Source organism: Halorubrum tebenquichense DSM 14210, assembly GCF_000337415.1.
Classification (GTDB): domain Archaea; phylum Halobacteriota; class Halobacteria; order Halobacteriales; family Haloferacaceae; genus Halorubrum; species Halorubrum tebenquichense.
Genome location: NZ_AOJD01000060.1, coordinates 1 through 57,671, shown reverse-complemented (window position 1 = coordinate 57,671; position 57,671 = coordinate 1). Strand labels below are relative to the sequence as shown.

49 protein-coding genes, 1 tRNA gene and 1 pseudogene (1 of these 51 running past the window's edge) are annotated in these 57,671 nt (G+C 69.4%); 31 read left to right on the top strand and 20 right to left on the bottom strand.

The genetic code is table 11. The annotated features are described in order from the left end of the window. The 6 genes from C472_RS11320 to C472_RS11295 all read left to right on the top strand — a co-directional run. A protein-coding gene (locus C472_RS11320; protein ID WP_006629975.1) for a class II fumarate hydratase crosses the window boundary here: on the top strand, positions 1 to 1,069 show its 3' portion. The gene continues 341 nt to the left of window position 1, outside the view; the window shows 1,069 of its 1,410 coding nt (coding positions 342-1,410); its start codon lies off the left edge, out of view; the stop codon is at positions 1,067 to 1,069. Between the two features lie 129 nt (positions 1,070 to 1,198). Next, positions 1,199 to 2,344 carry an ADP-forming succinate--CoA ligase subunit beta gene (sucC, locus tag C472_RS11315; protein WP_006629974.1) on the top strand — a complete coding sequence of 382 codons (1,146 nt, stop codon included), beginning with the start codon at positions 1,199 to 1,201 and terminating at the stop codon, positions 2,342 to 2,344. Continuing rightward, entirely contained in the window at positions 2,341 to 3,210 is an 870-nt protein-coding gene (gene sucD, locus C472_RS11310) for a succinate--CoA ligase subunit alpha (RefSeq protein ID WP_006629973.1), read from the top strand. The genes sucC and sucD overlap by 4 nt, the downstream gene beginning before the upstream one ends. Positions 3,211 to 3,311: 101 nt before the next feature. Further along, entirely contained in the window at positions 3,312 to 5,873 is a 2,562-nt protein-coding gene (locus C472_RS11305) for a GAF domain-containing protein (RefSeq protein ID WP_006629972.1), read from the top strand. An 80-nt stretch (positions 5,874 to 5,953) separates the two neighbouring features. Next, positions 5,954 to 6,262, top strand: coding sequence for a hypothetical protein (locus C472_RS11300; RefSeq protein ID WP_006629971.1), 309 nt, complete (start codon positions 5,954 to 5,956; stop codon positions 6,260 to 6,262). 92 nt (positions 6,263 to 6,354) lie between these two features. After that, on the top strand, positions 6,355 to 7,707 hold the full coding sequence (locus tag C472_RS11295) for a tRNA (N(6)-L-threonylcarbamoyladenosine(37)-C(2))-methylthiotransferase (RefSeq protein WP_006629970.1): 1,353 nt from the start codon (positions 6,355 to 6,357) through the stop codon (positions 7,705 to 7,707). A gap of 49 nt (positions 7,708 to 7,756) precedes the next feature. Here the strand turns inward: C472_RS11295 and C472_RS11290 are convergent, their stop codons facing one another. The 4 genes from C472_RS11290 to C472_RS11275 all read right to left on the bottom strand — a co-directional run bounded on the left by C472_RS11290 (position 7,757) and on the right by C472_RS11275 (position 13,239). Next, complete coding sequence (locus tag C472_RS11290) at positions 7,757 to 8,920, bottom strand: sensor histidine kinase (protein ID WP_049906552.1); 1,164 nt, start codon at positions 8,918 to 8,920, stop codon at positions 7,757 to 7,759. Between the two features lie 60 nt (positions 8,921 to 8,980). Then, entirely contained in the window at positions 8,981 to 11,062 is a 2,082-nt protein-coding gene (locus C472_RS11285; protein WP_006629968.1) for an AMP-dependent synthetase/ligase, read from the bottom strand. A 183-nt stretch (positions 11,063 to 11,245) separates the two neighbouring features. Continuing rightward, the gene (locus C472_RS11280) at positions 11,246 to 12,226 is read right to left on the bottom strand and encodes a DUF7260 family protein (RefSeq protein ID WP_006629967.1); all 981 of its coding nucleotides are present in this window, start codon (positions 12,224 to 12,226) and stop codon (positions 11,246 to 11,248) included. Positions 12,227 to 12,396: 170 nt separating this feature from the next. Continuing rightward, the gene (locus tag C472_RS11275; protein ID WP_006629966.1) at positions 12,397 to 13,239 is read right to left on the bottom strand and encodes a translation initiation factor eIF-2B; all 843 of its coding nucleotides are present in this window, start codon (positions 13,237 to 13,239) and stop codon (positions 12,397 to 12,399) included. A 252-nt stretch (positions 13,240 to 13,491) separates the two neighbouring features. Between C472_RS11275 and C472_RS11270 the strand changes: the two genes are divergently transcribed. Further along, positions 13,492 to 14,778 (top strand): RNA-guided endonuclease InsQ/TnpB family protein, encoded by a 1,287-nt coding sequence (locus C472_RS11270; RefSeq protein ID WP_006629965.1) that lies wholly within the window; start codon positions 13,492 to 13,494, stop codon positions 14,776 to 14,778. A gap of 11 nt (positions 14,779 to 14,789) precedes the next feature. Here C472_RS11270 and C472_RS11265 read toward each other — a convergent pair whose 3' ends face one another. Then, the gene (locus C472_RS11265) at positions 14,790 to 15,587 is read right to left on the bottom strand and encodes a DUF726 domain-containing protein (protein WP_006629964.1); all 798 of its coding nucleotides are present in this window, start codon (positions 15,585 to 15,587) and stop codon (positions 14,790 to 14,792) included. A 210-nt stretch (positions 15,588 to 15,797) separates the two neighbouring features. Here C472_RS11265 and C472_RS11260 point away from each other — a divergent pair, with 210 nt between their 5' ends. The 5 genes from C472_RS11260 to C472_RS11240 all read left to right on the top strand — a co-directional run bounded on the left by C472_RS11260 (position 15,798) and on the right by C472_RS11240 (position 19,952). After that, positions 15,798 to 16,298 (top strand): hypothetical protein, encoded by a 501-nt coding sequence (locus C472_RS11260; protein ID WP_006629963.1) that lies wholly within the window; start codon positions 15,798 to 15,800, stop codon positions 16,296 to 16,298. A gap of 466 nt (positions 16,299 to 16,764) precedes the next feature. Beyond that, positions 16,765 to 17,703 carry a methenyltetrahydromethanopterin cyclohydrolase gene (gene mch / locus C472_RS11255; RefSeq protein WP_006629962.1) on the top strand — a complete coding sequence of 313 codons (939 nt, stop codon included), beginning with the start codon at positions 16,765 to 16,767 and terminating at the stop codon, positions 17,701 to 17,703. A 48-nt stretch (positions 17,704 to 17,751) separates the two neighbouring features. Then, the gene (locus tag C472_RS11250) at positions 17,752 to 18,267 is read left to right on the top strand and encodes a hypothetical protein (RefSeq protein ID WP_006629961.1); all 516 of its coding nucleotides are present in this window, start codon (positions 17,752 to 17,754) and stop codon (positions 18,265 to 18,267) included. 79 nt (positions 18,268 to 18,346) lie between these two features. Next, on the top strand, positions 18,347 to 19,540 hold the full coding sequence (locus C472_RS11245) for a potassium channel family protein (RefSeq protein WP_006629960.1): 1,194 nt from the start codon (positions 18,347 to 18,349) through the stop codon (positions 19,538 to 19,540). Beyond that, positions 19,524 to 19,952, top strand: coding sequence for a nuclear transport factor 2 family protein (locus C472_RS11240; RefSeq protein WP_006629959.1), 429 nt, complete (start codon positions 19,524 to 19,526; stop codon positions 19,950 to 19,952). The genes C472_RS11245 and C472_RS11240 overlap by 17 nt, the downstream gene beginning before the upstream one ends. Positions 19,953 to 19,979: 27 nt before the next feature. Here C472_RS11240 and C472_RS11235 read toward each other — a convergent pair whose 3' ends face one another. Then, positions 19,980 to 21,191 carry an iron-containing alcohol dehydrogenase family protein gene (locus tag C472_RS11235; RefSeq protein ID WP_006629958.1) on the bottom strand — a complete coding sequence of 404 codons (1,212 nt, stop codon included), beginning with the start codon at positions 21,189 to 21,191 and terminating at the stop codon, positions 19,980 to 19,982. A gap of 181 nt (positions 21,192 to 21,372) precedes the next feature. On the opposite strand from C472_RS11235, the gene gyrB reads away from it, so the two are divergent. The 3 genes from gyrB (at position 21,373) to C472_RS11220 (ending at position 27,990) form a co-directional block, all read left to right on the top strand. Beyond that, positions 21,373 to 23,289, top strand: coding sequence for a DNA topoisomerase (ATP-hydrolyzing) subunit B (gene gyrB / locus C472_RS11230; RefSeq protein ID WP_006629957.1), 1,917 nt, complete (start codon positions 21,373 to 21,375; stop codon positions 23,287 to 23,289). After that, complete coding sequence (gyrA, locus tag C472_RS11225; RefSeq protein ID WP_006629956.1) at positions 23,286 to 25,805, top strand: DNA gyrase subunit A; 2,520 nt, start codon at positions 23,286 to 23,288, stop codon at positions 25,803 to 25,805. The genes gyrB and gyrA overlap by 4 nt, the downstream gene beginning before the upstream one ends. A 136-nt stretch (positions 25,806 to 25,941) precedes the next feature. Then, complete coding sequence (locus C472_RS11220) at positions 25,942 to 27,990, top strand: AMP-binding protein (protein WP_006629955.1); 2,049 nt, start codon at positions 25,942 to 25,944, stop codon at positions 27,988 to 27,990. 266 nt (positions 27,991 to 28,256) lie between these two features. Here the strand turns inward: C472_RS11220 and C472_RS16385 are convergent, their stop codons facing one another. Further along, positions 28,257 to 29,198, bottom strand: a complete 942-nt coding sequence (locus tag C472_RS16385) for a hypothetical protein (protein WP_082238254.1) — start codon at positions 29,196 to 29,198, stop codon at positions 28,257 to 28,259. A 794-nt stretch (positions 29,199 to 29,992) separates the two neighbouring features. Continuing rightward, positions 29,993 to 30,460, bottom strand: coding sequence for a redoxin domain-containing protein (locus C472_RS11210; RefSeq protein WP_006629953.1), 468 nt, complete (start codon positions 30,458 to 30,460; stop codon positions 29,993 to 29,995). Positions 30,461 to 30,650: 190 nt separating this feature from the next. Here C472_RS11210 and C472_RS11205 point away from each other — a divergent pair, with 190 nt between their 5' ends. From C472_RS11205 to C472_RS11195, 3 genes are all read left to right on the top strand, one after another. After that, positions 30,651 to 31,532 (top strand): hypothetical protein, encoded by an 882-nt coding sequence (locus tag C472_RS11205; RefSeq protein ID WP_006629952.1) that lies wholly within the window; start codon positions 30,651 to 30,653, stop codon positions 31,530 to 31,532. A gap of 103 nt (positions 31,533 to 31,635) precedes the next feature. After that, positions 31,636 to 31,908, top strand: a complete 273-nt coding sequence (locus C472_RS11200) for a Sec-independent protein translocase subunit TatA/TatB (protein ID WP_049906548.1) — start codon at positions 31,636 to 31,638, stop codon at positions 31,906 to 31,908. A gap of 53 nt (positions 31,909 to 31,961) precedes the next feature. Continuing rightward, positions 31,962 to 32,034 (top strand) — tRNA-Arg (locus C472_RS11195). 144 nt (positions 32,035 to 32,178) lie between these two features. Here the strand turns inward: C472_RS11195 and C472_RS11190 are convergent. Further along, the gene (locus tag C472_RS11190) at positions 32,179 to 32,814 is read right to left on the bottom strand and encodes a DUF1405 domain-containing protein (RefSeq protein ID WP_006629950.1); all 636 of its coding nucleotides are present in this window, start codon (positions 32,812 to 32,814) and stop codon (positions 32,179 to 32,181) included. A gap of 179 nt (positions 32,815 to 32,993) precedes the next feature. Here C472_RS11190 and C472_RS11185 point away from each other — a divergent pair, with 179 nt between their 5' ends. From C472_RS11185 to C472_RS11155, 7 genes are read left to right on the top strand one after another with little or no spacing between them, the layout of a single operon-like run. After that, positions 32,994 to 36,650, top strand: coding sequence for an ATPase, T2SS/T4P/T4SS family (locus C472_RS11185; RefSeq protein WP_006629949.1), 3,657 nt, complete (start codon positions 32,994 to 32,996; stop codon positions 36,648 to 36,650). Positions 36,651 to 36,680: 30 nt separating this feature from the next. After that, positions 36,681 to 38,720 (top strand): type II secretion system F family protein, encoded by a 2,040-nt coding sequence (locus C472_RS11180; RefSeq protein ID WP_006629948.1) that lies wholly within the window; start codon positions 36,681 to 36,683, stop codon positions 38,718 to 38,720. Further along, complete coding sequence (locus tag C472_RS11175) at positions 38,710 to 39,228, top strand: DUF7287 family protein (RefSeq protein ID WP_006629947.1); 519 nt, start codon at positions 38,710 to 38,712, stop codon at positions 39,226 to 39,228. The genes C472_RS11180 and C472_RS11175 overlap by 11 nt, the downstream gene beginning before the upstream one ends. A gap of 1 nt (position 39,229) precedes the next feature. Continuing rightward, a complete protein-coding gene (locus C472_RS11170) occupies positions 39,230 to 39,865 on the top strand; it encodes a DUF7288 family protein (protein WP_006629946.1) in 636 nt (211 codons plus the stop codon). Next, positions 39,853 to 40,857 (top strand): DUF7261 family protein, encoded by a 1,005-nt coding sequence (locus C472_RS11165; protein ID WP_193788348.1) that lies wholly within the window; start codon positions 39,853 to 39,855, stop codon positions 40,855 to 40,857. The genes C472_RS11170 and C472_RS11165 overlap by 13 nt, the downstream gene beginning before the upstream one ends. Continuing rightward, positions 40,850 to 41,338, top strand: coding sequence for a DUF7266 family protein (locus C472_RS11160; protein ID WP_049906546.1), 489 nt, complete (start codon positions 40,850 to 40,852; stop codon positions 41,336 to 41,338). The genes C472_RS11165 and C472_RS11160 overlap by 8 nt, the downstream gene beginning before the upstream one ends. Beyond that, entirely contained in the window at positions 41,335 to 42,129 is a 795-nt protein-coding gene (locus tag C472_RS11155; RefSeq protein WP_006629943.1) for a DUF7289 family protein, read from the top strand. Before C472_RS11160 ends, C472_RS11155 begins: the two co-directional genes overlap by 4 nt. A 27-nt stretch (positions 42,130 to 42,156) precedes the next feature. On the opposite strand, the gene C472_RS11150 is transcribed toward C472_RS11155, so the two are convergent. Beyond that, complete coding sequence (locus C472_RS11150; RefSeq protein ID WP_006629942.1) at positions 42,157 to 44,082, bottom strand: DUF7289 family protein; 1,926 nt, start codon at positions 44,080 to 44,082, stop codon at positions 42,157 to 42,159. Positions 44,083 to 44,272: 190 nt separating this feature from the next. Here C472_RS11150 and C472_RS11145 point away from each other — a divergent pair, with 190 nt between their 5' ends. The 3 genes from C472_RS11145 to C472_RS11135 all read left to right on the top strand — a co-directional run bounded on the left by C472_RS11145 (position 44,273) and on the right by C472_RS11135 (position 46,045). Further along, positions 44,273 to 45,064: an alanyl-tRNA editing protein gene (locus C472_RS11145; RefSeq protein ID WP_049906565.1), complete on the top strand. Its 792-nt coding sequence runs from the start codon at positions 44,273 to 44,275 to the stop codon at positions 45,062 to 45,064. A 73-nt stretch (positions 45,065 to 45,137) separates the two neighbouring features. After that, positions 45,138 to 45,458, top strand: a complete 321-nt coding sequence (locus C472_RS11140; RefSeq protein ID WP_006629940.1) for a transcription factor S — start codon at positions 45,138 to 45,140, stop codon at positions 45,456 to 45,458. Between the two features lie 41 nt (positions 45,459 to 45,499). After that, on the top strand, positions 45,500 to 46,045 hold the full coding sequence (locus tag C472_RS11135; RefSeq protein WP_006629939.1) for a DUF6517 family protein: 546 nt from the start codon (positions 45,500 to 45,502) through the stop codon (positions 46,043 to 46,045). Position 46,046: 1 nt separating this feature from the next. On the opposite strand, the gene C472_RS11130 is transcribed toward C472_RS11135, so the two are convergent. From C472_RS11130 to C472_RS16380, 4 genes and pseudogenes are all read right to left on the bottom strand, one after another. Then, complete coding sequence (locus tag C472_RS11130; protein ID WP_006629938.1) at positions 46,047 to 46,583, bottom strand: DUF7332 family protein; 537 nt, start codon at positions 46,581 to 46,583, stop codon at positions 46,047 to 46,049. 47 nt (positions 46,584 to 46,630) lie between these two features. After that, positions 46,631 to 47,011, bottom strand: coding sequence for a methylglyoxal synthase (locus tag C472_RS11125; protein WP_006629937.1), 381 nt, complete (start codon positions 47,009 to 47,011; stop codon positions 46,631 to 46,633). Positions 47,012 to 47,035: 24 nt separating this feature from the next. Further along, positions 47,036 to 47,266, bottom strand: coding sequence for a hypothetical protein (locus C472_RS11120; RefSeq protein WP_006629936.1), 231 nt, complete (start codon positions 47,264 to 47,266; stop codon positions 47,036 to 47,038). A 31-nt stretch (positions 47,267 to 47,297) separates the two neighbouring features. Next, positions 47,298 to 47,579, bottom strand: a pseudogene (locus tag C472_RS16380) (hypothetical protein); the annotation flags it as partial. 177 nt (positions 47,580 to 47,756) lie between these two features. On the opposite strand from C472_RS16380, the gene C472_RS11110 reads away from it, so the two are divergent. Continuing rightward, positions 47,757 to 49,775, top strand: coding sequence for a hydantoinase/oxoprolinase family protein (locus C472_RS11110; RefSeq protein WP_006629933.1), 2,019 nt, complete (start codon positions 47,757 to 47,759; stop codon positions 49,773 to 49,775). Continuing rightward, positions 49,772 to 51,370, top strand: a complete 1,599-nt coding sequence (locus tag C472_RS11105) for a hydantoinase B/oxoprolinase family protein (protein WP_006629932.1) — start codon at positions 49,772 to 49,774, stop codon at positions 51,368 to 51,370. Before C472_RS11110 ends, C472_RS11105 begins: the two co-directional genes overlap by 4 nt. A gap of 81 nt (positions 51,371 to 51,451) precedes the next feature. On the opposite strand, the gene C472_RS11100 is transcribed toward C472_RS11105, so the two are convergent. After that, complete coding sequence (locus C472_RS11100) at positions 51,452 to 53,377, bottom strand: beta-CASP ribonuclease aCPSF1 (protein WP_006629931.1); 1,926 nt, start codon at positions 53,375 to 53,377, stop codon at positions 51,452 to 51,454. Positions 53,378 to 53,602: 225 nt separating this feature from the next. Here C472_RS11100 and C472_RS11095 point away from each other — a divergent pair, with 225 nt between their 5' ends. Then, on the top strand, positions 53,603 to 54,127 hold the full coding sequence (locus C472_RS11095; protein WP_006629930.1) for a hypothetical protein: 525 nt from the start codon (positions 53,603 to 53,605) through the stop codon (positions 54,125 to 54,127). A 21-nt stretch (positions 54,128 to 54,148) separates the two neighbouring features. Here C472_RS11095 and C472_RS11090 read toward each other — a convergent pair whose 3' ends face one another. The 5 genes from C472_RS11090 to C472_RS11070 form a co-directional block, all read right to left on the bottom strand. Next, positions 54,149 to 55,015, bottom strand: coding sequence for an SDR family oxidoreductase (locus tag C472_RS11090; RefSeq protein WP_006629929.1), 867 nt, complete (start codon positions 55,013 to 55,015; stop codon positions 54,149 to 54,151). A 92-nt stretch (positions 55,016 to 55,107) separates the two neighbouring features. After that, a complete protein-coding gene (psmA, locus tag C472_RS11085; RefSeq protein ID WP_006629928.1) occupies positions 55,108 to 55,881 on the bottom strand; it encodes an archaeal proteasome endopeptidase complex subunit alpha in 774 nt (257 codons plus the stop codon). 4 nt (positions 55,882 to 55,885) lie between these two features. Then, positions 55,886 to 56,365: an Rpp14/Pop5 family protein gene (locus C472_RS11080; RefSeq protein WP_006629927.1), complete on the bottom strand. Its 480-nt coding sequence runs from the start codon at positions 56,363 to 56,365 to the stop codon at positions 55,886 to 55,888. 7 nt (positions 56,366 to 56,372) lie between these two features. Next, positions 56,373 to 56,996: a class I SAM-dependent methyltransferase gene (locus C472_RS11075; protein ID WP_006629926.1), complete on the bottom strand. Its 624-nt coding sequence runs from the start codon at positions 56,994 to 56,996 to the stop codon at positions 56,373 to 56,375. Then, the coding region (locus tag C472_RS11070) for an RNase P subunit p30 family protein (protein WP_006629925.1) at positions 56,980 to 57,671 on the bottom strand (692 nt) is incomplete at its 5' end. The genes C472_RS11070 and C472_RS11075, both read right to left, overlap by 17 nt.

Genomic DNA, 57,671 nt, shown 5'->3' with positions numbered 1-57,671 from the left:
CGCCGCCGAGATCGCGGGCGCGGAGATCGGCGACCGCGTCGTCCATCCCAACGACCACGTCAACTACGGCCAGTCGTCGAACGACGTGATCCCCACCGCGATGCACGTCGCCGCGCTCGAAGCCGTCGAGAAGGACCTCGTCCCCGCGCTGGAGACGCTCCACGCCGAGCTGGAGGCCAAGGAGACCGAGTTCGACGGCGTCGTCAAGACCGGACGCACGCACCTTCAGGACGCGACGCCCGTCCGGCTCGGGCAGGAGTTCGGCGGCTACCGCACGCAGGTCGCGAAGGGCATCGAGCGCGCCGAGAACGCCCAGTCGAACCTGCGCGAACTCGCCCTCGGCGGCACCGCGGTCGGGACGGGGCTCAACACGCACCCCGAGTTCCCGGAGCTGGCCGCGGAGTACATCTCCGACGAGACCGGGACGGAGTTCCGCGAGGCCGAGAACCACTTCGAGGCGCAGGCCGCCCACGACGCGATGGCTGAGGGGCACGGCGCGCTCCGCACCATCGCGGGGAGCCTCAACAAGATGGCCAACGACCTGCGGTTGCTCGCCTCCGGTCCCCGGAACGGGCTCGGCGAGGTCGAACAGCCGGAGAATCAGCCCGGCTCCTCGATCATGCCCGGCAAGATCAACCCGGTCGTCGCCGAGTCGGTCAATCAGGTCCACAAGCAGGTCGTCGGCAACGACGCCGCGGTCTCGGCGGGCGCGGCGCGCGGCGAGATCGACCTGAACCTCTACAAGCCCGTCATCGCGCACAACTTCCTCGAATCGGCGAAGCTGCTCTCGAACGTCGCCGAGACGTTCGGCGAGCGCTTCGTCGCGAAGCTCGAAGCGAACGAGGAGTACTGCGAGACCCGCGTCGAGCAGTCGATGGCGCTCGCGACCGCGCTGAACCCCGCGATCGGCTACGACAAGGCGAGCAAGGTCGCCAAGAAGGCGCTCGCGGAGGACAAGTCCGTCAAGGAGGTCGCCGTGGGCGAGGGGTACCTCACCGAGGAGGAGGCCGACGACGTGCTCGATCCCGAGGCGATGACCCACCGCGTCATCCTCGGCGACGAGGACTGAGCGGCGGCCCACCTCTCCGAGGCGCTTCGGCGTCGTCTCGGGGTTGCCGGTAGCGGTTGCTGGTTTCTGCGGCGCGATTCGCGCCGGATCGGCACCATTTAAGCCGCAGTCCGTACCGATCAAACACGGATGAAACTTCACGAATATCAAGCGAAGTCTATCTTCGCGGACGCCGGGATCCCGGTACCGGACTCCCGGCTCGCGACGAGCGTCGACGAGGCGCTCGACGCCGTCGACGAGATCGGCTACCCGGCCGCGATCAAGGCGCAGGTCCACGTGGGCGGCCGCGGCAAGGCCGGCGGGATCAAGATCGCGACCGACCGCGAGGAGGCCGAGGAGTACGCCGAGGAGATCCTCGGGATGGACCTGAAGGGTTACACCGTCGACTCGGTCCTCGTCGAGGCGGGCGTCGACTTCGTCGACGAGCTGTACGTCGGCGTCACGATGGACCGCGGCGAGGGGAAGCCCGTCCTGATGGTGTCGACCGAGGGCGGCGTGAACATCGAGGAGGTCGCCGAGGAGAACCCCGACGCGATCGCGCGCGAGCACGTCGACCCCGCGTTCGGGCTCCACCCCTATCAGGCCCGGAAGGTCGTCTACGAGGCGGGCGTCGACGCCGACGTGGCGCTCGACGTGGCGTCGATCCTCTCGACGCTGTACGACCTCTACGAGGAGAACGACGCCTCCGAGATCGAGGTCAACCCGGTGATGATCACGGGGGACCGCGACGTGGTCGCCGCGGACGCCGTGATGAACATCGACGAGGACGCGCTGTTCCGCCAGCCCGAACTGGCCGAGATGGCCGAGGCGTCCTACGAGGACGACCTCGAACGCAAGGCCGGCGAGTACGGCTTCGACTACGTCCGCCTGTCGGGCAACGTCGGCATCATCGGCAACGGTGCCGGCCTCGTCATGACGACGCTGGACCTGGTCGACTACTACGGCGGGTCGCCCGCGAACTTCCTCGACATCGGCGGCGGCGCGAAGGCGGAGCGCGTCACGCAGGCGCTCGACATGGTGTTCTCCGACGACAACGTCGACGCGGTCGTGTTCAACATCTTCGGCGGGATCACCCGCGGCGACGAGGTCGCCAAGGGGATCAACGAGGCCTTAGAGCAGTTCGACGAGATCCCGAAGAAGGTGGTCGTCCGGCTCGCCGGCACGAACGCCGAGGAGGGGATGGAGATCCTGAACACGGACCTCGTGGAGGTCGAGAAGACGCTGGAGGACGCGGTCCAGCGCGCGGTGCAGAACGCCGAGGAGGTGACCCAATGAGCATTTTCGTCGACGACGACACGCGCGTCGTGGTACAGGGAATCACCGGCGGGGAGGGGAAGTTCCACGCCGGCCAGATGATCGAGTACGGCACGAACGTGGTCGCCGGCGCGGTGCCCGGCAAGGGCGGTCAGGAGGTCGACGGCGTCCCGGTGTACGACACCGTCGACGAGGCCGTCGAGGCGGAGGACGCGGACGCCTCCGTGATCTTCGTGCCGCCGGCGTTCGCCGCCGACGCGATCTTCGAGTCGCTCGACACCGACCTCGATCTCGCGGTCGCGATCACCGAGGGGATCCCGACGCAGGACATGGCGAAGGTGAACAAGCGCCTGAGCGAGACCGACACGCGCCTCCTCGGCCCGAACTGTCCGGGCATCATCACGCCCGGCGAGGCGAAACTCGGAATCCTCCCCGGTAACATCTTCTCCGAGGGGAACGTCGGGCTCGTCTCCCGCTCCGGGACGCTCACCTACCAGGTCGTCGACAATCTCACCGAGCGCGGACTCGGCCAGTCGACCGCCATCGGCATCGGCGGGGACCCGATCATCGGGACCTCCTTCATCGACGCCCTAGAGGCGTTCGAGGCCGACACCGATACCGACGCGGTCGTGATGTGCGGCGAGATCGGCGGCGAGGACGAGGAGCAGGCCGCCCGCTTCATCGGCGAGCACATGGACACGCCGGTCGCCGGCTTCATCGCCGGTCGCACGGCACCGCCGGGCAAGCGGATGGGCCACGCGGGTGCCATCGTCTCCGGCTCCGGCACCGGGACGGCGCAGTCGAAGATCGACGCCCTCAACGACGCGGGCGTCCCCGTCGGCGACACTCCGGAAGAGGTCGCCGACCACGTCGAGGACTTCCTGTAGACGGTCCCGGACCGCCGCTCCGACCGCGCGGCTCCCGGTCCGTTTTTCAGTTCCGGGACTCGGAGCGAAAGCTAAACCTACCGGTAGGGCAATACACGGACATGAACGCCCGCCCCGACGACTCGTCTGAAGGGACTGACTCGGTCGCGTCCGACGCGTCGGGAGCGAGCGACGACGGGCCTCGGCGCGTCCTCTTCGTCGACGACGAACCGGGTGCCGCCGACCTCGCCGCGACGCACGTCGAACGGCTCGTCGACGACATCGAGACCGTCACCCGGCTGTCGCCGGACGAGGCGCTCTCCGTGGTCCGGGGGCAGGACGTCGACTGCGTCGTCAGCGACTTCGACATGCCGGGGTCTAACGGGCTCGAATTCCTCGAAGCGGTTCGCTCGATCGACCCCGGACTCCCCTTCGTGCTGTTCACCGGGAAGGGGAGCGAGGAGATAGCGAGCGAGGCCATCTCCGCGGGCGTCACCGACTACCTCCAGAAGGGGGCCGGCCGGGACCGCTACGAGATGCTCGCGAACAGCGTCGCGAACGCCCTCGGACGCCGGAAGGCGGAGCGCGACCTCCGCGAGGTGAACGCGAAGGTCACCGCCATCCACGAGTTCGCGACGGGGCTGGCGTCGGTCACGGACGTGGCGACGGTGTTCGACCGCACCGTCGACGCGGCCGAGGACATCCTCGAGTTCGACCGCTGCGTCGCCGCCCGCCGCCGCGGCGACCGGGTCGTTCCGACGGCGCTCTCCGAGAGTGTCACCGAAGACGAGATCCGGACCTTCGACGTCGGGGAGGGGGTCGTCGGAACCACCGTCGCCGAGGAGGAGACCATGGTGGTCGACAACCTCAGCGTCGACCCCGCGGACCCGGACGAGCTGGAGGACCCGGCGTCTCCCGGCCGCGATCCGCCGGAAGCCGACCGGCGGAAGGGGGCGGAGGTGGCGGACCCGGTCGCGGACGACATCCGGTCGGCCATCAGCGTCCCGATCGGCTCACACGGCGTGTTACAGGCCGTCTCGGACGGGTACGCCGCGTTCGACGCGCGCGACGTCGAGTTCGCGGAGCTGCTGGTGACCCACGCGGCCGACCGGATCGAGCAGATCGAGACGGAGGGCGCGCTCAGGCGCGAGCGGGACCGCCTCGCCGCGCTCTTCGACGACCTCCCGCTCCCGGCGGTGCGCACCGTCGCGCTCGGCGATGGGGAGCGTCGCCTCGACGCCGCGAACGAGGCGTTCGAGGAGACGTTCGGCTACTCGGCGGAACACGGGTACGAGGAGACGCGAGACGCCCTCATCCCGGGCGGTGCCGACCGGCCCGACCCCGAGGCGGCCCTCGACCGCGACGGACCGTCGCGGCTCGAAGTGCGCCGTCGGACGCCTGACGGCCTTCGGGACTTCATCCTCCACGTCATCCCGGTCGAACAGACGCACGAAAACGTCATATACTGCGTGTACGCCGACATCGGCGAACAGAAGCGGGTCGAGCGCACCCTCAGGAAGCTCCACGCGACGACCCGCGAGATGTTCGGCGGTGAGAGCCGCGAGGAGATCGCCGAACTGGCCACCCGCGCGGCGATCGACATCCTCGAGTTCCCGAACAGCGGCGTCCGGCTGTACGACTCCGAGGCGGACGTCCTCCGGCCGACGGCGATAAGCGACGAGGCGACCGCGGCCTTCGGCGACCGACCCCCGTTCGGCCCCGGAGACGGCCGCGTCTGGGAGGCGTTCGAGACCGGCCAGCCGGTCGTCGTCGACGACATCAACGCGGTCGACACCGCGGTCGGGTACGGCGACATCCGGAGCCTCCTCGTCGTTCCGCTCGGCGATCACGGCGTGATGCCGCTCGGCTCGCGCGAGCCGGACGCCTTCGACGAGACCGACCTCCAGTTGGCTCGCGTCCTCGCGGCGAACGTCACGGTCGCGCTCGACCACGCCGAGCGGACCGAGCAGCTCCGCGACCGCGACGCCGCGCTCCAGCGGGAGATCGACCGGTTGGAGAAGTTCGCCGGGCTGGTCTCGCACGACCTGCGGAGTCCGCTCAACGTCGCCAGCGGTCGGGCGGACATGGCGCGGTCGCTGACCGACGACGAAGCCGTCCTCGCCGAGCTCGACCGGCTCGAGGACGCTCACGACCGGATGTCACAGCTGATCTCCGACCTCCTCGCGCTGGCCCGACAGGGCCGGACGGTCGATCAGATCGAGCCCGTCCCCCTCGCCGAGACGGCCGAGCGCGCGTGGAGCACCGTTGACACCGCGAACGCGACCCTCGACGTCGCCGACGCGTCGGCCGCGGTCGACGCGGACCCGGAACGGCTCCGGACGCTCCTGGAGAACCTGTTCGCGAATAGCGTGGAGCATGGCTCCACTGACAGCCGGCCGGAGGCCGGCGATAGCGTCGAGCACGGCTCCGCTGACGGCCGGTCGGAGACCGACGACGACCTCACCGTCTCCGTCGGACCGCTCTCGGACGGGTTCTACGTCGCGGACGACGGCTCCGGCTTCGACATCGACCCGGACGAGGCGACGGACTACGGGCGGTCGAGCACGGCGGCCGGAACGGGCTTCGGTCTCGCGATCGTCCGCGAGATCGCGGCCGCGCACGGCTGGGAGCTGTCGATCGAGGACGACGACGGCGCTCGCTTCGAGTTCCGGACCGATCGGTGATACATAAAAACGGGGGTTGCGTGCGCGGCCGGCGCACAGACGGGCCACGGTTATGCGCGATTCGCCCGTTTACGTGATGTATGGACGAAGGAACCCGCGAGCTGCTCGAACCGCTCCCGCCGAGCGCCAAGCTGGTCTACTACGTGCTCGACGCCGAGGGCCGGTTCGACCAGACCGGCCTCGCCGAGGAGACCCGTCTCTCGACGCGAACCGTCCGGTTCGCGGTCGAGAAGCTCACCGAGGTCGGGCTCGTCGAGGAGGGGCTGTGCCCCCGAGACGCCCGCCGCTCCGTCTATCAGGCGGTCCCGCCCGCGGAGCGCGACCCCGTCGACGAGCCGGAGGCGGCCGCCGAGGCCGACGCGCCGACCGCCGCGGTCGCCGAGGACTGAGTCGGACCGGGCTCGAACCGCTCCGACCCCGACCGTCCGACGCCCCGATCCGTCGCGCTTTTGCCCACGGGACCGATACCCTACACACTCAGATGGCGACGTACCACATCGAGACGTACGGCTGTAGCTCCAACCGGGGAGAGAGCCGGGAGATCGAGCGCGCCCTCCGCGACGGGGGGCACCGCCCGGCCGACGGCCCCGAAGACGCGGACGTCGCCATCCTCAACACCTGTACTGTCGTCGAAAAGACCGAGCGCAACATGCTCCGCCGCGCCGAGGAGCTGTCGGACATCACCGCAGAGCTCGTCGTCACCGGCTGTATGGCGCTCGCGCAGGGCGAGCAGTTCGCGGAGGCGGACGTCGACGCCGAGATCCTCCACTGGGACGAGGTCCCCTCGTACGTGCTCAACGGCGAGTGCCCGACGGTCACGCCCGACGCCGAGCCGGTCTTGGACGGCGTCGTCGGCATCCTCCCCATCGCGCGCGGCTGTATGAGCAACTGCTCGTACTGTATCACCAAGTTTGCCACCGGCCGCGTCGACTCCCCGTCGATCGAGGAGAACGTCGAGAAGGCCCGCGCGTTGGTCCACGCCGGCGCGAAGGAGCTCCGCGTCACGGGACAGGACACCGGCGTCTACGGCTGGGACAACGGGGATCGGAAGCTCCCCGAACTGCTCGACCGGATCTGCGACATCGACGGCGACTTCCGCGTCCGGCTCGGGATGGCGAACCCCGGCGGCATCCACGGGATCCACGACGAACTGGCCGACGTGTTCGCGGACAACGAGGAGCTGTACGACTTCATCCACGCGCCGGTCCAGTCCGGCTCCGACGACGTGCTCGAAGATATGCGTCGCCAGCACCGCGTCGAGAAGTTCCGCGAGGTCGTCGAGACGTTCGACGACCGGCTCGACCACTGGACGCTCTCGACCGACTTCATCGTCGGCTTCCCGACCGAGGACGACGAGGACCACGAGCTGTCGATGGACCTGCTCGCCGAGGTCCGGCCGGAGAAGATCAACGTCACGCGCTTCTCGAAGCGCCCCGGCACCGACGCCGCCGAGATGAAGGGGCTCGGCGGGACCGTGAAGAAGGAGCGCTCGAAGGCGATGTCCGAACTGAAGATGGAGGTCGTCGGCGAGGCGTACGAGTCGATGGTCGGCGAGACGTTCGAGGTGCTCGTCGTCGAGGAGGGGACCGGCGACTCCGTGAAGTGCCGCGACTCCGCTTACCGGCAGATCATCGTCCAGAACGCGACCGACCGCGGCGTCGAGGTCGGGGACTTCCTCACCGTCGAGGTCACCGGCCACAACACCGTGTACGCGTTCGGCGATCCGGTCGCGACGGACGAGGCGGCCGACCTCGACGCGGCGGAACGCGACGCGCTCGACGGCGACTCGGTCGACCGCGACGACGGCCCGGAGTCGACCGCTTCCTCGGCGTAGCGGCTCGCCGACGACCGGCCGACCGCCTCTCTCGCCGGGCCGGCCGGACTCACTTCGGGTCCGTCGCGTTCGACCCGCTCGACTTCGAGTCTCTCGACCCCGGCCGCGTCGACCGCCATCCACCCGACCCGGAACGTCCCGAGCTCTCCCCGACCGACCGGGTCGCTTCCGGGTCGTCGGGGAGCCGGATCCGGACGACGGTGCCCCGCGGGTCGTTCTCGGCGAACTCCACCGTTCCCCCCGCCCGGGCCACGGTCCAGTATATCAGCCACAGCCCGAGCCCCTCGGTGTGTTCGAGCGGGGTCTCCTCGGCGTTGCGGAGCGTCTGTCGCTCGATCCGCGGGATGCCTCGGCCCGTGTCCTCGATGACGAGGTCCGTCGCGTCCCCGTCCCGCCGCACCCGCACCGTGATCGCCACGTCGTCGTCGTTGTGTTCGATCGCGTTCCGGAGCGCCTCCTCGACCGCGAGCGGGAGCGACGGATGGGTTCGGACGACACAGCTGTCAGGGAGCTCCGTGTGAATCGCGACTCCGGGCGACTCCGCGGTCACCCGGGCGATCCGCGCCTCGACGACGGCGACGAGGTCGATCGACTGGAGGGTTTCCGTCCGCCAGATCGCGGCGATGCGCCGCGTTCGCTCGCTCGTCTCGACGAGCTCCTCAAGGTGGGTCCGGGCGATCCGCGCCTGTTCCCCGATCGTCTCCCCGTCCGCCGCGTCCTCGATCCCTTCGAGGTGGCCGAGCGCCACCGCCAGCTCGTTTCGGATGTTGTGGCGTAGCACCCGGTCGTTGATCGACAGGAGCGTCGTCAGGTCCTGCGCCTCGGTGAGCCGTTCGTCCGCCTTCACCACGTACAGCCCCGCCCGCGATCCGACCGCCGCGCCGAGGCTGACGGCGAACGAGAGCAGGAAGGAGAGCTTGAACGCGTGGTGGCCGAGCAGCCAGATGAGCCAGACGACGCCGGCGAGCGCGGCGAACCCGAGCGCGGTGTAGACGCCGATCCGGACCGCTCGCCACTGCCCCGAACGGGAGATCTCCCAGCGCGGGAGGTCGTGGACGGTGTAGAAGACGACGGCCGAGAGGGCGAATATCAGCCCGAACTCGAGCGCGGTCCCCACGTTTCGGCTCCCGAAGGCGAGGTGGCGCGCGCCGACGCCGAAACAGCATCCGCCGAGAGCAGCGAAGCCGTATCGGGGCGGGACACGCCGGACCATCGACGATACTACCCGCCGGAGACTGATATCCGTTTCTAGTTCTGACAGGTGCGGACCGGTCTACTCGTCGTCGTAGATCAGTTCCACCTCGTCGGCGAACCGGTCTAAGATGTTCCGCCGCTTCTTCTTCATCGTGGGCGTGAGCAGGTCGTTCGCCTCGGTGAACTCCTCTTCGACGAGCCGGAACTGCTTGATCCTCTCGTACGACTCGAACTCCTCGTTCACGCGGTCGACCTCCGCTTGAATCCGCTCGCGGACCCGGTCGTCGCGGCAGATGTCCGCGGGGGCCTCTGGCAGGTCGATCCCCTCGGCGTCGGCCCACGCCGCGACCTTCTCGAAGTTCGGGACGATGAGCGCGGAGACGAACTTCCGGCCGTCGCCGAGCACGACGCACTGCTCGACGAACTCGTTGGCCGCGAACCGGTCCTCGATCGGCCCCGGCGCGACGTTCTTCCCCGTCGAGAGCACGAGCAGCTGCTTCGCGCGCTCGCGGAAGGCGACGTAGCCGTCCGGGCGAAGCTGGACGATGTCACCGGTGCGGAACCACGGCTCGGCCGCCGCGTCCGACGGGTCGGGCGCGTTCCCCTCGACGCCGACGCGCTCGTCCGGTGGTGTCCCGGCGGTCACGACGCTCTCGGGGAGTTCGTCGGCGGCGACGAACGCCTCCTCGGTCGCGTCCGGCCGGTTCCAGTAGCCGTCGGTCACCTGCGGGCCGCGGACGAGCAGCTCGCCCACGTCGCCGTCTAAGTCCGCGACCTCCTCGCCGACGACCGCGTCGTCGATCGCGATCTCTGCGTCGACGACCGGCGGGCCGATGGTCCCCACCGTCGGGCGCTCGGGCGGGTTGACGCTGATGACCGGCGAGGTCTCCGTCAGGCCGTACCCCTCTAAGATCGGGAGGTCCATCGCGTGGTACAGCGCGCAGAGCTCGGCCGACAGCGACCCGCCCCCGGAGATGAAGAAGTCGATGTTGCCGCCGATCGCCTCCCGGACCGACGAGAAGACGAGCCGGTCGGCGACCGCGCGCTTGGCGTCGAGGATCGGACCGGGGTCGTCGGCCTCGTGGTGGGCGCGACCGACCCCGACCGCCCACTCGAAGATGCGCTCCTTGACCGGCGACTCGCTCGCCTGCTCGCGGATCGCGTCGTACAGCTTCTCGTAGACGCGCGGAACGCTGGTCGTCGTCGTCGGTCGAACCAGTCCGAAGTCCTCGCGGAGCGTGTCGGGGCTCTCCGCGTACGCGACGGTCGCGCCGGCGGCGAACATCATGTAGTGGCCGGCCATCCGCTCGAAGACGTGCGCGAGCGGGAGGAACGAGAGCGTCGTCGACTCGGCGGAGATGCCGGGCACCTCGGGGTCCCGGTCGGGCCTGTCGGCGAACCGGCGGTAACACTGCGAGACGTTGTCGCGGAAGTTCGCGTGCGTGAGCCGGACGCCCTTCGGCTTCCCGGTCGTCCCGGAGGTGTAGATGAGGCTGGCGAGATCGTCGGGGTCGGGGGCGTCGATCCACCCCTCGTAGGCCGCCTCGTCGAACGCCGTCGCGCCGCGCTCGTGGACCTCCCCCAGCGTGTACACGTCGTCGGTGGTCAATCCGTCCGCATCGATTTCGGCCGCCACGGCGTCGGCGTCGACGTCGTCGATCGTCACGATCGCGTCCAGATCGTGTCCGAGGTCGTCGCGGACGCGGAGCACGTCCGCGAGCATCTCGCGGTTCTCGGCGACGACGACGGTCGCCTCCGGGTCCTCCAGCAGGTATCGGAGCTGTGTCGGCGACGAGGAGGCGTAGACGGTCGTCACCGCCGCGCCGGCCGCCAGCGCGGCGAAGTCCGTCTGGGCCCACTCCATGCGAGTCTTCGAGTACATCGCCACCCGCGTGTCGCCGTCGACGCCCACCTCGCGGAGCCCCGCGGCGAGGCTCCGGACGATCCCGCGCATCTCGGCGTACGTCAGGTCGGCGTACTCGCCCGCGGGTGCCGCCGGGACGACCCCGGCGGCGACGAGCGCCCGGTCGTGGATGCCCCCTTTGTACCGCTGCGCGAGCCGGTCCGCGTGCCGCTCCGCGCTCCCCTCGAACATCTGCGGGAGGGTTTCCCGGGCGATCGCGGCGTCGGTGAACGATCGTTCCGCCTCCTGCCAACTCATACCCCCCCAGTCCCGCCCTACCCTCATAAACGACCCGGTAGTTTTGAGTTTTCTCTCGACCATCCGCTCCACGGAAGCGACTGTTCGCGGTCTCCGAGTCGGATTTACGCCGTCTGCGGGTCGGTCCCGAGCCGTCGTCGAAGCGTCCGATACACGGTCGAGCGCGGCGGTGGCCCTCTGCGGTCAGCGGTCGGCGGCGATTCGACTCCCGACGCTGTCCCTGTCCGCGCGGACGCGGTCCGCCAGCTCCGCCACCTGCGCCAGCACGGGATAGCGCGGCCCGTCGGTGGGTCCGTAGAGATAGCCGTAGAACGTCCGCTCGGAGTCGTCGTCGAGGCGGGGCGTCAGCGGGGGGTCGTCGAGCGAGCGCTGTCGGTCGGCGGCGAGCTCGTCGCACTCGCGCTCCAACACCGCCAGCCGGTTCCAGACGTCGATCGCCGCGTCGGTCTCGCGCCCGTCGCGGACGCCCTCCATGTGACCGAGCAGCCGCCGGCGGCGACGGTCGATACCGGACAGCGCCGTCTCCCGGTCCGCCAGCTCCGCTATCTCCTCGTCTATCGCGCCCGCCAGTCCGTCGCGCGCGTCCGCGGCGCGCCGGCTCCGGTCGACGAGCGCCGACTTGGCCCCGCTCGATAACCCCCCGTCGGTCGCCAGCGCGGTCGCCGTGTCGGGGCCGAGTTCCGCGGCCAGGCTCTCGGCCGCCGTCTCGTCGTACTCGTCCCGGTAGTGCGACAGCGACAGCACGGTGTCGTCGTACGCGGCCAGCACCCGCCGGAGCGTCACGTCGCCGCCGCTCGGGCCGCCGCCCGGCGAGACCCCGTTCCCCGCCGAGCCGATGCCGCCGAACGCGCCGGCGGGGACGCCGGACGGGGACGAGTCGGACGGGACCGGCACGGTGTCCATCTCGGCCACCCGGTCGGCGAACGTCTCGAACGCGTCGCGCTCGTCGAGGACGCGCCGCCGCTCCGCCCGGCAGGCCGCCTCGGCGTCGCGGACGTACGCGAACGCGAGCAGCGCGACGACCCCGACGACCGCCACCGCCGCGACCACCTCCGGCCGGGTCGCGACCGCGCCGACCTCGCACCATGCGTTCGAGCACCCCGCCGCCGTCACCCCCCGATCGGGGATCTGGAAGACCGTCGTCGAGCCCGGATGTACGCTCATTGCGTTTGTTAACACGTTACACGCACAAATCACTTTGGTTCGCCGCTCGGGAGTTCGTCGCGACGCGCTCGGTCACCGTCGGGTGCGGGGGCGGGCGTCGCGTTCGGAGGGCGTATCGTGTTCGGAGAGGGCGGCAGGTACGAAGCCGTCGTCAGTTCCAGACGCCGTCGTCAGTTCCGGACGCCGTCGTCGGTGATCACGGTGTCGATCATGCCGATCGGGGTGGCGTCGTAGCTGGGGTTCTCGATCTCGACGTCCTCGACCGGTTCGCGCATCACCTCGACGGCGTCGCGGAACTCGTTCTCGAACCGGAACTCCTCGATGGTCTTCGCGCCCGAGCCGACCGCGGTGACGGGAACGCCGAGCTCGCGGGCGGTGACGACGAGCGGGAACGTCCCGATCCGGTTGTAGTAGGTCCCGCCGGTGATACAGGTGATTCCGAGGAGGACGCGGTCGCAGTCGCGGAGCGCGTACCCCATCGCGCCGTCGACGACCATCCGGGTCTCGACGCGGGACATCCCGGCGAGGACGCGCGCGGTCTTGCGGCCGAGGGTTCGCGGGCGGGCCTCGGTGACGTAGACGGTCAGGTGCGCGCCGTCGCGCGCGGCGTTCTCGATGGCCTCCAGCACGGTCGTCGAGTAGTCGTGGACGAGCAGCGTGTCGCCGTCCTCGATGTGTTCTGCCGCGTTGGCCGCCGCCTCGCCCTTCGCGGTCTCGATGTCCTCCGTGACGCGGGCGATCACGTCCTCCAGCAGCTGTTTCGCGCCCTCGACGCTCGTCGCCTCGCCGACGATGGAGCGCTCGACATCGCGCATCGCGTTGTGGAGCGCGGCGTGGGAGGGGTTCGACCGGCGCAGCACGCCCGCGTTGTGTTCGAGGTCGCGCTCGAACTCGTCGACGGTCACGTACTCGCGGTCGAGCAGGTCCGCGAGCGACCGCGTCGCCTTCACGGCCACCGCCGACGTGCTGTGGGTCCGCATCGCCCGGATCTCGGCGACGGTCTCGTCGATCATGCCCGAAGGGTCGGCCGGGCCGGTAAAAGGGGTTCCGGGGACGGACGCGCTCTCTGTCGAGACCCGCCCCACGGTCGAGGCCGATCTCAGCGTGATACAAGGTGGAGCCTCCGACCTCAAGGAGCGAGCGGAGCGAGCGAGTAGGTCGGAGAGGAAACCGACATGAAACGTCACCAACCACGCTCGATGGCTGGCCAACTCCCCATCGACCGTTACTATAATAAAAAACACAAGACCACATCTGAAACACGGATGGAGGTGCGTCGTACCGTTCCCGTCAAACTCGATGTGGCCGACAGCGACGTCAACCTCCTCCACGAAACCATCTCCGAATTCCTGTGGGCCGCCAACTACGTCGTTGACCACGCGTGGCAAGGCGAGTACAAGACCACGAGTAAAGCTGAACTCCAACGCGAAACCTACGACGAAGTCCGGGCCGAAACGCGACTCCAAGCGAACCTCGTCCAGAACGCTCGCAATAAGGCAGCCGACGCCGTCCAGAGCGTTGTCGCTCGATGGAAGCAAGGTGACTACGCGGGCAAGCCACACTTCATAGCGCCGACACTCGTTTACGACAAGCGATGTGCGACGTTCAACGACGATCACGCGACACTCTCGACTGTCGAAGGACGCATTACGGCAGAATACGTCCTTCCCGACGAGAGCCGCGAGACGCCCCACTCGAAGTACCTGTTCAACGATGACTACGAAGTGACGGGCGGAGAACTACACTACCGCGACGGCGGGTTCTACCTTCACGTCCGAACAAAGGCGGACGTGGAGTCTGAGACTGCCGACGACGGCAACGACGAGCACAACACAGTCCTCGGCGTTGACCTCGGCATCGAAAACGTCGCCGTCACTTCGACAGGCGAGTTCTGGAATGGGTCGGAGTGGAACCACTGGCACCGCGAGTTCGAGAAACGACGCGGGGCGCTCCAACAGCGTGGAACGCGCGCTGCCCACGAAACCATCCAGTCGGTCGGACGCACCGAGACGGGACGCTATGACCACTTTTTCCACACCGTCTCGAAGGAACTCGTCGCCGAGGCCGTCGAGTACGGTTGCGACGTGATCGCGTTCGAGAACCTGACTGGGATCCGTGAACGGATGCCCAACGCGAAGAAGTTCCACGCGTGGGCGTTCCGACGCCTGTTCGAGTATGTCGAGTACAAATCCGAAGTAGTCGGTATCTCGGTCGAACAAGTGAGTCCTGCCTACACCTCTCAACGGTGTTCGAAGTGCGGATTCACCCATGAGAACAACCGCCCGACTTCGGATGGGCAGGACGTGTTCGAGTGTCTGAAGTGTGGGTACTCACCACACGCGGACTACAACGCGGCGAAGAATATTGGCCTGAAGTATCTCCGCTCGGCGCAAAAGTCGTCGGGCGGAGGCGCACCCGTAAACGTGTGCTTGAATCGCGGGACGTTGAACGTGAACGGCGAGTATTCGCCTGCCGCCGGCGGCGGCCAGAACGGGAGTCCACGCGAAAGCCCCACCCGCAACGAAGCGAACGGCGAAGCCGTGAGCGAGTAGGGTGGGGTAGTTTACTCGAGTCCGATCCGGCCGACCGCGCGCGGCATACACCCCTCCTCCGGCTCTATGTACGAGTAGTGGTCCGCGATCAGATCCGTGACGTCGACGTTCGCGTAGCCGTCCGGCGCGGTCGCGGCGTCCGGGAGCCCCCCGTGACCGACCGCGCGGGTCCGGTCGGAGGCGCGGTACACCCAGCCGAGGACGCGGTCGTTCCGGCTGTGGAAGTTGTAGAGCGGGGCGTCGAGCGCGCCGATCGCCGGCCCGTACCGCCCGTCGCGCCCGACGCTCTCGTCAGGGACCGCGCCGCCGAACAGCGACGCCGAGGCGAGGGCGTCCGTCCGGCCGCGGTCGTCGAGCTCGCGGAGCGCCTCCCCCGTCACGCGAGCGCCGAGCGAGTGCGCGAACAGGTGGACCGGCCGCCCGTCCGCGTCCGCCCACGCCGTCAGCCAATCGGCGAGCGGGACGGCGTTGGCCTCGGCCGTGCGCTTCGCCGGCCCCCAGTCGACATCCGACGCCCACGAGTAGCCGATCACGGGCGGGGCGTCGGCTCCGAGCGACTCGTCGAGGGCGAGTCCCGCGGTGTACGCCTGATCGCGCGCCGACGCCGCGTCCGCCCCGAGGCCGTGGACGTACAGCACCACCCGGTCGGCACCGTCGAACGCCCACGACCCCGACCGCTCCGTGGGATCCGACTCGTCGAGGCGTCCGCGGGTCGACACTACCGGCTGCGTCTCCGGAGCCTCGTACCCGCCGAAGTCGCCGCCGAGTTCGTTCGCGGCGTAGAGCCCGCCGCCCCCGAGGAGGCCCACGCCGCCCGCGACGCCCGCGAGGAGCCGCCGGCGAGCGACGAGGCCGCCGTCGTCGCCCGGGCGGCCGGTTCCGCCTGAATCGTCCGCGCGGTCCGCGCCGTCGGGGCCGCCGGAAGTGGGATCGGATGAGATGTCGGATCGACGCGCCGGAGGATCAAATATTTGACGCGACTGCGACGGCTGTTTATCAGTTCGGGCCGTACGACGGACATGAGCTACCCGGTCACGTACTACTGTCCCCACTGCGGGACGCTCGTCGCGCTCGAACGCGAGGGGTACCTCGCGGACAAGTCGGTGACCCCGTACCCGCTGGAGGGGTGGACGTACGCCGCGCCCACGGAACCGTTCGACGCGGACGGGGGCGGCGATGGAGACTCCGCCGAGGGGAACGGAGGCGGCGATGGAGACTCCGCCGGGGCGGACGGCGTCCGGTTCGTCTGCGGCGAGAGCGACGGCGTCGAGTGGGACCCGCACGACGGCGTGCGCGGCACCGACGTGGGCGGCGACGAGCCGTACCGGGAGCCGGACGCCGAGGGCGTCGGCTGCGGCGAGGCCTTTTACCTCTCGTTCGTCCGGTACGAGGAGGGCCGCGAGATCGATCCGGACGCGGAGTCGGAGCCCGTCGAGATCAACCCGGATCCGCGGCCGAGCGGTCCCCAGGGACCGAGCGGACCGAGCGGCGTCGGCGACTCCGACGGCGGTTTCTGGTGACTACGGATGTGGGCGTCGTGCTGGTCGGCCGCTGATCGAGACGAACAACATCGAAGAGACAGCCGCTCGGCTACACGTACTCATTTATAAACACCTGATCGACACGAACACCACCGAAGCCCCAGCCGCGAGGCGGGCGCACGCTCGCTGCGCGCCTCACTCGGTCGCTCGTTTCACTCGCTCCCTCGCTTCGGTGCTTACGTCGCCTGCGCCCGCCTCGCAGCTGCCCCTTCGAGTCCCGCCCCGCACCGCTCCACACAGCACCTCACGCCTCCCCAGCCTCGTCGGCGGTCCTCCGCTTCGCTTCGGACCGCCGACTCCCTCGCACGGCGCTCCTCGCGCCCTTAAAAAGGCGCTCGGAGGCGCGCGCCGACCGCCGCGGTTATTTAAGCACACTTGCGAGGGAGACGCCGCCGCTCGCGCCCAACAGCCAAACCCCTTAAACGGTGAGCGAGTAGGCGTCGACATGGAGAGCATCAACCGGACCGCGATCGAGCTGGTCGACGAGGCGCTCGATTTCGCCGGCGAGCTGGACGTCGTCGGCTACGAGTTGGACAACGGAGCCACCGTCGTCGACTTCGGAATCGACGCGGCCGGCGGGGTCGAAGCGGGGCTGCTGCTCGCGGAGATACAGACCGCCGGGCTGGCGAACCTGCAGACGCGAATGGGGAAGCTCGCGGGCGCGCCCCGCCAGTACGTCGAGCTGTCGACGGACCACCCCGCGGTCGCGCTGCTCTGCTCGCAGAAGGCCGGCTGGGAGCTCACGACCGAGGGCGGCTTCGAGGGGCTCGGCTCCGGCCCGGCCCGCGCCTTAGTCGGCCGCGAGACCGAGTTCGAGCGCGTCGGCTACTACGACTCCTCCGAGTTCGCCACGCTGACGATCGAGTCGACGGCGCTGCCCGACGAGGAGGTCGCGGAGCAGGTCGCGGAGCTGGCCGAGGTCGAGACCGACGGCGTGTTCCTCCCGACGTTCGCGACCGGCTCGACCGCCGGCTCCGTCACCACGGCGGCCCGCGCCGCCGAACTCGCCGTCTTCCGCCTGCTGGAGGTCGGCTACGAGCCGACGGACGTGCTCCACGCGTCCGGAGCCGCGCCGCTCGCGCCCCCGACCCGCGACGAGACCGAGGCGATGGGGCGGACGAACGACGCCCTGGCGTACGGCGGCGAGGTCCACCTCCAGGTCGCGCGCGACGACGACCGGTTCTCCGAGATCGTCTCCACCGCGAGCGAGGAGTACGGGACGCCCTTCGTCGAGGTGTTCGAGGACGCCGACTGGGACTTCTACGACGTGCCCGAGAGCGTGTTCGCCCCGGCGCAGGTCACCGTCGACGTGGTCGACGGCCCCGTCTACACCGTGGGCGACACCGACGAGGAACTGCTCGCGGAGTCGTTCGGCTACCGCTGACTCCCCGGAGCGTCACCGACTGACCCGCAGACCCCGTCACGACACCCGATGCGACTCAAACCCGTCCCCGAACCCCCGTCCGACCTCGACGCGCTGCGCGAGCACCGGCGCGCGGTCCCGCTCGTCCCCGGCGACACCGACGACTGCTGCGCCCGCCTCCGGCGGCGCTGTGACCTTCCCGACCGGCAGACCGCAAACGACTGGCTCGCCTTCCTCCGGACGCTCGGACTCGTCGAGGAGACCCCGCGGGGGTTCGTCCGCGCCGACGCGGAGCCGACCCCGGAGCGCGTCCGCGATGGGCTCCGGGACGGCGTGCTGTTCGCGCCCGAGGCGCTCGCGGCGCTCGCCGAGGCCTCGCGCGAGGACCCCGTGACCCCCGACGACCTCTTCGCGGCCACCCGCGACCGGGTCCCGCGGCACGACCGCGCCCGCGACCCCGAGTGGGAGGCCGAGTGGCGCGACCGCGCGGCCCGGCTGCTGGCGTGGCTCGCGCTCGCCGACCTCGCGGCACGGGTCGAGAGCGAGGACGGAACCGCGGGATACGTCGCCGGAGACGCCGCCTGAGTCTCCCCGACGCGACCCGCGCGTCCGGCGACGCCGGCCCCGGAACAAGCCTTTTACTCGCAGCCGGAGAGGGACGCACATGAGACGCGCCGACGAGCGCACGGTCCGCTACGAGCCGACGAGCGTCAAGGACCTGCTCGTCGAGATGAAAGACACCGCGGAGCTGCTGATCGACCTCTCGTACTCGGCGGTGCTTCACGGGAGTCCGACGGTCGCCCACGAGGTCGTCGAGCTCGAACACCGGATGGACGCCCTCCAGATGCAGGCTCGGATGAGCCTGATGCTCGCGGCGCGGAACCCGAACGAGGCGGAGACGCTCGCGCCCGTCCTCGGCGTCATCGCCGCCGCCGACAAGGTCGCGGACGCCGCGGGCGACATCGCCAAGATCGTCACCGAGGAGATCGGGCTGCCCGACGCGATGCGGGGCGCGCTCTCGGCCGGCGTCGAGACGCTCGTCCGCGGGACCGTCAGCGCCGACTCCGCGTACGCCGGTCGGAGCCTCGACGCCATCGACCTCGAATCGGCGACGGGCGTCCGGGTCATCGCGATCCGGCGCGACGAGGACTGGATCCTCAATCCCGGACCGACGACGCGACTGAAGGCGGGCGACGTGACGCTGCTTCGCGGTCCCGAGGCCGGCGTCGCCGAGGTCTACCCCGAACTGAGCGGCGAGCCGTTCGACCCGGAGCCGCCCGCGGAGCCCGCGATAGACGACTTGGAGCGCGCGGTCGACTCGATCGTGTTGATGAAGAACCTCTCGGAGCTGGCCGTCGACCTGGCCTACGGCTCCGTGCTCTTCGACAACGAGGAGCTCGCGGAGGAGGTGAGCAACCTGGAGATCGAGGTGGACGCGCTCCAGTCGCGGTTCGAGGCGTGGACGCTCCGGGCGGCCGCCGAGGCCGACGACCCGGTGTCGCTGCGCGGGCTGATCCACCTCGGCGTCGCGACCGAGGAGATCTCCGACGCCGCGCTGGCGATCACGGAGGGGGTCCGCCGCGATCTCGACGTCCACCCGGTCGTGGAGATGGCGGTCCAGGAGTCGGACGAGATAATCACCCGAACCATCGTCGCCGAGGGGAGCGACCTCGACGGGACCGCGGTCGCCGACGGCGTCCCCGCGACCGACATCTCGACGAGCGTCCTCGCGGTCCGCCGCCCGGATGAGGGGTGGCTGGTCGGTCCCGACATCGACACCACGCTCCGGGCCGGCGACGTGATCATCGCGAAGGGGACCCGCACCTCCGCGGAGGAGTTCGATGCCCTCGCGGCGTGAGGCGGACGGGGCGGAGCCGGAGAGCGGGCGGCAGGACGGCGACGCTAACGGGGAGGGTCCGGGAGACGAGAGGGACGAACGGGGTCCCGTCGCCCTCGTCAGAGCGTACTACGACGCGCTCGACGCCGGCGAGTACGACCGGCTGCGGTCGCTGCTCGATCCCGCGTTCGTCCAGCGACGCCCCGACCGGACCTTCGAGGGCCGCGACCGCTTCGTCGCGTTCATGCGCGACGAGCGGCCGGACACGGACACGACCCACGTCGTCGAGCGCGTCTACCCCGCGGGGCCCGGCGTCGCGGCCCGAGGGAGGCTCCTCGACGCGGCCGGCGAGGAGCTGTTCGCGTTCGTCGACGCCTTCGACGTCGAGGACGGGCGGCTGACCGCGCTGGAGACGTACGCGGCCGACTCGTAGGATCGGTTCTCGCCGCGCCGTCCCGAATTACCAGGCCGCGCGCAACACGCCGAGGATCCCCTCTGCGGTCGCGTCGAGGTCGGCCGGCGCGCGCGCCATCGGCGGGTCCTCGGCGACGAACTCGGCGATCGACGGGAGGTCGTCCTCGTCCGTCTCGGGCAGGTCCCGGAGCCGGCTCGGGGCGTCGAGCGAGTCCCGGACCGCGGCGACCGCCGCGACGACGTCCTCTGCGACCGCGTCGTCGTCGCGGCCCTCCGTCGGGACGCCCAGCCCGGCCGCGAGCGCCCGGCGGCTCGCGTCGACCTCGTCGAAGAGGTACGCCAGCGCGTGGGGCGCAATCGCGGCGTGGACCGCGCCCTGCTGGACGTCGTAGCGGCGGGCGAACCCGTGGCCGAACGCGTGGATGACGGATAGCTTGCGGTCGAGCTGGACGAGCAGCGCCCCGACGACGGCGCGGTCGGTCGCCGCCTCGCTCGACGGCCGGTCGCCCGCGACGTGCGGGAGCGCGTCCGAGAGGAGCCGGAGGCCGTGGACCGCGGTCGCATCGCTTACCGGGGAGGCGTCGCGGGCGTACGGCGTCTCGACGCCCTTGTTGAACCCGTTCATCGCCGACCCGGCGAGCACCGACCGCGGCGTCGTCTCGAACAGCGCCGGGTCGGCGACGTCCGCGATCGGCCACGCGCCGCTCCCGCTGACGGACACCGGCTGATCGGTCGGGGACTCGTCGGCCGAGAACACCGCCAACGACCCGCCCGCCGAGAGGTCCGCACCCGCGAACGTCGTCGGGACGACGACGACCGGGAGGGCCGGCTCCGACCCGGGTGCCAGCTCGCCGAGCGCGTCCGGTCCCGACTCCGCGTCGGCGCGGAGGTCGTCGAGGTCCCGCCCGTCCGCCGCGAGCAGCGTCGACTGCCGCGCGACGTCGAGGCTCGCGCCGCCGCCGACCGCGACGAGGACGTCCGCCCCCGCCTCCGCCCGCGCGTCGAGGAGGTCGTAGGCGGTCTCGATCCGCTTGTCCGGGGTGGTCCCGTCGAAGGTCCCCGCGAACCGGTCGCCGAGTCCGTCTCGGATCGGGTCCATCAGGCCGTCGTTCGCGCCGGTGTTCGAGCCGCAGACGACGAGGGCGTCGTTGAGGCCGCGGTCGCCGAGCCAGCCGCCGAGGTCGGCGACTCGTCCCCGTCCGAACCGGATCTCGCAGCCGCGATGAACGTGTTCGAAGGAGTCCGCGATCGGTAGCATCGGCGGGGCGTACGGCCGGCGGCGGCTTGTAGCTGTGGGAGGCGTCGCCACACCGCGGGCCCGGACGAGAACCCCGGTCGAACCGGGCCGAGTGCGCCGTGCGGGGTCCGTGGCGGCCGTTCACGCGCGCGGGCGTGCGTCGGGTTTATAAACCGACGGCAATTAGCTGGAGTAAGTTCCTATGTCAGAGCAGAGCGAATACGGAGCCGGCCAAATTCAGGTCCTCGAAGGCCTACAGGCCGTCCGTAAGCGACCGGCGATGTACATCGGGTCCACGGACGGTCGGGGGCTCCACCATCTCGTCTACGAGGTCGTCGACAACTCCATCGACGAGGCGCTCGCGGGGTACTGCGAGGAGATCGAGGTCCGGGTCCACGACGACGGCTCCGTCTCCGTCCGCGACGACGGACGCGGGATCCCGGTCGACACCCACGAGGAGTACGACCGGCCCGCGCTGGAGGTCATCCTGACCGTCCTCCACGCCGGCGGGAAGTTCGACTCCAAGTCGTATCAGGTGTCCGGCGGGCTCCACGGCGTCGGCGTCAGCGTCGTCAACGCCCTCTCCGAGCGGTTGGAAGTCGAGGTGAAACGCGACGGCGGCGTCTACCGCCACGAGTTCGAGCGCGGCGAACCCGGCGAGGACGCATTCGAGCGCGTCCGCGACATGGACGCCGACGAGTCCACCGGGACGCAGATCCGATTCTGGCCCGACGACGAGATATTCGAGACGACCGACTTCCAGACCTCGACGCTCGCGAACCGGCTCCGCGAGCTGGCGTTCCTCAACTCGGGCGTCGAGATCCGACTCGTGGACGACCGCGACGACACCGCGGAGACGTTCAAGTACGACGGCGGCATCCGCGAGTTCGTCGCGTACCTCAACGAGACGCGCTCGCCGATCCACGAGGAGGTCATCTACTTCGAGGGCGAGAGCGAGGGCGTCCACGTCGAGGTCGCGATGCAGGCGACGGAGGAGCTCCAAGGCTCCGTCCACGCGTTCGCGAACAACATCAACACCCGCGAGGGCGGGACCCACCTCACCGGGTTCAAGACCGCCCTGACGCGGACGGTGAACGACTACGCGAACGAGCACGGGCTCGTCGACGACCTCGACGCCAACCTCAAAGGGGAGGACGTCCGCGAGGGCCTCACGGCCGTCGTCTCGGTGAAGCACCCCGACCCGCAGTTCGAGGGGCAGACGAAGACGAAGCTCGGCAACAGCGAGGTCCGGGGCGTGGTCGAGTCCGCGACCCACGAGAAGCTCGGGACGTTCTTCGAGGAGAACCCGGACACCGCGGAGAAGGTCGTCCACAAGGCCGCGGAGGCGGCTCGCGCCCGGAAGGCCGCGAAGAAGGCCGAGGAGCTCACCCGGCGGAAGTCCGCGCTGGAGTCGACCGCGCTCCCCGGCAAGCTCGCCGACTGCCAGACCCGCGACCCGACCGAGGCGGAGCTGTTCGTGGTCGAGGGCGACTCCGCGGGCGGCTCGGCCAAGCAGGGTCGGAACCGCGAGAACCAGGCGATCTTACCCCTCAAGGGGAAGATCCTCAACGTCGAGAAGCACCGCCTCGACCGAATCTTAGAGAACGACGAGATCCGCGCGCTGATCACCGCCATCGGCGCGGGGATCGGCGAGGAGTTCGACATCGACGACGTCCGGTACAACAAGATCATCCTGATGACGGACGCCGACGTCGACGGCGCGCACATCCGGACGCTGCTCCTGACGCTCCTCTACCGGCACATGAAGCCCTTACTGGAGGCCGGCTACGTGTACGCGGCCCAGCCGCCGCTGTACCGCGTCCGCTACCGCGGCGAGACGTACGACGCGATGACCGAGGAGGAGCGCGACCGCATCGTCGAGGAGGTGTGCGACGGGAATCCGACGCAGGTACAGCGGTTCAAGGGCCTCGGCGAGATGAACCCCGACCAGCTGTGGGACACGACGATGGACCCGGAGAACCGCCGGCTCAAGCGCATCAACGTCGACGACGCCGCCGCCGCCGACCGCATGTTCAACGTGCTGATGGGTGACGCCGTCGAGCCGCGCAAGCAGTTCATCAAGGAGCACGCGACCGAAGCGGAGTGGGTGGACATATGAGCTCAGAGACTCCCGACGCCGACACCGGAGACGTACGGGCCGCGCAGGTGACGAACGCGCGAATCGAGGACGAGATGGAGCAGTCGTACATCGACTACGCGATGTCCGTCATCGCGGGCCGCGCGCTCCCCGACGTGCGCGACGGGCTCAAACCCGTCCACCGCCGCATCCTCTTCGCGATGAACGAGGCGGGCGTGACGAGCAACTCCGCCCACCGCAAGTCCTCCTCCGTCGTCGGCGAGACGATGGGTGACTACCATCCCCACGGCGACAGCGCCATCTACGACACGCTCGCGCGGATGGCACAGGATTTCTCGATGCGCTACCCGCTCGTCGACGGGCAGGGGAACTTCGGCTCCGTCGACGGCGACCCGCCGGCCGCGATGCGGTACACGGAGGCGCGGATGTCGCCCATCGCCGAGGAGCTACTGGCCGACATCGAGCGCGACACCGTCGACTTCGAGGCGAACTACGACGACCGCCTGGAGGAGCCGGCGGTGTTGCCCGCGGCATTCCCGAACCTGCTGGTCAACGGCTCGTCGGGCATCGCCGTCGGGATGTCGACGAACATCCCGCCGCACAACCTCGGCGAGGTGATCGACGCGACCGTCGAGCTAATCCAGACCCCCGACGCGACCGTCGAAGATCTGATGGAACACGTCAAGGGGCCGGACTTCCCGACCGGCGCGAACATCGTCGGCCGGAACGCGGTCCACAAGGCGTACAAGACTGGTCGCGGTCGGATCCGCGTCCGCGCCGAGTTCGAGGTCGACGAGGAGGAGGGCCGGATCGTCATCTCGGAGCTCCCCTTCCAGCAGAACAAGTCGCGGCTCGTCGAGCGGATCGCCGAGGACGTCAACGAGGGCGCGATCGAGGGGATCCGCGACCTCCGCGACGAGTCCGACCGCGACGGGATCCGGATCGTCGTCGAGCTCAAGCGCGACGCGATGGCCGAGGTCGTCAAGAACCAGCTGTTGGAGAGCCACCTCGAACGCACGTTCGGCGTCATCAACCTCGCCCTGGTCGACGGCTCGCCGCAGGTGTTGGACCTCAAGGAGACGCTCGAACACTACGTCGAGCACCGGCGCGAGGTCGTCCGGCGGCGCTCCGAACACGAACTCGCCGAGCGCGAGGACCGCGCGCACATCCTCGAAGGGCGGCTGAAGGCGCTCGACAACGTCGACGACGTCGTCGAGACGATCCAGGACTCCGACGACCGCGACGCCGCGAAGGCCGCGCTGGAGTCCGCGTTCGACTTCACCGAGGCGCAGGCGGCCCACATCGTCCGGATGCAGCTCGGCTCGCTCACGTCGATGGAGACGGCCGAGATCGAGGCGGAGTACGAGGAGGTGAACGCCCGGATCGAGCGGCTGGAGACGATCCTCGCCGACCCCGACGAGCTCGATCAGGTGATCGTCGACGAGCTTCACGAGATCAAAGCCGAGTACGACGACGAGCGCCGCACGAGCTTCATCGAGGACGCGGGCGACGTGACTCACGAGGACCTCATCCCCGAGGAGGAGTGCGTCGTCGTGATGAGCGAGGACGACTACATCAAGCGGATGCCGCTCGACGAGTTCCGCGCGCAGAACCGCGGCGGCAAGGGGATCATCGGCACGGGCCTGAAGGAGGGCGACCGCGTCTCCTCGGTGTTCGCGGCCAACTCCCACGACTACCTGCTCGTATTCACCAACCACGGGCAGATCTACGAGCTGAAGACCTACGAGATCCCGGAGATGTCCCGCACCGCGCGCGGGAAGTCCGCGGTCAACCTCCTCGATCTGGACGACGGCGAGGAGATCGAGTCGGTCGTCAACACCGAGGACCTGGACGACGACGAGTACCTCACGATGGTCACCCGCGACGGGTACATCAAGCGGACCGCCGTCGACGAGTTCGGCAACATCCGCTCGACGGGTATCCGCGCCATCCGGTTGGAGGACGGCGACGAACTGGTCGACGTCGAGGTGACCGACGGGGACCGCGACATCGTCATCGGGAGCAAACACGGGATGGCGATCCGGTTCGACGAGTCCGACGCCCGCGCGATGGGCCGCACCGCCCGCGGCGTGATCGGGATCGACCTCCGCGAGGGCGACGCCGTCGCCGGCGTCGCCGCCATCGACGACGAGCACCACAACTGGGTGCTCACCGTGACCGAGAACGGCTACGGGAAGCGCTCGGACCTCGACGAGTACCGCCCGCAGTCCCGGAACGGGAAGGGGCTCGTCGACATCAAGACCGGCGACCGCAACGGCGAGGTCGTCGCCATCGAGGCGGTCACCCACGGCGACCACCTCGTCGCGATGAGCGGGGCCGGCCAGATCATGCGGACTCGCGTCGAGGAGATATCGACCGTGAGCCGGAACACGAAGGGCGTCATCGTGATGAACTTAGAGCCCGACGACGAGGTCGCGTCCGTCGATATCGTCCCCGAGTCGGTCCACGCCGCCGAGAGCGAGGCGGACGACGCCGACGAGGAGGGAGACATCGAAGCGGACGCCGCGGCCGAGTAGTCGCCCCGCGCGACGAAACCGCCCCGGTTCCGGTCTCCCGACCGCCCTCCGGGCGCGTGTGCGGAGTTGAACTGCCGACCCCCGGTAGGTCCTTCAGGAAAGTTACTTACTGTCGCCGCGAAAATCCCCGGACGAGATGGACGAGTACGAGGGGATAGACGAGGTCGTACACGAGCCGACCGAGGCGTTCGCCGAGTCGACGAACGTCGCGGCGTTCATGCGCGAGTACGGGATCGACGACTACGAGGAGCTGATCGAGCGGACGACCTCGGAGGTCCCGGGCGAGCCGGCGTCCGGGGTCGACTGGTTCTGGGACGAGATCGTCGACTACCTCGATCTCGACTTCTACACCGACTACGACGCGGTGCGCGACGACAGCGACGGCCCGCAGTTCTCCGACTGGTACCCCGGCGGCGAGGTCAACGTCGCGCACAACGTCGTCGACCGCCACGCCGCGGCCGACTCCCCGAACCGTAACCGCGTCGCGCTGCTCTGGGAGGGGGAGCCGGGCGACGTCCGCGAAATCACCTACCACGAGCTCCGCCGGCAGAGCGACCGCGTCGCGAACTACCTGACGGAGGCGGGGATCGAGACCGGCGACACCGTCGGGCTGTACATGCCGATGGTGCCCGAGGTCGTCTCGATCCTCTACGGCTGCCTGAAGGTCGGCGCGATCGCGGTGCCGATCTTCTCCGGGTTCGGGCGCGAGGCGACCGCGACCCGGATCGAGGACGGGGAGCCGTCCGTGCTGTTCACGGGCGACGGGTTCTACCGCCGGGGGGACGAGGTGCGGCTGAAGGGGACCGCCGACGAGGCGATCGCGGACGCCGGCCACGTCGAAGAGGTGGTCGTGTACGACCGGCTCGGCGCGACGCCCGCGAGCGACGGCGAGGGCCCGAACGCGGCCGGCGGCGGCGCTGACGACGCCGACCCCGTCCCGTGGAACGACGACCGCGACCGGACGTGGGCGGACGCGGTCGGCTCGCAGCCCTCGACGTACGAGACGAAGCGCCTCCCGAGCGACCAGGAGTCGATGCTGTTGTACTCCTCGGGGACCACGGGCGAGCCGAAGGGGATCGTCCACACCCACGCGGGCGTCCTCACGCAGTGCGCGAAGGAGATCCACTTCGGCTTCGACCAGAAGCCCGCGGACCGGTTCTTCTGGGTCTCCGACATCGGTTGGATGATGGGCCCGTGGACGCTGATCGGCAACCACGCGTTCGGCGGGACGGTGGTGATGTACGAGGGCGCGCCCGACCACCCCGAACCGGACCGCTTCTGGGAGCTGATCGACCGGCACGCGATCACGCAGTTCGGCATCTCGCCGACCGCGATCCGCGCGCTCCGCAAGCACGGAGACGAATGGGTCGACGATCACGACCTCTCCTCGCTCCGAATACTGGGCTCCACCGGCGAGCCGTGGGACCCCGAGTCGTGGCGCTGGTTCCACGACGCGGTCGGCGGCGGCGACTGCCCGATAATCAACATCTCCGGCGGCACGGAGATCTGCGGCTGCTTCCTGATGCCGATGCCGAACCAGCCGCTGAAGCCCTGTACGCTCGGCGGCCCCGGACTGGGGATGGACATCGACATCGTCGACGAGACCGGCGAGTCGGTCCGGGAGTCCGGCGAGCGCGGCTACCTCGTCGCGCGCGACTCCTGCCCCTCGATGACGAAGTCGCTGTGGTCGGGTGACGAGCGCTACTTAGAGGAGTACTGGTCGACGTGGCCCGACTTGTGGGACCACGGCGACTTCGCGCAGAAGGACGACGACGGCTTCTGGTTCCTCCACGGCCGCGCCGACGACGCCCTGAACGTCGCCGGGCGGAAGGTCGGCCCGGCCGAGATCGAGGGCGTCCTCATCGACCACGACGCCGTCAACCAGGCCGCGGCGGTGGGCGTCCCGGACGACACCACCGGGACGGCAGTCGTCGCGTACGTCGTCCTCGAACCCGACGCGGAGCCGAGCGACGACCTCCGCGAGGAGCTGCGGGCCCTGGTCGGCGACGAGCACGGCAAGCCGTTCCGGCCGCGCGAACTGCTGTTCGTCGACGCCTTCCCGAAGACTCAGTCGGGCAAGATCATCCGGCGCGCGATCGAGTCGGTCTACAACGGCGAGGACCCGGGCGACCTCTCCTCGATGGAGAACCCGGAGGCGCTCGATGCGCTGCGGGACGCGGTCTGAGCGAAGAATCAACCGACCGAACACGGCTTCGGGTCCGTCGAGGCCCTCTGAAATCGATACCCCCGTAGGCCCCGTTGAAACACTCAGGTTCCGACGGTTCGACGACCTCGATCGCTCAGTACAGCTGATCCACGGATCACTCAGCCTGTCGTTTCCATCGGATGACCAATCCGGAATCACTGTTCAGGAATCGGGATCTCAACAGCCCAAACGGTTTATTTATCGGTAAACAGGGATAAACTGGTTCGGGCATATTATTATGCTGTTTAATATGTAAATAAATCGTTGAGGAGTCCGTTCACGCGGGTGGTCAAATCCTGGTCGATACTTCCGGCAGGCGGATGGACCGTCGTCTCACCGTACCGGTCGAATCTCGTGTCGATACGATGCGTCAACGATTGCTCGGAAGTTCCCTGTACGTCAATACTAACGTCACGGTGGTTGACGACTCGTCGAAGTCGTCCCGTGTCACGACCGAGTGTCACCTCGATCCAACAGTCGCCGAGCTGTAGCTGGCGACTGATATCGGATGGAAATGGAACGACCTGCGCGTACGTGTCTGGACCGGAAACGCGGTACGTGACGGTTTCGGCTGCTGCTTCGGTTTCCATCCACTCAGTCCGGTGCGGCCGGACAAAATCGATCCAAGTCGATTCGCCAGGATAGCTATTGGGACTGATATTGTAAGCGTGCGCATCTGAGACGCGAACTGTGTCTCCGTCTGGGGCCGGCGCGTCAGGGTCGTAGATCGCTTTCCCGTCAGTGAGATAGTAAACAGTGGTCGACGGAAGATACTCGGGGTCTCTGAGTACCCGGACCGAATGATCCAACTCCAAGACCGTCTCGTGGGGGAACATCTCTTCGACACCTAACTCATCACGAACCGGGTGGTCACGAGCCAGCGGTGCCTTGTATGTCGTTAGCGCCCGGAGTTGGCGACGACGTGAATGCTGGTACCACCGTCGAAACACGTCCAGATCGTACGGTGCTTCACCGGTCCAGTCATCGAGGACCCGTACCCGAGTAACTGCCCGATGATCGGCCGCGTGACGGTGTTTCGCCGCCGCGACGATGCGTTCACGCGGTGAGTCGCCCGTCGGAAGTTCCGGATCGTACGGACGGATATCAGCGACACGAAGACCACCGTATCCACCCGCGGCCCCGACTACAGCAGTACCAGTCCCGGCAAGAAACTGACGGCGGTTCATTCGTTCGCACCCTCCGTTTCTACTTCAGGACGCCATGCTCCGGCCTGTATTCTTGCTTCTTCAGATCGAGTCCATATAATCCGCGTCTCTGCTGGAGCCGATAGTTCGTGGGCTACCGTCGCTTTCGGTGTGAGTGGAAATGTCGCCGCCGGATCTCTCTCCGTAGGCCCGACCCAGACGGTCTCCCTTTCGTCCCCGTCTTCTGTGATAATGCTCAGACGTTCCGTATTTTCGGTCGTGAGGCGGTTCCCGCGCTCGAACGTGACCGTGAGTACTGACTGATCGGGAGCCCAGTCGAAAGAGAAGAACGTGTTTGGGGTGGTTGCCGGGTACGACTCCGTAGAGGGCTCACTCGGCGACAGCGTACAGCCCGCGAGTGCCGTGCCAAGTATGGCTCCGCCTGTCGTGAGAAACGCACGTCTGGAGGGCATAGTGTCAGTTGATGATTACGTGGGCATAGGCTTTTTGTACGTCATTCCACGCCTCAACAATCTGGCCCTATTGGACGCCACGAGCCGCATACACCGGAGTTGCCGGCCATATCGCAGTCATTTCTCTATCTGATGTGATTAACCGACTGTCAGGTACGCATTCTCCGACTACCCGCCGTTTCAGAGAAGACGAATCTGAGGAGTCGGGTCACGACTCGTCTCGTGTCGAACCGAGGGCGCGAAGGCAGGCACGGGAAGGTCCCCGAAGATCGATCCGTCTGTCGTTGAGGCCCGTAGCGCGTCGCTGTAGCCGCGGAGGACGAAATTCCCGTTCGACTCCCGTAACGGAGTCCGAACTCCGCTTCAGGCCGCCTCGTCGACCGCTTCGTCGAGTTCGTCGTAGTCCGGCTCCTGTCCCGCGTTGTCCGCGAGCCAGCGGTACGTCACGGTGCCGTCCGCGTCGATAACGAACACCGCGCGCTGGGCGACCGTCTCGACGCCGTAGCGTTCGAAGTCCTCGATCACGTCGTACGCCTCGATCGCGTTGTGGTCCGGGTCGCCGACGAGCGCGAACGGGAGGTCGTACTGGGCGCGGTACGCGGCGAGCGCGTGCGGGAGGTCGGTGCTCACGCCGAACAGCGTACAGTCGTCGCGGTCGAACCCGTCGCGGAGCGCCTCCATCTCGTCGGTACAGGTGTTCGAGAAGGCGGCCGGGAAGAAAGCGAGCACGACAGGCTCGTCGCCGAGGTGATCGGCGAGTTCGAACGGCGCGATGTCGCCGTCCACGAGCGATCCGGTGAAGTCGGGAGCGTCGTCGCCGACGTGTGGCATATCTGGTCGTCGGCGGCCGGGCGTATCACGGTTTCGACGGCGGAATTCGAGTCGGTCCGTCGCCTTCGGGCGGCCCGTCCTCGGTACGATCGGAGGCGACGATTCGACCCGAGTCGGGACAGAGACCAAGTGGATCGCCGCGGTAGCACCGCGCGTGTCCCGCCCTCCACGCCGCCCGACCCGCCGTCGAGTGGCACTGCTGACCGCGACCGCCTCGGCGACCGCGCTGTCCGGATGTCTCGACGCCGGCCTCGGGAACGACGGTGCCGACGAGACCGTGTTCAGGCTTGACGAGGCGTCGCCCGCGGGCGTTTCGAACACCTTCGGCACCTCCGTCGACATGGTCGGCCACGCCGGCCGAGCCGCCGTGCGGACCGCGATCGGCGGCGGCGAGGGGACCGTCGAGGGGTACTACGGCCCGGACATCTCGGCACCGTACGTCGTCACCGACGGCCCGGCGTTCCACCGCGTCGAGACCGAGACGCTCCGCTCTGTCACGGTGACGGGATACGAGTACGCGGTCGAGGTCGACGCCGTCGATTCGTTCCTCTTCGGCCCACCGTCGAACGTCTCGTTCGCGGACCTCCCCGCGTGCGACCGCGACGCGGTCCGCGACGCGCTCGGGAACGCGGGTCTCGTTCATGCGCCGCACTATCCGCCGTTCGACGTGACGTTCGCGTACGCGTCCGCCGAGACGCGGGAGCGTTCGCGGTTCGTCCCCGGGAAGGACGGCCAGCGCGTCGAGTGGGGCGGCGAACTGCTTCAGTTCGGGTTCGAAGAAGAGCGATCGGTCGAGGTCCGGACCGTCGCCGTTCGCGCGGAGCACGTCGCCTCGTCGCCGGACGGGTTCCGTCGGGTCGTCGGCGAGGAGCAGGGTCGGTCGTTCGACGACCCGAGCCCGGAGCGGCGCGCGATTCTCGACGCGGCGATCGACTCCGAGTACCGCGAGTCGCGGCCGCACTCCGACGCGTTCGCGGCGGTCCTCGACGCGCTGTCGACCGACGGGGAGGCCGTTCCGCTCGTCCGCTACGACGGGGACTGGTACTTCACGCACCTCTCCGGGTGGGACTGATCGGTCCGGCGGTCGCCGCTCGAGCTCGGACGTCCTCGGCGGCCGCGCGGATCCGACAGAGGCAAAAAGACTATAGTCGCCACAGGGTTACTGCGAGACAGAGATGGTAAGTGTGATTCCACTGTTCGGCGGTCTTCCGGTGGGGCCCGAGCTCCTCATCATCCTGCTCGTGCTGGTCCTGCTGTTCGGGGCGAACAAGATCCCGAAGCTGGCCCGCTCGACCGGCCAGGCGATGGGTGAGTTCAAGAAGGGCCGCGAGGAGATCGAAGAGGAACTGAAAGAGATGGACGACGACGACAGCGGCTCGGTGGTCAACGACGAGGACGACGAGTTCGACGACCTCGAAACCGAGACCGACAAGGAAACCAGCGCGTAACGCCGGCTCCGACGCCGATCCACTTCCGCCGTACAGTCTTCTCTCCCCGATCTGGGCGCGTGGCCTAGCGGACAGGGCGAGAGGTTCCTAACCTCTCGATCGCGGGTTCGAATCCCGTCGCGCCCGTTCCCTCGCTTCGCTCAGTCACGGGCGCGACTGGCTCCACGCTCGCTCACTGCGTTCGCTCGCGAGGATCCCGCCGTGCCCGCTATCTGCGAACGAAGTGAGCAGTAGCGGCACAAGCGGGATTCTTGCGCTGTCGAAAGCGCGTCACCGCTCAGAGTCCTCCAGCCGCCTGAACGAGTGCGACGCGAGCGTGACCGATCCGACCGCGATCGCGAGCGTCGCGCCCGCTAGTCCGGCTCCGGGCTCGTACAGCAGCGGCGGGTGGAAGCCGACCCAGTAGTCGACGACGACGTTCGCGACGCCGAGCCCCAGCGCCGTCGCGAGCGCGCCCGGCGTCGTGCGTCCGAACGCCGGGAACAGGAGCGCCAGCCCGACGAACAGCAGGTGTGTCCCGATCACGCCCCAGTAGTAGAGCCACGCGTCCGGGGCGGCGACGTACTGACCGAACGCGAGGTTGAGCGAGACCAGCGGCCAGACGCCGAACTGGACCAACCAGACGAACGCGACCGTCTGGAGGTACGCCGACGCCCGCGATATCGGGGTGTCGACGGTGACGTCGCCGCCGCGTCGGACCGTCGGGATGATTCCGACGAGGACCGCTCCGCCGAGCGCGACCGCGACCGTCGAGTCCGCGTACAGCGGCCAGAGGGGGACCGGAACCGAGCCCGCAGTCGGCGCGTAGTACCAGGTGCCGACCGCGAGCATGAACGCGGTGAACCCGCAGACGACGGCGAGGCTCCGCGGCGTCCCGAGCAACTCCTCGGCGATCGCCGCCCGCACCCGCCGCCTGACCGCGGGGTTTCGCAGTCGCCGGAGTCGCCGGAGCCGCGGGGAGCGTTCGGAGCGTGACACGGCGGCGATCCGTGCGCGACGACCTAAAACCCGCCCGTCCGCGGTCGATTATCAATCGCGGTGTTTTGCCAGACACCTTTTTCAACGGACCCGGCGTTGACGGAACTATGAGCGACGAGGACGCCGAGCGCCCCGCCCAGCGGTCCGATCCGGAGGGCGACAGCTCCGCGTCCGACGCGTCCCCGGGGGACGGTCGGGATGACTCCGAGGGACCCGACCAACGAGACGACCCCGACGAACGGGACGCGGACGCGGGGTCGCCGGTCGTCACCGACCGGTACGCCTGGCGGTCTTTGCTCGCGGAGCGAGGCCACGAGGACGCCGCGCGGCGGGTGTACGCCGACGTGCCGGACGCTCCGGCGGTCCCGGCCGACGCGGTCGCCCTCCACCTCCCCGCCGGCCTCGACGACGTGATCCGAGCGACAGGCGTCGACGAGCCGTTCGAGGCCGACGGCGAGACCGCCGTCTCCGGCCACGGGACCCCCGAGCGAGGCACCCTGGTCGTCGGCTCGGACGCGGTTCTGCTCGACGGGTCGGCCGTCGTGCCGACCGGCGAGCGCCTCGCAGCGCCGCCCGACGAGGAAACGGATCCGAACGCCACGGAATCCGACGACCCCGACGCCGGGACGGAGCGAGGCGACCCCGCAGCCGACGCCGTCGATACCGAACACGCCGCCCCCGACACGGTCTTCGACGACCCGGTCGGGCGCGGCGGCGTCGGCGGAATCGTGGTCGCGCCCGGCGACGGCGTCGAGTCGGTACCGTCGCGCGCGCCGACGTCCGAGGAGTGGGACCGGATCGACCTCGACCCGGCCGCGCTCCTCGGGTTCGACCCGAGCGAGACCGGGTACCGAGTCCGCGCGGCCGCGGCGGTCGGCGACGCCCTCTGGGACCTGTGTGCGGAGCGGTACGACCCCTACTCGGTCCCCGTGTTGAAGGGGTACTACACGTGGGACGACTACCGCGAGGAGTTCTTCCTCGACGAGGACGGGAGCCCGCCGACGGTTGAGAACGAGGAGGGAGAGCCCGAGCCGCTTTCGTTCACCCACGAGGACAAGACGGAGGCGCTCGGGTTCGATCCGGACCGCACCGAGGACTTACTCGGCGCGGGCGGGACCGCCGCCGCCGACCTCGCGGACCTCGTCGACGAGCGGACCGTCGACGTCAACCCCGAGATCGACGAGGACGCCTTCTTCTCGACCGCGGAGGGGCACACCACGCTGACGAACCGGTACGACCTGGAGAAGGCGGTGCCGATGCCGAAGAAGACGCACTTCCGCGAGGAGGAGCGCTACTGGGTGAACAAGCCGTACGCGTTCGTCATCGTCTTCCGGTCGACGAAGGAGAACGAGGTGAAGTACTACGCGGTCCAGCCGTACCGGACCGAGATCGAGGAGGACCTCACGGAGTTCCTCACCGGCAAGCTCCGCACCTCGATCAAGTACGCCGACGAGTCGATCGCGGGCGGCGACGAGGCGTTCCGCGAGGAGGTGATCGTCGAGGAGACGCGCTCGCTTTTGGACCGCTACGGGATCTACGAGGACGACGGCGACGAGCGCGGGATCGCGGACGCGCTGATCGACCGGTTCGGCATCGAGCCGTCCGAGGGGATCGCCTGGCGGATCGCGGAGTCGCTGGGGTACGAGCCGCCCGTCGAGTCGGCGTCCGACCCGCCGTCGATCAGCGCCCGTCCCGAGCCGGCGGTCCTCGCGGAGGACGCGGAGACGCTCTCGGAACATCAGGTCGAGAAGCTGCTGTACTACCTCAAACGCGACTTCATCGGCTACGAGCGGATCGACCCGATCAAGTACGACATCAACGTCGAGGACATCTCCTGTGACGGGTACAACTCGCCCGTCTTCGTCTACCACTCCGAGTACGAGCAGATCATCACGAACATCCACCACGACACCGACGAGCTTGACGACTTCGTGGTGAAGCTGGCGCAGCGCTCCGGAAAGGGGATCTCGAAGCGGCGGCCGCAGGTGGACGCGACCCTCCCGGACGGCTCGCGCGCCCAGCTCACGCTCGGCCGCGAGGTCTCCGACCACGGGACCAACTACACCATCCGGCAGTTCAACGACGTGCCGTTCACCCCGATCGACCTGATCAACTGGAAGACGTTCTCGCTCGACGAGATGGCGTTCCTCTGGCTGTCGATCGAGAACCACAAGAGCCTGATCTTCGCCGGCGGCACCGCGTCCGGGAAGACGACGAGCCTGAACGCGGTCTCCCTCTTTATCCCCTCGAACGCGAAGATCGTCTCCATCGAGGACACCCGCGAGGTGGAGCTGCCCCAGCGCAACTGGATCGCCTCCGTCACGCGCCCCTCCTTCTCCGACGACGACAAGGGCGACATCGACGAGTTCGACCTGCTGGAGGCCGCGCTTCGCCAGCGCCCCGACTACATCGTGATGGGCGAGATCCGCGGCGAGGAGGGCCGGACCGCCTTCCAGGTGATGTCGACCGGCCACACCACCTACACCACCTTCCACGCCGACTCCGTCGGCGAGGTGCTCAAGCGGTTCACCACCGACCCGATCAACGTCTCGAAGACGATGTTCACCGCCCTCGATCTGGTCTCCATCCAGACGTCGACTCGGGTTCAGGGCAAGAAGGTCCGCCGAAACAAGTCGATCACTGAGATCAACCACTACGACGCGGAGAACGACGAGATCAACGTTCAGGACGTGTTCCAGTGGCAGGCCGAGACGGACGAGTTCCTCCAGATGGGCGACTCGAACACCCTCGAGGACATCATGTTCGACCGCGGTTGGAGCCGGAAGACGCTCGACGAGGAGCTGCGCAAGCGTCGCGTCGTGTTGGCGTACCTCATCGACCGCGGGCTCAACAGCTACGCGCAGGTGGCGGCGACGTTCCAGGCGTTCATCAACGACCCGGAGACGGTGCTCGCGCTCATGGCCAACGACGAACTGGAGCGCTCGCTGGAGGACCTCCGCGAGATGGAGTCGGTGCTGATCAACGTCGACCGCGACAAGGAGGAGCTGGTCCCGCGGCCCGAACCGGACGCCGAGGCGCGAGCGGAGGTCGCCGAGATACTCGACGCCGCCGAGGACCTGTTCGAGACGTATCGGGGCGAAGTGCCGGACTCGGTCGCGAACGCCCTCCTCGAGATGGCCCCCGCCCGCGACGTCGAGGCGCGGCCGGGAGCCGACCGCGAGGCCCTCGCCGAAACGGCGCTGGAGGCGGACGCGACGGACGCGGCCGCGAGCGATCCGACCGCGCCGCCGGAGACGGCCGACACCGATCCGGACGCTCCCGCGCCAGACACCGATCCGGACGCTCCCGCGCCAGACACCGATCCGGACGCTCCCGCGCCAGACACCGATCCGGACGCCTCACCATCCGACTCCGTTCACGACGAGTTCGGGGAGACCGCCGAGGTGGACGCGACCGCGGCCGGCGACGGTTCCGGCGATCCGGGCGACATCGATTTCGAGGAGCCGTTCGACGAGGGTGTCGACGTGCTCTCGTCGCCCGCGGGACCCTCGGGGTCGGTCGCCGAGCCGGACGTGAGCGAGGGGTTCGGCGCTGCCGATCCCGTCGCGGACGACGACGCCGGCGACTCCGTCGCCCCCGGTGTCGACGGGTCCGGCGAATCGGACGAGTTCGGCGAGCCGGCCGCCCCGGACGAACCGGGGAGATCGGACGATGAAGACCCCCGGAGCGACGACCCCGACAAGTCGGACGACGACATCGAGAACTGGGGGTTCGGCGACGTCGAGCCCGCGGAGGACGGGTGATATGTCGGTCGTGAGGGCCGGGGCCGAGCCGTGAGCGTCGACGTGGACCCGGGAGACGGCGGACTCGACGCGAACGTCCTCGCGGAGCTGTGTTACCCGGTGTTCGAGCTGCTGTTCGACCCCGACGGCGACTTCGTGGGGGACGTCGAGCGCAAGCTCGTCGAGGCGCGCATGCCGGACCAAGTCGAGATGTACGTCTCGATGGCGCTCGCCATTGGGATACTGGTCGGCGGGACGCTCTGGGCGGTCGGCACGCTCGTCGGCTACGGCGTGTTCTCGCTCGGGCTGATCGATCCGGAGACCCTCTCGCTCGGCGTTCCCGCGCCGACGCCGGGGATTCAGGCGCTGCTCCGGTCGCTCGTCGTGCCGACCGCGGTGCTCGTCAGCGGGCTCGTCTTCGGCTCGATCGGCTTCGCGCTCGGGTTCGGCGGTCTCCTCGCGGTGCCGTACTCTCGGGCCTCGTCGCGGAAGCGGGAGATCAACCTCCTGCTGGCCGATTCCGTCTCGTTCATGTATGCCCTCTCGGTCGGGGGACTCAATCAGCTGGAGATCCTGCGCGCGATGGCGGCCGCCGAGGACACCTACGGCGAGGTGTCTCGCGAGTTCCAGAGCATCGTCAACGAGACGGAGTACTTCGGCACCGACTACCGCAACGCGATCCGCCAGCAGTCGCTTGAGACCCCCTCGGACGAGCTCTCGCAGTTCCTCGCGGACATGCTCTCCATCGTCAATTCCGGCGGCGACATGGAGAGTTTCCTGAAGGACAAAAAGGAGAAACACCTCCGCACGTCGAAACAGGAGCGCGAGATGACGCTGGAGACGCTGGAGCTGTTCGGCGAGATGTACATGACGCTCTCTCTGTTCCCGCTCCTTCTCATCATCATCCTCGTCATCATGGGCATGATGGGCGAGGCCGACGACCGACTGTTGTACGTCACGGTGTACCTGCTCATCCCGCTCGTCGGCGTCGGCTTCCTCGTGTTGGTCTCGACGGTGAAACAGGACGAGCCGGGCGACGGCTACCTCCAGCCGGACGGCGGCAGCGAGCGGCTCAGGCAGACGAGCCGGGAGGGGCTGTTCCACTTCGGGCTGGTGGAGGCGTTCACCGGGAGCTTCGAGGTGTTCGACCGCATCCGCGACCGCGAGGGCACCCACAAGACGATGGAGATACTCTCCGCCCCCCACGTCTTCTTACGCGAGAACCCGCTGTACACCCTCGCGTTGACCGTCCCCTCGGCGCTCGCCTTGGTCGCCGTCGCGGCCGCGGCCGGCTCGGCCCCGACGACGCTCGACGGGTGGATCGACCGCCCCGTGTGGTCGGCGTTCGTCTGGGTCTACGTCCCCGTCTACGTCGTGTTGATCCCGCTCGGGGTCTTCTACGAGTGGCACCAGCGCTCGCGGCGGGCGGTGACGGGGAAGCTCTCGGAGACCCTCCGGAAGCTCTCCTCAGCGAACGACACCGGGCAGACGCTGCTCGAATCGGTCCAGACCGTCTCGGAGACCTCGACCGGGACGCTCTCGGACGAGTTCGAGGTGATCCACGCGAAGGTGAACTACGGGATGAGCCTGCGGGACGCCTTAGTCGAGTTCAACAACTCGTACGCGGTGCCCCGGCTCGCTCGGACGGTGAAGCTCATCACGGAGGCGCAGGAGGCCTCCTCGCAGATCACGGACGTGCTGACGACGGCCGCGCAGGCCTCGGAGAATCAAGACGACATCGAGCGCGAGCGCAAGTCCCGGACCCGGATGCAGGTGGCGATCATCGTGATGACGTACATCACACTGCTCGGCGTGATGGCCATCCTCCAGACGCAGTTCATCAGCGTGATGGGCGACCTGGTCTCTCAGGGCGGTAGCGGCGGCGGGAGCGCCGGCGGCGCGGGCTTCGGCGGGGGCGGCGGCATCGACCCCGACATCCTCTCGATGCTGTTCTTCCACGCGGTGACGATCCAGGCGATCCTCTCGGGGTTCATCAGCGGCTACATCCGCGACGCGGAGCTCATCTCCGGGGTCAAGTTCGCCGTGATCCTGATGACGCTGGCGCTGGGGGTGTGGATCTATGTCGGGTGACCGCGCCCAGACCGTCCTCGACTTCGTCGTCGGGATGTCCGTGTTCCTCGTCGCGGTCGGGTTCACGTTCGCGTTCGTCCCGTCGCTTCTGGAGCCGTACGCGGTCGGGGAGGGCGCGACCGTCATCGTCGCCGAGCGCGGCGCGGCGCGGCTCGCGGAGTCGTCGCTCACCGGCGTCGGCTCGACCGCGGCGCTGTCGCACGCCTGTACGTTCGCGTTCTTCGGCGGGACTGCCCCGGCGGCCGACGAGGAGTGCGGGTGGACCGAAGACGCCGACGACCTCCACGCGGAACTCGGCGTCGACGACCTGCGCGGACTCAATCTCACCGTGACGCAGGACGGGAGGGTCCAGCAGCTCGAATCGAACGGGAACGTCACCACGATGCGCGCCGGTCCCGCACCGCCGCGGACGGAGAGCGTCTCGGCCGCCAGCCGCATCGTCACCATCGACGATCCCGAGAGCCCGGGGGATCCAGAGACGTACCGGCTCACGCTGCGGGTGTGGTGAGATGTTCGTCGAACACCTCCCCGACGACCGCGGGCAGGCGCACACCCTGGAGGCGTTCACGGCGGCGCTGCTCCTCGTCGCCGGCCTCATCTTCGCGACGCAGGCGACGGCCGTCACGCCGCTGTCCGCGAGCACGTCGAACCAGCACGTCGAGAATCAGGCGGCGATCGCCGCGCAGGACGTGTTGACGACGACCGGGGAAAGCGGGAACCTGCGGGCCGCGCTGCTGTACTACGAGGACGGCGAGTTCGTCGACAGCGGCGACGAGGCCGGCTACGCGGGGGTGCCGCCGGCGTCGCACCCGCTCCACGACCCGCTGACGGAGGCGTTCGGCGACCGTCAGATCGCCTTCGACATCGAGGTGGCTTTCCCCGAGGACGGCGGCAACCGGACGGGCGACGCCACCGTGGTCGACATGGGATCGCCGAGCGACAACGCGGCGACCGCGAGCGCCCGCGTGGCGCTGTACGCCGACGACCGACTGTTCGACGGCAGCGTCGACGATCCGGGCGACGCGACCTACTCCGGGCCGCGGCTCGCGAACGAGAGCGGACACGACTACTTCGCGCCGTCGGTCGGCGGGAGCGACACGCTGTACACGGTCGTGGAGGTGAAGATTACCGCATGGCAGATGTGAGTTTCCCCCGCAGGCGCGGGCACGAGAACGACGGCCCCGACCACGACGAGGACCGGGCGCAGATCATCCTGATCACCGGGCTCACGCTCGCCGTCCTCTTCGTCGCGGTGGTGCTCCTGTTGAACACCGTCATCTACACCGAGAACCTCGCGACTCGGGGTACGGACGCGGGGGGCGCGGAGGCGATCGAGTTCCGCGACGACGCCGTCGACGACCTCGCCGGGATCCTCCACCGCGAACACCGGAACGCGAGCGACGGCGACGTCCTCGACGACTTTGACGAGAGCGCGGGGACGTACGGTCGCACTGTCGCCGGTCTGCGGGCGCGCGACGGGGTGATCGCGAACGTGAGCGTGAACCGCTCCACCGTCGACCGGGGGTACTTCGTCGCCCAGAACGAGACCGAGAGCGGCTTCCGGAACATGACTGCCCCCGACGGCACGACGGCGAACTGGACGGTCGCCGGCGGGGTAACGCGGACGCGGAACTATCGGATGACCGTCGATCCCGACGACCTGTCGAGTTCGCCGGACCCGGTGTTCACGGTCGTTGCGGACGGCACGGACGGCGGCACCAACGAAACCTGGTCGGCGTCGCTGTCCGCGGGGTCGGGCGACAACCTGACCGTGACCGTGGACGACGGGGACGGATCCCCGGCGACCGAGTCGTTCGAGCCCGGACCGGGCGGGAACCACGCCGTTGACTTCACCGGCGGTACGGTCAACGGCGTGCCGTTCGACGCGCTCGTCTGGGCCGACGGAGTCCAGACGGGGTCCGACCCGTACGACCTGCGCTACGAGAACGGGACCGCGGCGACCGGGACCTACCACCTCGTCGTCGACGACCGCGACGGCGGCGCGAGCCCGGACCGCCCCTCCCGGCCGTACGTCGCCGACGCCGTCTACAGCGTCTACGTGGAACTCACCCACCGGACGCCGGAGCTGACCTACGGCGACGCCGTCCGGCTCGCGCCGGGTGAGCGCGATGCGTGACAGGCCGGGCGGGACGGACCGCGCCGTGTCGGTCACCGTCGGCTACGTCATGACGCTCGCGATATCGACGCTGCTGCTCTCCGGGCTGTTCGTGGCGGGCGGATCCTTCGTCGAGACGGAGCGCGAGCGCGCGGCACAGGGCGAACTCACCGTCGTCGGCGAGCGGATCGCGGCCGATCTAGGGACCGTCGATAGGGTCGTGTCGAGCGACTCACCGCCGCGCGAGAACCTGACGGTCGACCGACCGCTGACGCTCCCCGACAGGGTGTCGGGAACCGGCTATCGGATCCGGATCGAGGCGACAGGGGAGAACGGCACGATCGCACTGGAGAGCGAGCAGGCCGACGCGACCGTCGAAGTCCCGTTCCGCACGAGCGACGGGGTCGCGGTCGGAAATACCACCGTCGACGGCGGGGATCTCCTGATACGCTGGGACCCGGACGCCGAGGCGAACGGCTCAGTGGTGGTGAGCGAGCGATGAGCGGTCTCGATCGCGGCTCGGGTCCGCGGAGAGACGACCGGAAGTCCGGCCTCCGGAGAGACGACCGCGGCGTCAGCGAGACGATCGGGTTCGTCCTCGTGTTCGAGCTGATCGCGACGACGATCGCGGTCACGTTCACCGTCGGTCTCGGCGGGCTGGAGGACGCCCGGCTCGCCGAGCGCGACAACAACGTCGAGCGCGCGTTCGACGTCCTCCACGACAACGTTAACGACCTCAGCCGGGACGGCGCGCCGAGCAGGTCGACCGAACTCCGGCTCGGCGGCGGCTCTCTGACGACCGACGCGAGCTCCCGGCTAATCATCGAAAGTTCGACGAACAGGGAGCTGGAGAACGTGTCGGCAGCAGTCGTCTACCGCGGGGCCGGAGACACCGAGATCCGCTACGAGTACGGTGCCGTGATCCGGACTGACGGGGGCGGGAGCGTCATGATCCGGGAACCGGACCTGCTGTTCGGCGACAGGACGGTGTTCGGGTTCGTCGACCTGCGGCCGCGCGGAGACGCGACAGCCGGGGGCGAGAGAACGGTTCTCGTTCGCACGACCCTTGCGGACGACCGGTCCGTCTCTAACGCCGGCGAGTCCGCGAACCTCACCTTCGAGGGCTCAACCGTCGACGCGTGGGAGCGGTACTTCGAGGACCGGCGCGACGGGCGGGGGAGCGAGGTGATCGACGGTATCGACCGGACGGGTGACGAGCTTGTGGTTACGCTGAACGCGGACGAGCGTGTCGCCGTCCACCGAACGACGGTCGTCGTCCGGTTCTCCGACTGATCGCGGGAACGCCGTCGATCGCGACGGTCAGTCGCTCTCGATCCGGATATCCTGTGTCGACACGTGGAGGTACGTGATTGTCGGCACGCGTTCCACCTCGCCGAACACCTCGGCCGTCGCGAGCGCCTCGTCGTACCGAATTGTCAGGTCGAGACCGCTTAAATTGTCGTCATTGTCCTCGTCGCTTTCTGAATCACCGAGCGAGTTCACGACAAGCGCGCCCCGGATCGTGACCGCCCCCTCTGCGTCCTCGACCTCGGCGTTCGGCGCATAGATGGTTCCCGTGATGTCGACGGGGTCGTCAGACCCGTCGATCTCCATTTCGTCCGCGTTCGAGAACAGCCAGAACGCGTCGGCGGGCTCGTTCGGCCCGGTAGTGACGCTGACGCCGCCGTCGTCGGGGTCGTCATCGTCGCCCTCGCCGCCGATATCGATGTCGCCGTCGCCGTCGTCGTGGAACAACCGAAGCTCCGCTCCGGACCCGACGTCGACGTTCACGTCCCGCCTGAATGACACGTCGCCCCTCGCGTACAGCCGGACCGCGCCGTCGCCGATGACGGTGAGGTTCGCGGGACTGGCACTCTCACCGCCGAACGAGACGCCGCCGTCGACGAACAGGTCGATGTCGCCGTCGGTCGTGTCGAGCACGAGCTCACCGGACTCGACCTCGAGGTCGTCGAACTCGAACCCTGCCTGTCCACCGGCCGCCTCCAGCGTAAGGCTGCCCCCGTCCTCAATCGAGAGGTCGTTTTCGTTGTCGACGCCGAGCACGGCGTCCTCGACCCGGTACGACTCCGTCGTTCCGTCGACTTCGAGATCATCCCCGACCGTGGCGGGCTCCGTCACCGGCTCGTCGTCCTTCACCTCCGTCCAGTCCGAGTAGGTCACCGTCGACTCGTTGGCGTAGCGGTCGTCGTACTCGGAGAACGCCTGAAAGAGGTATCCGTCGACGGGAGTCGGGTCGTCGATCTCCGCGCCCTCGGTGACATTCTTTGTGACGATCCCGTGGTTCCCGTTTTTGAGTCCACTGGGACTCGGCTGGATGGAATCCTTAGCCAACAGACTTCCGTTGATCGTGATGTACTCCTCTTGGTTACCATTACCCTGGGGGCCGTCGATCGACCCGCCGACCGCGATGACGGCGTTGCCGGTGCGGTCGTTCGGCCCGGCGACGGCCGAGTCGTAGCTGTCGGCGGACAGCGAACCGATGGATTCGAGGTTGAACTTACTGTTTCCCAGCACGCCGAGGGACTGCGGGACGCCGTTGCCGATGAGTTCCGTCCGCAGGACTACCGTGACCGAATTGTCTCCGCGTTCGACGATCCGCGAGTCGGTTCGCGACTCGAAGAACGACGCCCATCCTCCGTGATAATCTCCCGTCACCGTGACCGTGACGTCGTCGACGACCGGGTTCCGCTCCACGTGGCCCTTCGGTGTCCCGTTGGCAGTGATCGTCAGGCGGTCGCTGTCGACCTCCGAGTCGTTTGCGACGGTGATCAATGGGATCGTGAGCGTCTCGCCGCGGTAGTGGAACTCCGGCTGCGAGACCATCGACGTGTGGTTCCCGTTGGACCGCCAGACCCCTCCGCCTTGATAGGCGACCTTCGTTCCGTCGTTCTCGTATACGAGCGCAGTCAGGCTCGCGTTGAGTATCTCCTCACCGGACTCGTTTTCGGCGACGATCATTCGACCGGCGTCGTCGTCGATCGACATCGTTCCCCGTCTCTCTCCGAACGAGACCCGCTGGCTCGGCGATTCCCCGTGCGCGACGAGGCTCGCCTTCGAGTCCATCTGCGTCATCGCTCCCTCGACGCGCTGGAGGTCCGCGGTCCGCTGGGAGTCGCCGAGCGCGGTCCCGCCGAGTGCGACCGTGGTGCCGACGACCGCGACCGTCAGCCCCAGCAGTAACACCGTCCCGAGCACCTCGCTCTGCGCGCGCTCACCCCCGAACATGGCGCGAGGTACGCCGGGCGCACGCATAAACGTAGACACCCGACTATCGCGGCTGAGATCTGGATGTGAAGCAGTGTTCGCGTCCAGAACACTCCACCGCACCCGAGGCGTCGACGGAGGGCCGCGCTCGGGGCGTCGATGGATGGTCCCGGTCGATCGATATTTCCTCGCGGCGCTCCTCTCCGGACTCGTGACCGAGCAACTGTACCTCGACGACGACTCCGTGACGGCGTTCGACGCGACGGTCGAGCGCGCCCTCTCGGACCCGCCGCGGGTCGTGCTCGACCGGACGCACTTCTACCCGACCGGCGGGGGCCAGCCCCACGACACGGGCGCGCTGCGAGCGGCCGACGGCGACCGCGTCTGGCGCGTGGTCGACGTCGAGAAGCGGGACACGGTGTACCACGCGCTCGGGACGGCCGAGGACGCGGACGGCGGCGACGGAGAGCCGCCAGAACTGCCCGAACCGGGCACGGCGGTGCGAGGCGAGATCGACGCCGACCGACGGGCGGCGCACTCGCGGTACCACACCGCACAGCACCTGCTCTCCGCCCTGCTGCTCGACGAGTTCGACGCGCGGACGACCGGCAACCAACTGTACGCCGACCGCGCGCGGCTCGACGCCGCCCACGACCGGTTCTCCGACGCGGACCTCGATCGGATCGAGACGCGGCTCAACGAACTCGTCGCCGACGCGCGTCCGGTGTCGAGCTACGCGATGGACCGCGAGCAAGCGGAGGCGACGCTCGACACCGAGCGGACGCGGATCGATCTCCTCCCCGACTCGATCGAAGAACTCCGGATCGTCGAGATCGCGGGGGAGAGCGAGGGCGACGAGCCGTACGACCGGACCGCCTGCGCGGGGACGCACGTCGAGAACACGGCCGACATCGGCGAGGTCGTCGTCACGGGCCGGGAGACGAAGGGCCCGGAGGAAGAGCGCGTGCGGTTCGCGCTCGCCGAGCACGTCGACGAGGACTGACCGACCCGCAGCGCCCGGAACGCGGCTCGTTCGCGATCCCGCCGCTTATATGCGATCCGCGGTAGGTTCGGGCATGAAGTTCTGCGACGAGTGCGGATCCATGATGAAATCCGGCGAGGGCGAAGACCACTGGGTGTGCGACTCCTGCGGCCACGAGATCGGGCGCGACGACGGCGACGACGAGTGGACGACCCAGTCACAGGTTGAGTCCGAGATCGTCGACGTGAGCGACGCCGAGGACAAGGGGCTGCCGACGACGACCGCGCAGTGCCCCGAGTGCGACAACGACCAGGCGTACTGGTACATGCAACAGATCCGGGCGGCCGACGAGTCAGAGACGCGCTTCTTCGTCTGTACCGAGTGCGAACACAAGTGGCGCGAAGACGACCACTGACCGGCGGTCCGTTTTAACTGTCCGCCCGGCGAACGACGCCCATGGAGCCCCCCGCCGTCCCCCGCGACCGCCTCGACGGCTGGACGCTCGTCGCGGAGACGACCGAGCGGCCGTTCGCCGCGGGACCGGTGTCGGTCACGGCGGCCACGACGCGGTACGAGCGCGAGACCCCGCCCCCGCGCCCGTTCTTCTTCGCGAGCCGACTCCGCCTCTCCCCGGACACCGGTCCGAACCCCGCCCTGACCCGACTCGTCGAGTCGCGAGCACGCGAGGGGTTCCGCGACCGCCTCGCCGACCGGGAGATCACGGGACTCGAACACCGCGACGACCGCTCGCTCGCGGTCGACGATCCGAAGGCGTCGCGCGCGACGCTCTCGACCTTCCACGGCCGCTGTACCGCCGACGGCGAGCGGGTCCCGGTGGAGGCGCTGCTCGCGGTGTGGAAGCGCGGCGAGTACCTGCTCGCGGGCGGCGCGTACCCGACCGGCGACGGGGTCGAGGCGACTCGGCAGGCGGTGCTGGCGCTGGTCCGCGGCGTCCGTCCGCCGGACCGCGACGGCGTCGGATCCGAGCGGTCGCGACGGTGAGTCAGCAGGCGGCCGCGCCGGCGGTCGAGTCGATCGGCGACCCGTCGTCCTCGTAGCCGGCGTCGCCGACCGCTCCCTCGAACATCGGCAGGCGAAGGTCGTAGGTGTACAACACGTCGAAGGCCGCGAACGGGTCGACGCCGTTCGCGATCGCCTCCCGGGCGGTCAGCCTGACGCCGGCCGCGAGCGTCACGATCGGCTCGCCGTCGAGCGACCCGGCGGTTTCGAGGCCGAACTCGTTGCCCGCGCCGGAGTCGGTCAGCACGGAGAGGTGGAGCACCGCCTCCATCGTCGCCCCGCCCTGGCCGCCGATGGATATCGGGTATCCCTCGCCGGTGAAACAGCGCGTTATCGGCCCGACCTCGCTCCCGTTCCCGTCGAGGCCCGGCCCGACGGTCGCTGGACCCTCCGAAACGGTCGACGCGTGGGTCGCCGACGCCGAGGCGCTCCCGGCGACCGCCCCGCCGCCGACGCCCGCGGCGACGAGCAGCAGCGCGAGTGCGAGGACGCCGACGCGGGCGCGGTGCGAGCGAGTCATCTGTCGTCCCTTCGGTCGCACTGTTTAAATGACCGCGGTCGTCGGTATCAGTCGAGAGAATCGTCGCCGAGCAGTCCCTCGACGAGCATCTCCGCGGACGCGACGTTCGTCGCCAGCGGCACGTCCTTCACGTCGCAGACCCGCAACAGCGCCGAGATGTCCGGCTCGTGCGCCTGCGCCGTCAGGGGGTCGCGGAGGAAAACGACCCCGTCGATCCGGTCGTTCGCTATCATCGCACCGATCTGGAGGTCGCCCCCGAGCGGCCCGGATGACTGCCTGTTGACCGCCAGCCCGGTCTCCTCGGAGATGCGTTTGCCGGTCGTCCCGGTGGTTACCAGTTCGCAGTCGTCGAGGGCGGCCGCGTGTGCCTCGACGAACGCGACCATCTCGTCTTTCAGTTCGTCGTGCGCGATGAGCGCGATGCGCATACGTGGCGGTCGCCGCGGCGTCGCTTAAGTACTGCCCTCGCCGCGACCGTCGCTCTCACACCGGCCTTCGAGCCAGTCGAACTGGGCGGAGCGCTCCGCCCGGCGCTGTCGCTCGATCATAGCGGCGTCGAGGAGGTCGCCGACGAGTTCCAGCGTCAGTTCGATCGACGCGGGACCCACGTCGTTCGCCACGCGCACCGTCTCCCCGTCGACCGCGACCTCGTCGAACCCCGCCGACCGGACGAGCGGCTCCACGTTACGCACCGCGTCGCGGACGGTCTCCGGCGACGCGCGCGACCGCCGAGGACTCGACGAGCCGACCGGCCGCGAGCGCGGCGACGCCGACGGGGTGGCCGACCTCCTCGACGGCGCGGTGGCGGTGGTCGACGCCGTGTAGCTCCGTCTGCGTGAACATCGTCGCGAGCTGGTACAGCGCCCCGTAGACGGTCGTGAGCACCGCGCCGAAGACGGCGAGGGCGACGTGAGCGCCGCGGACCCCCGCGTGAGAGTCGCCGAGACCCGCGAGGAACCCGGAGCCGGGATCGGCGGCGAGCAGGACGCCTCTCCCCTCCTGCTGTCGCCGAAGATGGTCGCGCCGCCGTCAGCGCGCGGGAGTCGCCGCCGCACCCCCGCCGAACCGCGCGGGATTAAGTCCGTCCGGTAATCAGATCGTCCCATGCCACGCGACCGAGAGACCGCGTCCTCCGGCGTCCGGGCCCTCCGGGACGCCGCGGAGGTGCCGTAGATGGGCGGGCGAACCGATGATCCCCGAGCGATCGGCGTCGACGTCGGCGGCACGTTCACCGACGTGGCGCTCTCGCTCGGCGGCGACCTCGTCACCGCGAAGGTGCCGAGCACCGAGGACCAGAGCGAGGGAGTCGTCGCGGGGATCGAGAAGGCCTGCGAGGCGGCCGGCATCGACCCCGAGAGCGTCACGGAGTTCTCCCACGCGATGACCGTCTCCGTCAACGCGCTGCTGGAGAACGACGGCGCGCGGACCGCGCTCGTGACGACCGAGGGATTCCGAGACGTGCTCGAGATCGGCCGGCAGACCCGCCCGTCGCTGTACGACCTCGACGCCGAGAAGCCGACGCCGCTCGTTCCCAGACGACGCCGGTTCGAGGTGGCCGAGCGCGCGACCGCCGACGGGATCGAGCGCCCGGTCGACGACGGGGACGTCGAGGCGCTCGTCGCCGACCTCCGCGAGGCGGACGTCGAGTCCGTCGCGGTCTGCCTCCTCCACGCCTACGCCAGCCCGGAGAACGAGCGGCGGGTCGCGGCGGGGCTGCGCGAGGCGCTCGACGTGCCCGTGTCGGCCTCCCGCGAGGTCCTGCCGGAGTTCCGCGAGTACGAGCGCACCTCGACGACGGTCGTCGACGCGTACGTCCGGCCGGCGATCGACGGCTACGTCGGCCGCCTCACCGAGCGGGCGCGGGACCTCGGCCTCCCGCGGCCGCGGATCATGCAGGCCAACGGCGGCGTCACCGACGCCGAGACCGTCAGGCGGAACGCCGTGACGACCGTCCTCTCGGGGCCCGCGGCGGGGGTCGTGGGCGCGAGCGCCGCGGCGGCGACCGACGCGGACCGCGAGGGGCTGGTCACCTTCGACATGGGCGGCACCTCCAGCGACGTGAGCCTCGTCCGCGACGGCGAGGTCGAGCGGACCACGGAGGCCGTGATCGCCGACCGGCCGATCGGGACGCCGATGGTCGACGTCGAGACGGTGGGGGCCGGCGGCGGGTCGATCGCGTGGGTCGACGCCGGCGGCGCGCTCCGGATCGGGCCGCGCTCGGCCGGTGCCGACCCCGGTCCCGCCTGCTACGGCAAGGGCGGCACGGAGCCGACCGTCACGGACGCGGACCTCGTCTTAGGCTACGTCGGGGCGGACACCGACCTCGGCGGGGACCTCTCGCTCGACGCGGGGGCCGCCCGCGACGCGCTCGCCGACCTCGCCGACGAAGCGGGGATGGACGGGCCGGTCGCGGCCGCGCTGGGCGTCCACCGCGTCGCGAACGCCGACATGAGCCGCGCGATCCGCTCGGTCACCGTCGAGCGCGGCCACGACCCCCGGGCGTTCGGGCTCGTCGCGTTCGGCGGTGCCGGGCCGATGCACGCCGTGTCGATCGCGGACGGGCTCGACATCGACCGCGTCGTCGTCCCCCACGCGTCCGGCGTCCTGTCGGCGTACGGGCTGCTCGCGGCCGACGAGACCCGCGACGCGGTGCGGACGCGACAGGGCCCGCTCGCCGAGGTCGACGCCGAGTCGGTCGACGACGTGTACGGGGACCTGACCGACCGGCTGCTGGGCGAGGTCAGCGACCCGGACGCGGCGCGGGTGGAGTACGCCGCGGACCTCCGGTACGCCGGGCAGAGCTTCGAACTCACCGTCGACGTCGAGCGGCCGTTCGACCCGGCGGCGGCCGGCGAGCGGTTCGCGGCGGCCCACGAGTCGGCGTACGGCTACCGCGCGGACGAACCGGTCGAACTCGTGAACTGTCGCGCGACGGCGACGGTCCCGCGGAGCGCGCCCGCGATCGAGTCCGTCGGCGGCGGCGACGCAGAACCGCGGACCATCCGCGAGGCGGTGTTCTCCGAGGGGACCCGCGAGACCCCCGTCTACGACCGCGAGCGGTTCCCGGCGGACGAGGCGGTGGCGGGGCCGGCGGTGGTTGAGGGCGCGGAGAGCACGGTCGTCGTGCCGCCGGGATGGGGCGTGCGACTGCGCGGCGACGGCGCGCTGGTCGCGGAGGTGAGCGACGCGTGAGCGAGGCCGACCTCGACCCGGTCACGCTTGAGATCCTCCGCAACCAACTGGAGAGCGTCGCGGCCGAGATGGGTCACGTGCTGATCCGCGGGGCGTACTCGCCGAACATCAAGGAGCGACAGGACTGCTCGACGGCGCTGTTCGACGCCGACGGCCGGATGGTCGCGCAGGCGGAACACATCCCGGTCCACCTCGGCGCGATGCCCGACGCGGTCGCCGTCGTCTTGGAGGAGGACCCGAAGCCGGGCGACGTGTTCGTCGTCAACGACCCGTTCGCCGGGGGGACGCACCTCCCGGACGTAACGCTTGTCTCGCCGATCGCGCCCGACGGCGAGGTCGTCGGCTTCGCGGTGTCGCGCGCGCACCACGCCGACGTCGGCGGCAGCGCCCCGGGGAGCATGCCGCCCGGCGCGCGGGAGATCTACGAGGAGGGGCTGCGCCTCCCGGCGGTCCGCCTCGTCGACGGCGGCGAGCCGAACGAGGCCGTCCGCGAGTTGATCCTCGCCAACGTCCGGACCCCGGACGAGCGGGAGGCGGACCTCCGGGCGCAGCGGGCCGCGAACGCGCGCGCCGAGGAGCGGGTCGGCGAACTGCTCGACGAGCACGGCGCGACGCTGCTCGACGCGTTCGACGCCGTCATCGACTACTCCCGCGAGCGCGTCGAGAGCGAGATCGCCGACCTGCCCGACGGCACCTACCGCGCCGCCGACGTCCTCGAAGGCGACGGCGTGACGGACGCGGACGTCCCCGTCGAGGTCGCGGTCACCGTCGACGGGTCCGGGATCGACGTCGACTTCGCCGGGACGGCCGACCAGGTGGACGGCAACCTGAACGCGCCGTTCTCGGTCGCCAAGAGCGCGGTGTACTTCGTCGTCCGCGCGGTCACCGACCCGGAGATCCCGCCGAACCACGGCTGCTACGAGCCGGTGTCGATCTCCGCCCCGGAGGGGTCGCTGCTCGACCCGCGCCCGCCGGCCGCGGTCGTCGGCGGGAACGTCGAGACGAGCCAGCGCGTCACGGACGTCGCCCTCGCCGCGCTCGCCGAGGCGGTCCCCGAGGAGATCCCCGCGGGCGGACAGGGGACGATGAACAACCTGATCGTCGGCGACCGCGACGGCGAGTTCACCTACTACGAGACAATCGCCGGCGGGTTCGGCGGCCGGCCGACAAAAGACGGGATGGACGGCGTTCAGGTCGGGATGACGAACACGCTCAACACGCCGGTCGAGGCGCTGGAGACGGCGTACCCGCTCCGCGTCGAGCGGTACGCGCTGCGCCCGTCGAGCGGCGGTGACGGCCGGTATCGCGGCGGTCTCGGCCTCGAACGGACCGTCACCGTCGAGACGGACGCGACCGTCTCGCTGCTGACCGAGCGGCGGCGGACCGCCCCGCGGGGGCTCGCCGGCGGCGAGGACGGGGCAATGGGGAAGAACCTGATCGACGGCGAACCGGTCCCGGCGAAGGCGTCGGTCGACGTACCGGCCGGGACGACCGTCTCGATCCTGACGCCCGGCGGCGGCGGGCACGGCGACCCAGCCGAGCGCGACCCGGACGCCGCGGAGCGGGACCGCCGCGACGGGAAAGTCGAGGACTGACGGCACGGGTATCTCAAAGCGAGCTCGACGGCGCGGGTCCGGCAGAACAGATTCGGCGAAAATGCGGCCGCCCCGGTCAGTTCACTTGAACCGGAACGTCTCCAGGTTCTTCGGCGCGAACGTCCGCATGTTGTAGTCGTGGTACAGCGACGAGGAGAGGTCCTGAACGGAGCTCTCGTCGCCGTGGACGCACAGCACCTTCTCCGGGCGCGGGTTCATCGTCTTCACGAAGTTCTCTAACCCCTGCCGGTCGGCGTGGCCGGAGAAGCCGTCGACGACCTCGGTCCCCATCTCCAGCGTGAGTGTGTCGCCGCGGCTTCCGCCGCCCCAGCCGTCGACCGGAATCTCGTCCCAACCGTTCTGGATCCGGCGGCCGAGCGTCCCCTGCGCCTGATAGCCGACGAACACGAGGTTCGAGTCCGGGTCGGGGCCGATGTGGCGGAGCCACGACATGATCGGCCCGCCCTCGATCATCCCCGAGGTGGAGATGACGATACACTCGTCGCCGTCGGCGACGTCCTGTCGCTCGTCCTCGCCGGCGTCGATGTGGTTGAACTGGTCGGCGAGGAACGGGTTCTCGTCCTCGTGGAAGATGCGGTCGCGGAGGTCGTCGCGGAGGTACTCGGGGTAGGTCGTGTGGATCGCGGTCGCCTCCCAGATCATCCCGTCGAGGTGGACCGGCATCTCCGGGATCTCGCCCTCTCGCATCGCCTCCTCCAAGACGAGCATGATCTCCTGTGAACGCCCCACGGCGAACGCCGGGATGACGACCTTCCCGCCCTGTTCGTAGGTCTCGTTGATGACCTCCTTGAGCGCCTCTTCGGAGTCCTCCTGGTCGGTCTGGTAGTCGTTGCGGCCGCCGTAGGTGGACTCTAACACGAGCGTCTCGACGCGCGGGAAGTCGTTGACCGCGCCGTTGAACAGCCGGGTGTCCTCGTAGTGGATGTCGCCCGAGAACGCGACGTTATAGAGGCCGTCGCCGATGTGGAAGTGCGTGACGGCGCTGCCGAGGATGTGACCCGCGTTGTGGAACGTGAGCTTCACGTCCGGGGCCACGTCGGTCACGTCGCCGTACTCCAGCGGGATGGTGTGTTTGATCGCCTCGCGGACCTGCGCGGACTCGTACGGGGGCGTCCGGCCGTCCTTCGCCGCGACGTCGAGGTAGTCGAGCGTGAGCAGGCCCATCAGGTCGCGGGTCGGCTCCGTCGTGTAGATCGGGCCGTCGTAGCCGTACTTGAAGAGGAGCGGGACCAGCGCCGAGTGGTCGAGGTGGGCGTGCGTGAGGATGACCGCGTCGAGCGTCGCCGCGCCCGCCCCGAGCGCCTCGGGGACCTGAAGGTACGGGACCTCGCCCTCCGCGCCGGGCTTGTCGCCGCAGTCGATGAGGATCCGGGTCTCAGGCGTCGAGAGGATGAAGGCCGCGCGGCCGACCTCGCGACAGCAGCCGAGCGTCGTGATCCGGACCCACTCGTCGTCGGACATCTCCTCGCGGTGGATCTGGCGGCCGACGCGTTCGAGGATGTCGCGGCGCTCCTCGCGCTCGTTCTTCAGGAAGCCGCGCACGTTCGAGACGGTGGAGGACTCTATCGGCGGCGTCCGAACGACCTCGGGGGTCCAGCCGACCTCCTGGGTTATCTCGCGGAGCGTCGAGCCGCGGCGGCCGATCACCATCCCCGGCTTCTCGGCCTCGATGACGACCTCGCCGGTGTCCTCGTGGAAGTCGAGGTCCGTCACCCCGGCGTCGTCCGGGATCACCTCGCGGACCTCCTCTTCGGCCCGCGCGGGCGGGGAGAGGGCGCTCGGGTCCGGGCGGACCGTGATCCGCTTGCGGAGCTTCGAGGCGAGCCGCCGGATCAGGTCGCCGTCACCCGCGAATCGCTTGGGGTCGCGCGTGTACACGACCAGCTCCGGGCCCTCGTATTTGACATCTGTGACCGTGATGTCGTTCGGAATCTCCTGTTCGATCTCCGATTTCAACGTATCGAGTTGCTTATCGACTTGACTCATATCTCACTGCGGGTCGTCGGGGCCGTCGTCGTCGAATCGCGTCGCGCGTCGCGCGGCGACTCGCCGCCGATCGGTCGACCGTGACGGGGTAGGCATAGTGGAAGTACTGTCCGTACTGGTTCCGTACGCGGGAACAGCCAGCGAAAACCCGCTTGGTTCACGCTACTGCCCCGCCGTTATAAAAGCCTTCGCAAAGGGCAAGCACCCGGCGGCCGAACGCGGCGCATGCGCGTCACGCCGCAGACGGTCCGCGACGAACGCGACTGGGTCCGCGACCGCGCCGACGTGGTCGTCCCGATCCTCAACGACACCCGCGACCGGCTCGGCCGGCTCTTCGAGACGAGCGTCGACGCCGTGTCGCCCGCGGTGTACCGCCGCGAGGTCGACGCCGTCTTCGCCGACGGCGAGGTCGCGGTCAACGTCGCTGCCTACGTCGCGCTCCTGCGCGACCTCGACGTGACGGGCGACTACGCCGGATTCGTCGTCGACGAGGTACTCGGCCGCGAACTGGCGGCGACGGTCGCCGGCGGGCGGCCGCTCTCGCTGCTCGCGCAGGCGACGTTCCACGTCGCGGACCTCCACGTCCACCGCGACGCCGCGGCGGAGGCGGACGAACGGGGAGCCGGGACGGCCGGGGCGGACGACCTCGACGCGGCGCTCGCGGCGGGGTTCCAGACGAGACTTCCGGGCTGGGACTGGCGAGAGGGAGAGAGCCCCTTTGCGGTCGACCCCGACGGCTTCGAGGAGTGAGTCCGTCGCGTCGCGGTCCCTCTACGAGGTGAAGTTCCTGACGAACCCGTACGCCTTGTCCACCAGCGCGTCCGGGAGGAACCGGGCGAGGACGCCGACGCGGGCGACCGTCCCGGGCTGGACGCGCGCCGGCGGCTGCGTCGCGCTCGCGGCGTCGTAGATGGCGTTCGCGACGAGCTCCGGCTCGACCGAGCCGGGGCCGTCGCCGCCGATCAGCTGCGCGTCCTCGAACATCGCGTAGAACTCGTCGTAGGCGTCGGTCCGCTCGATCCCCTCGCGCTCCTCGGGGTCGGCCTCCGCCTCCGCGCGCTTCGAGAAGTTCGTCTTCACCGGGCCGGGCTCGACGACGACCACGTCGATGCCGAGGTCCGCGACCTCGTTGCGCAGCGCGTCGGACATCGCTTCGAGGGCGAACTTCGACCCGCTGTACACGCCGCCGCCGGGAATGGACACCCGCCCCGCGACCGACGAGACGTTGACGATGGTCCCGTCGCGCTCGCGGCGCATCGCGGGCAGCACCGCCCGGATCAACCGGTGCGGGCCGTACACGTTGACATCGAACTGGTCGTGGACCCGGTCGGTGGTGACGTCCTCGATCGGTCCGAACTGGCCGTAGCCGGCGTTGTTGATCAGGGCGTCGATCGCTCCCTCCTCGTCTAGGATCCGGTCGACGACGCGGTCGACGTCGCCCTGGTCGGTCACGTCGAGCGTGGCGAGCTCACAGCCCGCCTCGCCGAGCGCCTCGACGTCCGCGGGGTTCCGCGCGGTCGCGTACACGGTCCACCCCTCGTCGAGGAACGCGTGCGCCGCGGCGCGGCCGATACCCGAGGAACAGCCGGTGATGAGTACCGTCTTCTGCACGCGTCGTCGGTCGGTCCCCGACGGCATAACTCTCCCGACCGACCGCGTCGCTCGCGGGCCGCGGGGTCGTCGAATAAGATCCGGAACGGGGCGGCGACCTCCCGCCGTCGTCCGCGTCGCTACTCCTCGTCGTCGCCGCTCTCGTCCGCCTCGTCGTCGTCCGCGGGGAGCAGGTCCCGCTCGTCAAGGACCGCCTCGATCTCGTCGACGGGGCGCTCCGCGTACTGCTCGTCGTCGACGGTGATCGTGGCGACGCCGACGCCGTCGGGCGTCAGCTCGCCGTCGTTCGACTGCGCGAGTGTGTCGAGCGCGAGCCCGACGGCCTCGTCGGTCGAGAGGCCCTCCTCGTACTCCTCCTCGAGGTAGTCGCGGAGGTCGCTGCGGTCCGAGCCGATCGACAGCGCCTGCCACTCGTAGGGCGTGCCGGACGGGTCGGTCTCGAACAGGCGCGGCTCGCCGTTCTCGATGCCGCCGACGATGAGCGCGACGCCGAACGGGCGCGCGCCGCCGACCTGCGTGTACTGCTGGATGTGGTCGGTGATGTTCTTCGTCAGCGTCTCGATGCCGACCGGCTCGCCGTAGCGGAGCTGATTCACCTGCGCCTGCCGGCGGGCGAAGTCGATGAGCTGGCGCGCGTCGGCGACGTGGCCGGCGCTCGCGACGCCGACGTGGTCGTCGGCCTTGTGGAGCTTCTCGATGCTCTCCGGCTCCATGAGAGGGGAGCGGGCGCGCTTGTCCGCCGCGAGGACGACTCCGTCCTCGGCGCGGATGCCGACGCTCGCCGTCCCTCGCTTCACCGCCTCCCGGGCGTACTCGACCTGGTAGAGTCGACCGTCCGGTGAGAAGATGGTGATGCCGCGGTCGTACGCCTGTTGTTGGGATTGGCCCTGCATGATATCACTCGATGTCGAACGTCGTCGCGCCGACGCGACCCGACTCGACCCGCAGGTCGCACGCGTCGCCGCGCACGACCGCGGCCCGTTCGGCGCTCCCGAACGCGACGTCTCGCTGTGTCGAACTGGGGTTCGCGCGACCCATATATCTTTCCTCACAGGCACGCACCGTCCCCGAAATCCCCCTGACGAGGATCCCGACCGGCTCGCCGTCGACCTCGCTCACGCAGGCGATCGCGGCGCGCGCGTCGTCGACGTGGCCGTGTCTGACGCGGACGACGGCCTCGCCGGTCCCGTCCGCGTGCGAGAACGACAGCAGCGTGAGGTCGGCGTCGGCGCTCCCGGCGTCGCCGAGGAGGTTGCCGGCGCTGTACCACAGCGCGCGCTGGAACGCGCGCCGACCGATCTCGGCGTCGGACCACGACTCGATCCCGACCGCGAGGTACCGCCACCGCGGCCGCAGGTGCTTCGGGAGGTGTTTCACGGGGCGATCACGCCGGGAGGTCCCGGATCCGCTCGGCGACGATCACCGCCACCTGGTCGTGGACGCGCTCGACGGCGGTCACCGCGAACCCCTCGTCGGTGAAGGCCTCGACCAGCGTGCCGACCGTCGCCGGGTCGTCGACCTCCGGGCTGTAAAAGGGCGCGTCCGGGTCCGGCTCCTCGAAGAACGCCACGTCGCCGAGGACGATCCGGCGCGCGCCCGTCGCCGCCATCACGCCGATCGCCTCGCGCTTCTCGTCGTCCGCGAGGTGGTGGAGCGCGAAGTTCGAGGTGACGACGTCGACCCGCTGGTCCGGCTCCAGCCCGGGCTCGCGGAACTCGCCGTACGCGAACTCGACGTTGTCGAGGCCCCGCTCGGCCGCCTTCCGGCGGCCCTCCTCCATCATCCCCTCGCTGATGTCGCGGGCGAGGACGCGCTCGGCGTCCTCGGCCAGCGCGAGCGCGATCGCTCCGGTCCCCGCGCCCAGATCGAGGACGACGTCGTCCGGCTCCGGCGCGGCGTGGTCGATCACCAGCCCGGCGCACGCGTGGTACTCGTCGCTCTTCGAGTCGTCGTACTCGGCCGCCTTCTCGGAGAACCGCTCGGCGTGTTCCTCAACCGTCTTCTTCATACCTGCCACGTCGGACCCCCGGCTCTATGAAGCCCTCGGAGCGGCGCTCCCGGTTGCGCTCGGCGAGATCCGCCCACGCCCGCAGCCCCTCGCGGACGGCCTCGGCGTCGAATCCGGTTGCCTCGCCGACGGCGACCAGCTCGCGGGGCGCTCGGAGCCCGAGGTGCGAGCCTGCGTTCGCGCTGACGACGTAGGGCGCGTCGTAGTGGGCGACGATCTCGCGGAGCTTCCGGAGGTCGCCGAGCGCCCGGACGCGCTTCCCGCCCGTCGCGCGGAGCGCCGGCCCGAAGTCGAACTCGACGCGGACGCCGTTGTCGCGCGCCGCCTTCGCGAGGACGTGGTTGACGTCGCCGCCGCCGGCCATCGGCCGGACGAGGACGTCGACGCGCTCCTGCTCGACCGCGAACCGGTTCAGGGCGTCGTCCCCGCCGACGACGCAGACCACGGTCCGGTCCGAGCGGTGGTTCCCGACCGCGCCCGAGGCGCTCGTCGGGTCGTCGGCGTCGATCTCCACCGCGTCGACGACGTCGATCCCGTACTCCTCGCGGATCGCCGCCGGGTCGCGGACGGGGCTCTCGTGGCCGCCATCGTCGTCTTCCGCACCGCCGTCGCGATCGGGTCCCCCGGCGTCGAGCGCGTCCCGCGTCCGCACCACGATCCCGTCGTAGCCGTGCC

Coding starts and splice junctions, on each gene's coding strand:
- sucC (WP_006629974.1), top strand. CDS start 1,199: ATGAAACTTCACGAATATCAAGCGAAGTCTATCTTCGCGGACGCCGGG.
- sucD (WP_006629973.1), top strand. CDS start 2,341: ATGAGCATTTTCGTCGACGACGACACGCGCGTCGTGGTACAGGGAATC.
- C472_RS11305 (WP_006629972.1), top strand. CDS start 3,312: ATGAACGCCCGCCCCGACGACTCGTCTGAAGGGACTGACTCGGTCGCG.
- C472_RS11300 (WP_006629971.1), top strand. CDS start 5,954: ATGGACGAAGGAACCCGCGAGCTGCTCGAACCGCTCCCGCCGAGCGCC.
- C472_RS11295 (WP_006629970.1), top strand. CDS start 6,355: ATGGCGACGTACCACATCGAGACGTACGGCTGTAGCTCCAACCGGGGA.
- C472_RS11290 (WP_049906552.1), bottom strand. CDS start 8,920: ATGGTCCGGCGTGTCCCGCCCCGATACGGCTTCGCTGCTCTCGGCGGA.
- C472_RS11285 (WP_006629968.1), bottom strand. CDS start 11,062: ATGAGTTGGCAGGAGGCGGAACGATCGTTCACCGACGCCGCGATCGCC.
- C472_RS11280 (WP_006629967.1), bottom strand. CDS start 12,226: ATGAGCGTACATCCGGGCTCGACGACGGTCTTCCAGATCCCCGATCGG.
- C472_RS11275 (WP_006629966.1), bottom strand. CDS start 13,239: ATGATCGACGAGACCGTCGCCGAGATCCGGGCGATGCGGACCCACAGC.
- C472_RS11270 (WP_006629965.1), top strand. CDS start 13,492: ATGGAGGTGCGTCGTACCGTTCCCGTCAAACTCGATGTGGCCGACAGC.
- C472_RS11260 (WP_006629963.1), top strand. CDS start 15,798: ATGAGCTACCCGGTCACGTACTACTGTCCCCACTGCGGGACGCTCGTC.
- mch (WP_006629962.1), top strand. CDS start 16,765: ATGGAGAGCATCAACCGGACCGCGATCGAGCTGGTCGACGAGGCGCTC.
- C472_RS11250 (WP_006629961.1), top strand. CDS start 17,752: ATGCGACTCAAACCCGTCCCCGAACCCCCGTCCGACCTCGACGCGCTG.
- C472_RS11245 (WP_006629960.1), top strand. CDS start 18,347: ATGAGACGCGCCGACGAGCGCACGGTCCGCTACGAGCCGACGAGCGTC.
- C472_RS11240 (WP_006629959.1), top strand. CDS start 19,524: ATGCCCTCGCGGCGTGAGGCGGACGGGGCGGAGCCGGAGAGCGGGCGG.
- C472_RS11235 (WP_006629958.1), bottom strand. CDS start 21,191: ATGCTACCGATCGCGGACTCCTTCGAACACGTTCATCGCGGCTGCGAG.
- gyrB (WP_006629957.1), top strand. CDS start 21,373: ATGTCAGAGCAGAGCGAATACGGAGCCGGCCAAATTCAGGTCCTCGAA.
- gyrA (WP_006629956.1), top strand. CDS start 23,286: ATGAGCTCAGAGACTCCCGACGCCGACACCGGAGACGTACGGGCCGCG.
- C472_RS11220 (WP_006629955.1), top strand. CDS start 25,942: ATGGACGAGTACGAGGGGATAGACGAGGTCGTACACGAGCCGACCGAG.
- C472_RS16385 (WP_082238254.1), bottom strand. CDS start 29,198: ATGAACCGCCGTCAGTTTCTTGCCGGGACTGGTACTGCTGTAGTCGGG.
- C472_RS11210 (WP_006629953.1), bottom strand. CDS start 30,460: ATGCCACACGTCGGCGACGACGCTCCCGACTTCACCGGATCGCTCGTG.
- C472_RS11200 (WP_049906548.1), top strand. CDS start 31,636: ATGGTAAGTGTGATTCCACTGTTCGGCGGTCTTCCGGTGGGGCCCGAG.
- C472_RS11185 (WP_006629949.1), top strand. CDS start 32,994: ATGAGCGACGAGGACGCCGAGCGCCCCGCCCAGCGGTCCGATCCGGAG.
- C472_RS11175 (WP_006629947.1), top strand. CDS start 38,710: ATGTCGGGTGACCGCGCCCAGACCGTCCTCGACTTCGTCGTCGGGATG.
- C472_RS11170 (WP_006629946.1), top strand. CDS start 39,230: ATGTTCGTCGAACACCTCCCCGACGACCGCGGGCAGGCGCACACCCTG.
- C472_RS11165 (WP_193788348.1), top strand. CDS start 39,853: ATGGCAGATGTGAGTTTCCCCCGCAGGCGCGGGCACGAGAACGACGGC.
- C472_RS11160 (WP_049906546.1), top strand. CDS start 40,850: ATGCGTGACAGGCCGGGCGGGACGGACCGCGCCGTGTCGGTCACCGTC.
- C472_RS11155 (WP_006629943.1), top strand. CDS start 41,335: ATGAGCGGTCTCGATCGCGGCTCGGGTCCGCGGAGAGACGACCGGAAG.
- C472_RS11150 (WP_006629942.1), bottom strand. CDS start 44,082: ATGTTCGGGGGTGAGCGCGCGCAGAGCGAGGTGCTCGGGACGGTGTTA.
- C472_RS11140 (WP_006629940.1), top strand. CDS start 45,138: ATGAAGTTCTGCGACGAGTGCGGATCCATGATGAAATCCGGCGAGGGC.
- C472_RS11135 (WP_006629939.1), top strand. CDS start 45,500: ATGGAGCCCCCCGCCGTCCCCCGCGACCGCCTCGACGGCTGGACGCTC.
- C472_RS11130 (WP_006629938.1), bottom strand. CDS start 46,583: ATGACTCGCTCGCACCGCGCCCGCGTCGGCGTCCTCGCACTCGCGCTG.
- C472_RS11125 (WP_006629937.1), bottom strand. CDS start 47,011: ATGCGCATCGCGCTCATCGCGCACGACGAACTGAAAGACGAGATGGTC.
- C472_RS11110 (WP_006629933.1), top strand. CDS start 47,757: ATGGGCGGGCGAACCGATGATCCCCGAGCGATCGGCGTCGACGTCGGC.
- C472_RS11100 (WP_006629931.1), bottom strand. CDS start 53,377: ATGAGTCAAGTCGATAAGCAACTCGATACGTTGAAATCGGAGATCGAA.
- C472_RS11095 (WP_006629930.1), top strand. CDS start 53,603: ATGCGCGTCACGCCGCAGACGGTCCGCGACGAACGCGACTGGGTCCGC.
- C472_RS11090 (WP_006629929.1), bottom strand. CDS start 55,015: ATGCCGTCGGGGACCGACCGACGACGCGTGCAGAAGACGGTACTCATC.
- psmA (WP_006629928.1), bottom strand. CDS start 55,881: ATGCAGGGCCAATCCCAACAACAGGCGTACGACCGCGGCATCACCATC.
- C472_RS11075 (WP_006629926.1), bottom strand. CDS start 56,996: ATGAAGAAGACGGTTGAGGAACACGCCGAGCGGTTCTCCGAGAAGGCG.